This window comes from Lentzea alba (assembly GCF_047445655.1).
GTDB lineage: Bacteria > Actinomycetota > Actinomycetes > Mycobacteriales > Pseudonocardiaceae > Lentzea > Lentzea alba_A.
This window is the reverse complement of sequence record NZ_JAJAEG010000050.1, coordinates 1-57,671: the sequence shown is the minus strand read 5'-3', so window position 1 is coordinate 57,671 and position 57,671 is coordinate 1. Positions and strand designations below refer to the sequence as shown.

The window sequence follows — 57,671 nt, the reverse complement described above, 5'->3', positions numbered from 1 at the left end:
CATGTCCGGGCCGCGTTGCGCGACGAGCTCGGTGTCGACCCCGGCCCCGCACTGCGCGAATTGCACGAGCAGATCCTGCGCTCCGACGCGGCGCTGCTGTCGGCGCCACCGTCCCCCGCTCAGGTCGCTGTGCGTCCAGCACAAATGCCCGCCCCCCTGCCCGTCTTCAGCGGCAGGCGCGCCGAACTCGCCGAGCTCACCGCCCGAATGGAGATCGATCCCGCACCGAATGTCGTTGTGGTGCACGGAACCGCCGGCGTCGGCAAAACCACCTTCGCGATCCATTGGGCCACGCGGGCTAAACCGTCCTATCCGGATGGGCAGCTTTACGTCAATCTGCGCGGCTTCGAAGCAGGCAGTGTCGCCAGAGAACCAGAAGAGGTGCTAAGCGAACTTCTAGCTGCGCTCGGCGTGCCCTCCGCAGAGCAGCCCTCGGGATTGGACGCGCTGGCCGCCCGCTACCGCACCGCCCTCGCCAGCCGACGCATGCTGGTCGTGCTCGACAACGCACGAAGCGACATTCAGGTACTTCCATTGCTGCCAGGCGGCACGGACAGCCTGACGCTGATCACCAGTCGGTTGGAGCTGACCGGGACCGCGGTCACCACGGGCGCCCACGCGGTGCAGCTCGGTCTGCTGGACGACCGGGAGTCCGCCGACCTCATGTCGCGGAGACTCGGCAGGGAGCGGGTCGCCGCCGAACCCGACGCCATGCGGGCGATCGCGACCGCATGTGCCAGGTTGCCGCTGGCGCTCGCGGTGGTGTCCGCGCGAATCGCCCGCAACCGGCGGCTACGGCTCTCCGACATCGCGAACGACCTGCGCCACCATGCCGGAAGCCGTCTGGACGCGCTGAGCGTGACCGATCCGAGCGCCGACCTGCGGTCCTTGCTGTCGTGGTCATACAATGCGCTGCCGGAGCCCGCCTGCCGTCTGTTCCGCTTGTTGTCATTGATGCCCAGCTCCGAGTTCACGCTAGAAGCGACAGCCAGCCTGACCGCACTGCCGATCCGGCAGGCGCTCGACGCGATGCGGGAATTGACCAGAGCGTGCCTGGTCACCCCTCAACGCGGCCGGTACGGCTGGCACGATCTGCTCCGCGACTACGCAGGGGAACTCCTGGAAGAGACGGAGACAGCGGACGAGATCCGCGCGGCCCAGCGCCGCCTGCTCGATCACCACATCTCCCTCAGCCGCGCCGCGGCGGCCGCGATTGATCCGAACAACGACGACCAGCCGCCTCCAATGGACATCGCCGCCGGAGTGCAGCCGGGCCCGGTATTCGACGATCATTCCGCACGAGCGATGCTCGCCACGGAATACTCGACCGTCCTGGCGCTGATCCGGCGGGCAGACGACATCGGGTTCGAGCAGCACACCTGGTACCTCGCGTGGTACCTGCGCCGCTTCTTGCACTGGACCGGCCGCATCGAGGATCTCGCCACGTGCAACGAGATCGCTTTGCGGGCGGCACAACGAACGGACGACCAGCTCGGAGTGGGTTACGCACACAGATCGCTCTCGTTCGTGGCCAAGTGGCGCGACAACGCCGTCGGTGCCCACCGGCATCTCGACCACGCACTCGCGGCGTTCACCGCCGCCGCCGACCACCTGGCGCAGGCCTACGTGCACCGCCAGGCCGTCGGCATTCTGATCGACCACCGTCTGGGCGCGGGTCAGTACGACGCGGCGTTCGAACGCCTCGAACAGGCGCGAGCACTCATGCGTGCCGAAGACAGGTTCGATCTCGAAACCTCGCTGTTGACCCCCGCAGCCCGAATCCTGTGGCAGGCGGGCAGAACAGAAGAGGCCATCGAGGCCGGCCTGATCGCCCGCACGCGTAACGCAGAACAAGGACGGAAGTCGGATCTGACCGATGTCCTGGACGTCCTCGCCTTCGCCCACGCGAAGCTCGGCGACCACCAGACTGCCATCAAGTTCAAAGAGGAGCGCATCGCACTGATCACAAGGACTGACAATTCTGGCAACTTGGTAAACCTGCGCGAGCTGCTGGCTTTCGAGATGATCGAGTTGATCAGCCTCCTCCTAGGCGGTAACGAGCACGCGCGGGCGGAAGCGACGCAGCGCGAACTGCTGCAACGACTCCGGCTGGAACTGACGGACCCTCTCTTCGTCGAGGCTGGCCAAGCCGCAGATGACCTGCACGCCCTGCTCGCCGACCTGGACGCACTGATGTCCACCGACCAACCCGATCGCAAGTGGTACGCCGCTTGCGAGGCGATCTTCCGTCGCGCCGGCGACGTGGCCGATCAGGCCGGCGCGCTTCGGTGGATGGCCCACATGGTTCCCGACGGAGTCATCACAATGACGTCCGACCACCACGAGACCGCACCTCACGCCATCACGCCGGAACAGCGTCGATGACGCAACAGATCCGTGCGCCACAGACATCCCGTTCGCGCGAACAGGCTGCTCATCGACGATCGTTCTACAATTTGACGCTGCCGGCCGAGCAGTCCGCAGTGCTCAGGCGAATCGTTCCCCTCGGAAGACCCCGTCCTAGACGTACCCGGTGCGGCAACGGCGCGCGTTCGACAATTCGGCAAGGTCGCGTGTGCCGCCGGGTACTTCCCCTCCGCCCGGTGGTTTGCCAGCCTATTCCTTCACGTTCTCGGTGAAGACATCGCCGATCAACCGGATCGACGCAGGCCCGCCAGGGTTGAACAACACGTCTACTCCGTGTTCCTGCGCCAGGTCGCTCAACTCCGCCGCCGTGAGCTCGCCACGCCAGTTGTCCGTGTTCACGCGAAACCGCTGTGCGGGAGCCGTCGAGACCAACAGCGACGGCACGTCGTCCGGAGACGGCGCGATGACGGGCCGCCCGCCCTCGTCCAGCGCCACGTCGAACACGCTCTCCCTGATCACCGCGAACAACGCGTCCGAGTCGGCCTCGCCCCGCATCAGGAGCTGTATCGTCGCGTCCACGGGGTCGGTCGGCGACCCGGGCTGAGACGGTCGGTAGTCGGGATTAGCGCGAAACCGCCCAACCGTGCCGTTCGCAGTGACCAGCCAGCCTCCGATGACCGCCTCAAGTGGTGGTCCCTCGACCTCGCCGTCAGCCTGCTCGGCGACCTCGTCCGATGTGTCCGCGACTGGCTCGGCGGCCTGCCAGGCCGGGTCGATCAGGAACACCCACTGATCGTCGTCAGCGGGCTGGTCCGCTTGCTGGTTACCGGATCGGTCATCATCCGCCGCAGTCATGTCGTGCCCTTTTCGTCGAAACGTTGAAAACCCTGGTATGCCCCTGCTTGCGAAAGCGAAGGGTATCGCTCCTGCCCTCGTTCGACCGGCCTCACCGCGGCTGGTCGTCCCAGAAGGCCGGTAATGCCGCCTTGGCGCCCTCGTTGCCGTCGACCGCCAACCGGAACAACGCGTTGCGTGCGGGCTGGACGCCGGCCTGGCCCGCCTCCACCAGTCCCGCCACATCCACGAGGGCCCCGAGCGCGCTGACGGCTGCCACGTTCCCGGACTTCGCCAGGTCGACCAGTGCCGTGCGGGCCTCGGCCATCCCAGCCAGCTCCGCCAGCACCAGGACGTCACCGCGCGTGACGAACACCTGCGTCGCGGCCACGTTCCCAGCCCGCGCGATGTCGAGCAACGCCGTGTCAGCGGCGCCGGCGCCCTCGTTCCCGGCCGCGACGAGACCGTCGACGTCGGCCAGGCGTGCCAGCGCGCCAATGGCGGACGCGTTGCCCGCCTTCGCCAGGTCCCACAGAGCCGCACGGGCCGCGGCCACGTCCGACCGCGCCAGCCCGGTCAGCGCTAGTATGTCCGCGGTTCGCACGAATACCTGCACGGCCTCCGCGTTCCCCAGGGCGGCGAGTTCGACCAGGTCCCCCCAGGCGGCCCCCACGCCGTTCTGGTGCAGTTCGGCAAGACCCGGCACATTCCCCTGCTCACGGTATTCCCGCACGAGGGTCTCGACGGAGTCGAGCACGACTTCCACGCGCGCCGCATCTCGCCGATCCGCTGACGGTGGCTCCGCGATCCCGACCAGCCTCACCCGGCGCACCAGGGCGTGGAAATACTCGTCGGACCGGATCGCCGACCGGTTCTTGAACTCCTCGACGTACAAGGTGATCCGCCTGCGCAGCTCGGTCCATGTCGCCTGTGCACGCCGAAGCGCCTGGTTCCGCGCGGCCGCCATGTCCGTGCCCCAGTAGGACCACGCTGCCCGGCTGTGCGCGGTGATCGTGAGCACCGGGACCTCGCCGCCTGAGTACTCGAGTTCGGCGAGCAGTTCGATCAGCCGCTCCGCCAGGATCCGGACCTCCGGTGAGCCCTTGATCAAATCAGGATCAGGCTCGCCCGCCTCCCATGCCGCGGGAGCGAAGTGGGCTACCGTGGTCAGTGCGCTGTAGTCCCACACCGGCCGCTGCCGAGGCGTCTCCATCGCGTTCATGGTCACCGGCCGCCGCACGACGTTCGCGGGGTAGTCCCAGGTCGCTTTTCCGGTCGCCGTGAACGGCTCCCAACCCTCGGTACCGCCCACCGGCACCCGGACCCAGGGCCACGGACGGGTCCGGGCAGGCACACGGTACAGGTCAATCACAGCGGTGACCTGGCTCCGGATGTCGTCGTGGTTCGCCGCGACCTGCAGCGCCAGCGCCAGCAACGTTTCCCCCTCGATGTGCTTGGAGGTCAGTTCCCGGTGCAGCTCACGCAGGTCGAGGATCCCGTTGTTCTCGGACACCAACACCCTCAGACGGTCGACTGTCTTGTCGATCAACGCGACCGTGCCACCGCGGTCGGCCAGTGTGAGCAGCTCACCCGCAGGCTTGACGTCCGACGGCACGTACTGCCAGCCCAGCTGCAGCGCCTGCCTGATCTCGCCGAGTTCGGCGTCGCGGTCGGCCCTGGGAGAGGTGGTGAGGTGGCCGCCGCCGGTCACCCTCAGCGTGGCCGCACCTGACCGGTCAACGGCGACGTCGACGTCGTGGGTCGCCGCGACCACCCTCCGGTCGCGGAGCGGTGCCAAGCCGGCGCCGAGATCAAAGGCGAACCCACCGGCCCGGTTGACCCGCCCGGCGTCCGGCGTGAGCAGCAGCAGCGGCTTGCCGCCGCGCTCCGGCCGCAAGTGCGAGAGAAGTACGGCCGCGAACTCGGACCCGCTCACCCGCACCTCGCCGATCGACTCGACGGCCACGACCGCCGTGTGCTCGTCAGCGCTCACCACGACCACCTCGTAGCCGTCCGGCGGCAGCTCCACGGCCAGCTCTCTGGATCCTGCGGCGGACAACGGGTCGGTGAGCACTATCCGGCCGACACCGGTCCTTCCCAGCGCGTCGAGCACTTCGGGTGACCAGAGGTCCGTGTCGCCGGAGGGAAACACCAGACCGCCGCGATCGTCGTCGACAGTCAAGGGCGCCGACCGGACGTCGACTGCCGCGAACCGGCGCACTCGCCCTGCGGCATCCCGCCCGGAAACAAGCGCCCTGTTCCAGTCTTCCTCGGCGTGCACCTGTGCGTAAGCCCTGCCACTTACGTCTCCGGCGAACGCAAGGCGTTCGATCGACGCCAACCCCTCCTCACCGGCGCCGAGGTGGTCCGCGACGTGCCCAGCGAGCACCTCCGGCGTGTCCTCGATCCGCCATGCGTCCCGCATCGATTGCGCCGACGAACCCATCGGGGCAACAGTCACGGTCAAGTGGGCATGCTCTTCCGGGGAGTCCGCCCGGACCACCTGCACCTGGAATCGGTCACCGCTCACGGGCAGCACGGCGTCGGTGCCGAAGGCCCGGTCCACGCCGACGACGAGGTCACGCCAGAACGCAGCCCGCTGATGCGGCGAGGTGCTTTCAGTGAAGACCAGCCGGATCTTCAGCTGAACTTCGCGCACCCAGATACCGGGGTAGACCTCCACGCGGCTGACGTCGTAGACGACTGTCCGGCCACGCTCGTCCGTCATTTCGACAGCAGCCTTCGGCGCGCGGTGCCGCACCTCGTCGAGGTCCGCCACGTCGACCGGTGCTGTGGCCAGGAGCGATCGCAGCTCGTCGAAGACGGTGATCCCGTACCACCTGTGTGCCAACGCGAGCAGGAGCACGTCCGCGCCGTCCGCCCTCACCGTGCGCAGCGCGCGAAACGCCGCGAGCACCGCTTCGGCGGGTGTGAAATGCGGGGCTCTGATCCGCTGGTCGATGGCTTCCATCAACGCCAGGGCGCCCCTGCGGTCGTCCAGCGTGAACGGAATGTCCGTCCGCACACCGTCGTACGCCCAACCGGCCGCGTGGGCCCAGGCGAGTTCGGCGGCCACCGCCTCCCGGTTCTCGCCACCGAAGATCCGTACGTAGCCGCCGTCCGGCACCATCAGCTCGGGCCGATGGGGCCAGGACGGCTTCGTGCCTACTGCGACCCGGCGCTCGTAACCGAGTTCCGCCAAGCTCTCCTGCAGGTACTCGGCCAACAGCAGATGGCTGTCCTCGTCCGAATACGTCGTGACCGCCAAGAAGATCAACGCCCCGTCGGGGTGTCCGTCGAGCGCGCCGAAGGAGCGGAGCAGGTGCGCGAGCGCGAACCCGTCCACCCGGACGTCGTCCAGGCCTGGCACGGTGATCAGCGCGTACTGTCCGCTCGTCCGCACTCCGACCACGAGGACGTCGTCCGGAGACATCACCGGCGGAATCCAGTCGTAGCTCCGAGACCGCAGACCGGAGAAGAAGAGGCTCTCCCTGACCTCGACGCGCACAGGCTCGGGCTCCAGGAGCCAGTTGGACAACTCCACGTCGCTGAAGGCGCCGAAGAGATCCAGGCGAACCAGCAGTCCGTCGTGACGCAGCAGCTCGTGCGGCACCTGGCCCGCCGCGACGCGAACGTCCACCAGTGCGCCGCCGTGCGTGATTCGGCCCAGCACAACTGCTCCTGTCAGTTGCTCTCCGGACATCTCTTCGTTGGTCCAGGTGCCGTCGCGGGACACAGCGGACAGCTCGGACTCGACGGCGCCGCTCGGCTGACTCTGCACCAACTGACCGAAGACCGGCTCGGTCACGGACTCCGCTGGAACGGGTTCGGTGTCAGCACGCAGAACCTGTGCGGCGGTGCTCACGAGCGCCGTCACAGCTGGGTCGTCCGGACCAGCGGAGGACAACGCCGTGGCGAGCATCATGACCGCCGAGACGAGCTCGGACCGGGTAGCCGGGACGGCGTCCAGCAAACGGTCCAGGTGCCCGGCTTCGGCGAGTAAGTCGAGTGCCTGCGCGGTCCGCTCGACCTGCTCTGTCGCCGTGGCGTCTGTGCCCTGAAGAGCCGCCATCAGGTCGAACAGCACCCGGCCCGCCTCGACCGCGTGGGACGAGCGGGTCAGCACCACGTCCGTGACCCCGAACAGCTCCATTAGGCCTTGGGCCTTGACGAATTCGGTTGCCAGCCACACGGCCGAGGCGGCTCCCTCCAGCCGGTGCCGATCCGCGACCTGCCGGACCACCTCGCGCAACACGGACCGGGTTGCCTCAGCTCGTGCACCGGAAGCGGCTTTGGCCGTCAGCGGAGCCAGTTCCTCGTACACGGCCGGGGCGATCACCCGCAGCCCCCGAACATCCCCGGCGGCCGCCAATGCCCGTGCGGCGGCGGCATCGCCGTGCTCGGCGAGGTCCACCAGCAAGGACGCATCGCTGTTCACAGCCAGGTCGTCCAGCGCCACCCGAGCGGGCTCACTGCCGGCCTCGGCGGCTGCCACGAGCGAACCGAGATCGCCCCGCCGTGCCACCAGGTCGACCGCCGTCTTGTCACCGTTGGCCGCAAGCTGGGTGATGCCTGCGTACGCGGACTCGTTGCCCCGCTCCAGCGCATCAGCGAGGCCTACGGCGTCACCGGTCCGCACCAGTGCTCGCACCGCGGCGGGCGAGCCCTCTACGGCCAGCTCGCGGACCAGCGACTTCGCCACCCTGTGCGGCTCCAGCGGTGGAGGTACGTCGATCAGGCCAGTGAGCACACCGATCGCCGTCCGGCCGTCCAGCTCAGGATGGTTGTCAACATCACCGATGCGCACCAGCGCGGCGACGGCGTGCACCTGGCCAGAGCCCGCCAGCTCCACGAGCGCTTGCCGCGCGACGGAATCACCATGCGAAGCGAGCCGGGTCAGCGCGGTGAACGACTCACGATGCCCCTCGCCCGCCAGCGTGACGATCGCGGCACGGGCTTGGTGGTCGTCACCCTTGGCCACCTCGAACAGAGACGGCGTCGGCGCAGGCGGGGTCTTGCCGTGGAGCGCCCGGTAGGAGGTGTCGCGCACCATCGAGGCCTGCGCCGGTTCGCCCACGACCATCGCCGATCCCGCCAAAGCGGCGTGCTCGATGCTCCAGGCCTCACGCGGCACGAGCCGCGCGACGGAGGTGTACAGACCATCCGACATCAAGCCCCGGTTGCTGACTTGACGGCTGAGGACCGGACCGAGCACCCGCCCATCCCTACCCCTGTGCACTGCGCCTTTCGTCATGTTCTGGAAAATCGCTGGGAACCGATAGGCGTCGTACAGACCCAAGGTGTGGCCCAGCTCGTGCGCGAGGGTGTGGTCGTTGTCGCGGAGGCCGAAGGAATGCTGGCTGCTGGGGTCGCCATCCGGGTGGACGGCGACGTTCACGGTCGCGTCAGCGGGTGAGTTGACGAACTCGACCCGCACGTGCAGCTGATCACCCGAAGGCAGGCGGTATCCCTGGTTGTAGAACCAGTTCACACCCCGCCGCATCGCGTTCTTGATGGCCTCTACCCGCTCTGCCTCCGCGTCCCCAGGCACCTGCAGGAAGACCTTGACAGTGAACTCCTTCACCCAACGTCCGGGTTCGACCTCCATGCGCCTGAGTTCGTAGGCGGCGTCGATCTCCTCGAACGCGGGACCGATCAGGATCCTCGGCCGGCCGCCGGGCTCGGCGCTCGGCACGATCATGGACTGGTCCGACACCGAGAACGGCGCCGTCCGGATGAGCGCGGGGGTGGCATTCCCCCGCAGATGCTCCCACCGACTCACGTGCATGGGCCGGTCCGGCTCCATCCAGTCTGCAGAGTCCGCAGTGCTGTGACGCCAGCTCGCGTCGTCAAGGACCATCTGCTGCGGCGACCCGCCATGGCGGCTGTCGTAGGTTTCGTCCTCAATGACCGGCATGCCCGGCATGCCCGGCGAGCCCGCCAACATCGCGGACTCTTCGTCCTCGCTCTGCCTGGTCACGTCGGGCTGGACGAGCGATCGCCCCATGGCGGGTGGCCCCACCGACGGCTTCAGGGTCACGGTGACCCTCGCGGCTTCCAGGCGGGGAGTCGAGTTCGGCAGGGCGATGCCCGACACCTCGTCCGTCACGATCCGGTCCGCGGAAAGGGAGTCTGCGGCGTGCGGGGCCAGTGACGCCAGGTGCTGCCCGACCAGCCGGTGCAGGGAGAACCCGACCTGGTCCGCACGCCGGGCAGCCTTGGTCCGGACACGCGCTTCGTCCCTGTCGAACAGCCCCATCCGCGCGTGTCCGACGATCTCGACAACGGGCAGCAGGACCTTGTCATCATCGTTCTCGACGGCGATCTCCGCCGTTGTGCGCGCGAAGTCGTCGAGCTGATCGGGCTTGATCAGGTTGGTCGACAGGTCGATGTCAACGTCCAGCTGGTCCGCCATGACGACCTCGCCCGACCGCAACGGCGCAGCCAAGCCCAGCGGCACGAGCACGACAGGCCTCCGGACCTCCCGCGTCTCGTGGTTCCACAACGACTTGCCTGTGACCGTGAAGCGCGACCGCGCCAGGTCGTGCAGAGGTACCTTCTCCCACCGGTCGGAGGACTTCCGCACCAGCTTGCGGTCCGTCACCGTCCGGACCTCGGGGAACGTGCGGTCGGCTGCGATGACGGAAAGCACCACGGCCAGCACCAGGTCGGGACGCTTGTGCTCCGCGTCCGCCCTCTCGTGAGCCGCGACCAGGTCGAGGTCGCCGCCCCTGGCGATCACTGTGGCGCGAAGGTCGGCCACGATGCCGTTTACCAAAGCCAGCGTCGCCGCACGGTCGGACAACGGGATCTGGGTGTCGGCGGTGCGCGTCCGCGCTGGCGCGTACATCCAGTCTGACTGCGCCGCTGTCACGAGCTCGCCCACCACCGGATCGTCATCAGCGGCGGTGGTCGGGCCGACGACGTTCCAGCTCCCACCGTTCTCCACGCTGACCGACGACGTCCACGTTCCGTCGAGGTGCGGGTCGTGGTGAGGGTCCATCACGACGATCTCGGAACCCCCGGCGACGCGCACGTTCAGACCTCTCCTGGCGAACAGCCGCTGCGCGGCGTGCATGAACCCCCGTTCCTCCCCCAGACCCGAGATCGAGCAGGACACGAACACGACAAGGCCACCGTCCGGGACGCCGTCGAACACATCGGTGTCGAGGGCCACCCGGACGAATTCGCTCGGCCGCACACCCACCTGGCCGATGGCAGTCACGTAAAGGACACCGTTGGTGTTCGTGCCGTGGAACGCCAGCACCCTGGTATGAGGGTCGTCGAGACCAGCCAGCTGGACCGGCATCCTCCTTGTCCCAGTGGCATCTACCATGAAGAGGGCCGTCGCCCGGTTCCGCATCAAGATCCAGTCACGCACACCGGTGAGGTTGGCGAAGATCACTCCGACCGCGCGACCGTCCTTAGTCACCACCCCCTTGGACACCTGGTCGCTCAAGAACATGCGCCGACCTCCGGCGTGGTCGGAACCGTGCAGCCACCGCCCGGTGGCCGGATCGGGCAAATCGGTGTGCACCAGGTCCCGCAAGCCGTTTCGAACGGGTGTGTTCTCCAGCATCGCGAGCTGCCGCGCCGTCAACGTCGTGGTCGCGTCCTCGTCGAACGCACCGAGCAGGTCAGCGACTGCCTGGCCGAGCTGGTCCGAGTCCAGGTCCGTGCGCCATCCCATCCGCGTCACCGGCCGCTCCGCGGAGGGGTCGTCGACGAGGACCTCTACATGAGCGCTCCAGTCGTCCTCCGCCCGGACCACCTGCACCCTCAGGTGGTCGCCCGAGGTCGGCAGCACGTGCCCCTGGTTGAAAGTGCTGTCGACACCGCGCCGCAACGCGAGCCAGAAGTCATCGCGCACCGTTCGCTTCTGCCCCTGCTGGAACAGCGCGTAGACGACCACCGTGAGCTCGCGGACCCACACCCCGGGCTGTACCTCGATCCGACGAACGTCGTAGACCACGGGGCCGCGGGGAGTCTCTGGCACTACCACGCGGTTGACCGGCGCCGCTGACCGGTACATGTCAAGTTCGGCTTGCGAGGCCACCGGGTTGCCCGCAGCTAGCGCGGGCAACGTTTCGACCGTGCTCGCCGACGTCCCTGGGAAGTCGTTGTCGATCTCGCTCACCGAGGTGGTCGGAGCCAGTTCCAGGATGTCCGAAGCGTCCCGGACGCGCGACGGGCCCGCTCCCGGCGTCGCGAGGTCGTCATCGGCCGTTCTGCTCGGGGCACCACCACGCGGCATCGCGCTGGAAACCAACCGGATCCCGAGCATCCGCGCAATACCACCGACGAGCTCCTCGGCCCGCCGCTCAACATCCGGCTCCCCAGCCGCCTGCATCACGAGCATCCTCGCCGCGACCGAATGCACCACCAAACCGTACAAAGCCTGATAACCGCGATCAGCAGACGTATAGGAACCAACATCGAACTTCGGCAACTGCACAACATCGGCAACAATCTCCGACGCCTCACTGATCAAGCGCGCACGCACATCCAGCGGCTCCTCATCAAGCCGCAATCGCTCCCACCGATACGTCTCCCGCAACTCCCCCACCCGCACAGATGACACCACAACTCCCGAAGGCGCACGCACCTCACGCTCGAAGGAGAAAGTGCGATCGCTGTCCTCGAGTTGCTCATTTGCCGTTGTGCCCTCCTCGTCGAACAACGCATAAGTGTTCGACATCTGTGCAGCCAGCTCGTCGGCTTCGTCGTCCTGTGCACTCGCGAGGAGTTCCACGATCCCGAACAGCTCACCGCCGAGCTTCTCGTGGTTGAGGTCACGCTCGAGCAGGAGCTCCACGAGCCCGTGCCGCGTGGCGACGTCGAAGGCAGCGGAGAACGCGGACGCCGCGACACCGGCGTCACCCAGATCGTCTGGCGTCATCCGGTCCATCACCGCGTAAATGGCCGCGTGCAGCGCGAACGCGACGGCCTCGCTGTTCATGCCGGTGGAGGTCAGCCGGTCGACCAGTCCCGCGTTGTCGGCGAGCACCATCGCGTTGGTCACGGAGTCGTACTCGGTCGTGACGGGTGCCGGGACAGGCCGCGCACTGGCCTGCTCGATCAGCCCGAACAACCACATCCCTCCGCCGTCGAGCTGGTCGTCCGACCGGAACCGACTGGTGATGACCTTGAAGCGGGACCTGGGCGTGAACACGATCTCCGCAAGGCCAGCAGGCTCGAACAGAGCCGAAATGTCCCTTCCGGTCGTGGAGTGGATGGTGAAGGCGATGTTCTCGTCACCGCGCAGCCGGGCGATCAGGGCACCGCTGGTGAACACGTTCTCGGACACCATCGAGCCGGGTTGGTACCGCGCCGCGACAGTGTGCAGTTGGTCTGCGGGCACGTGAGCGGCCCGTATGACCGCGCCGTGGTGCGCCGGGAGTTGGTTCAGACCCGACATGAGCGTCCTGACCGCGTGGCCGTGTCTGGAGATGGCCTCGGGCTCGGCGGTGCGCAGCGCGTGGTCCAGCTCACCACTCACGAACGCCGACACCGCGACCAGGTCCTCCTCCGGAATGCCGGCGAGGTGGCTGGCCCCTGGCCTGGCGGCCCGAATTCCTTTCGCGTGCCGCTCGTAGTCGGCGATCGAGCTCCTGAACCGTCGTCGGTCCCTGGCAGTGCTGCGGAAGCCCTCGTCGAAGTACTCGAGGTCCGGATCTGCGGCGACCGACCTGCTGTCCACAGCGGACAATGGAGGCTCGAGCATCGTGTGTTCCGACTCCGCGTCGAACTTCGGCGCCACCTCGACGCCACCCTCGACGTCGAGAATCTGATCGATGCCCCAGCGCAGCGCCGCCGCAATCTGGTTCAGCGTGAAGCCGCCTGAGAACAGCAGCGATGCCGACGGCACTACGACCGGCGGGAAGCCGTTGGCGAGCAACAGCCTGTGCAGCAACAGGTACACGTTCAATCTGCCATTGCCATCACCGAACACGTGCAGCACGTGCAGAGTGCGCACGAGGCGCCCGATCGCCCGTAGCCGGTCGTGGTCTGACTTCGCCGCGTCGAGCTCGGCGTAGTAGGCGTCGAACGCCGCGTCCACCAGGGCGGGAGCATCGTCGGCTTCGTAGGAGCGGAGGAACTCCCAGGTCGCACCGGATCGCCCTGCGCTGAGGAACACGTGGCCTCGTTCTTCGTCGCCCGCGAGCTCAGGCTCGATCGTGTTCACCAGCGGCCGGCCGAGCAGTTCGTCGTCGAACAGGTCAGCGGCTGGTTCCTCGGCGCCCAGGTAGAAATCCCGGAACACGTTCGCGCCCACGACCTGGAAGTAGTCCTTGTCTTCCGCGCGCGCCTTGACATGGCTGGTCACCAGCCCGTACATCCGCTCGTACTCCAGCCAACCGACCCGTTCAACGATGCGGGCCGGGTCGTCCAGTATCGAATGGAAAGCCGTCACCATGTCGCGCTGGAATCCAGGGGATGCCTCGGCGTCATAGCGACCGCCGGGGTTGACCGGATCCATCTCGAGTGCCTCTGCGTGGTGGCGCGGGTCGAGGTAGAGCCGCCACCACTTGCGCTCGGGCACGACCTCGCTCAGCTTTTCGGTTCCGGAGCGGGCCAGCTCCGGGATCATGCCGCCCCATCGGTCCAGCAGGTCGTCAAGCCAGCTCGTGACGGTGCGGGTGTGGTCGAGCACAGTCTCGTTGTCCGACATCACCGGGTGTTCGAGCAGGCGATCGGCTTCCGGGACTCCGTGTTTCAAGGTCACCTCGTCCAGCGAATGACCGGATGGAGCCTGTGCGACCGGCGGGAGCCGGGCCGTCGTGGTCGCACGCCCTGTGACGCCGTCGAACTCGATCCGCCGCAGGTCGTCGGTCATCTGACCGCTCGCTGGGAACTCGGCGGCACTCCCCGAAGGCGGTTCCTCGTCGTCCTGGGCATCGGCATCGCTTGGGTCGGGCAGCCGCAGGTCGTCAGGAACAGGTTCCTTCGAGTCCTCACCTGAGAGCGTCCACCACAAGAACTCGTAGGCGAGCGCGAGTTCGTGCGCGGACTGTTCGTTGTCCAAATTGGCGTGCCCACCGGTACCGGACTCGTAGAGCCACGCTCTGTGGCCCTGCGCCGACATCTTCGCGGCCATCTTGCGCGCGTGGCTGGGATGCACCCGGTCGTCGCTGGTCGAGGTCATGAACAGGGCGGGAGGGTAGGCACGTCCGCCCTCGACGTGCCGGTATGGCGAGTGTCGGATGAGCGCGGGCAACTCTGCGGGGTCTGCGGGATCGCCGTACTCAGCGGTAAATGACTGGCCCACCTCGAACTCGGTGAACCGTTCCATGTCCAACAACGGCACTTCAGAGACGACTGCACCGAAATCATCCGGGTAGTGGGTGAGCATGACGCCCACCGCCAGGCCACCGCTGCTCGCGCCGCGGACGCCGAGCCGGTCCGGGGTGGTGATTCCGCGCCGGACGAGATCCTTCGCCACAGCGGCGAGGTCCTCGTACACCAAGTGACGTCCGGACTTGACCGACTGCGCGTGCCACGCTGGGTACTCGCCACCACCACGAATGTTCGCCACGACATAGGTGCCGCCACGTGCCAGCCAGCTGATCCCCACCGCACTGCGGTAGCTGGGCGTCTCCGCAAGACCGAATGCGCCATATGCGTACAGCAGGGTAGGACCGTCGATCCCGCCACGCGGTGTCACGACGAAGTACGGCACCCGTGTGCCGTCTTCGGACGGCGCGAAGTGCTGCTGGACGGACATTCCGTCGGCGTCGAAGAAGTCCTGTTCCTGCTTGAGCACCTCGATCTCACCGTCGACGGTGCCGAGGCTCAACTGGGGCGGCATCAGGAAGCCTTCGATCACAACGAGGTACGTGTCGTCGTGCGCGGGGTTGGTGCCGGAGATCCGAACAGAGCTGTTCGGGGGCGCCACGGCCAGAGAGCGCTCCCGCCAGGGCCCGTCTGCGGTCGGGGTCAACGCCCGGAGGTCGTCGGTGACGTCCGTCATCGTCACCAGCAACAGGTGGTTACGTGTCCAGGCATACTGGCGGACCGAGGTACGCCCGTCCGGCGTGAACAGCCTTGTGAACGTCCTCTCTCCTTCTAGGAACGAGTCGACCTTGATGGCCAGCATTGCGCCTGCCGGGTGCACCACACCGCCGATGTCCCATGGCGTCTCAAGCTGGACGACCATCCACTCGCCGAAGATGCTGATGGATGAGTCGTCTGGTGTCTCCAACTCTCGCAGGTTGCCGTCGGCAGCTCGCAGGTAGGTGACCCCATTGTTGAAATCCAGGTCGTGAAGAACGAAATCGCGCCCGTCCTGCGGCTGCCGGTAAGCCCTTGCCCCCACGTCGTCAGGTCCAGCCCGGAAGATCTCGGTCGCCGCTGACAACGGCTCGCCCCTGCGCCATTCCTTGACCACCAGCGGATACCCGGAAGCGCCCAGCGAGCCCGCGCCGAAGTCGGTGGCTACGTAGATCCGGTCCACGTCGATCCAGGAAATGGCGTGTCTGCCGGCGGGCAAGACGAAACCGTCCGGTGCGAACTCCCGCGTGTCGAGGTCGAACTCCCGGACCACGGCGTTGTCACCACCCAGTTCGGACAGTTCGACCAGCACCCGGTGCCCGTCCGGTGAGACCTGCGGCTGGGTCAGCCAGTACCAGTCCACACCTTCGGCCGCGCCGAGCGCATCCAGGTCGAGCAGGTTCTCCCAGACCGGTTCGGCCCCGCGATACTCCGCGATCGTGGTACGGCGCCACAACCCGCGTGGGTTGTCAGCATCCTGCCGCAGGTCGTAGAGGTAGCCGTCCCGCAGTGTCAAATCAGGCAGGCCGTCCTCGGTGTCGAACGCCGAACGCAAATCGCTCCGCAGCTTGCGGAACCGCGCCGAGGAACCGAACTTCGAAACCGTCTCGGCATTGCGCGCGTCGATCCACTCCCGCACCGCGTTGTCGTCGGTCGAACCCTCCAGCCACTGATGCGGATCGGCGGAGGACGGCGTGGTCGTCTGCGCGGCGGGCGGCAGAAGAGAGTCGTCGTCGCGACTGGCCGTCGCCTCTACACCCGAACTCGCCTCCGGCAGGCGCAGTCCGTCACTCAACCGATCACGCTCGTTGGGTGGCTTAAGAGCAACTGCGTCGGAGCCGTCGCCATCGTTCAGTCCTAGATCCTGGCGACTATCGGCTCGGTCATCCAGGCCGGCACCGAAGTTGATGGTCAACCCAAGGCCCAGTTCTGACAACGCAGGCGACGCAGGTCCCGATTCCGAAGAATCACCGACATCCGATCGCTGCCTCTTGGCGGGACTGAATGAGGCGAGCTCGGTACCGTCCCCGAAATCCACGTCGGACTCGTCCGACGACCAGTCAAGGTAGTTGCCCCCAGGCGGTTCATCCTGACCGTCTCCCCCGCGACGCCCGGCACCGAACCCGTCATCGCCGTCGATGTCCTCATCACCGCTGTGAACGCTGTCATCTTCAGCAAAGCTGTCGTCGGTGTCCTGTTCTGCGACGAGGGCCGGTCCTGCGTCACGCGGACCGCGGTAGCTGCTCGATGCTGGTTCGGGCACTGACCCGAGAGCGTCGGCGGTCCTCTCGATCCTGAACAGATCGCGAGGTTTGATCGACGCGGACAACCTGTCAAACCCGTCAGTCATGAGGCCGTCGTCGTCGTGAACACCAGGTTGGTCAACCTTGCCCCGGTACACGGAATCAAGGTCCAGGTACTCGTCAACCAGCCCGAGAAGGTGCCCGATCTCGTGGGTGAACGCAGCGTCCACCTCGTGCAACCACCAGCGATCGACGCTCGACCTGAAGTAGGCGCCGCCCTCGACCTTCACAACGAGGTGTGCCTCGTCCTCCGCCCCAACGAACTGAACGGTGACGTGGAACTGGTCACCAGACGGCAACCTGTTCCCCTGGTTGAAGAAGAGGTCAACACCCCTCAACACACGCCGCTTCAACGCGACGATCTGCTGCGCGGTAATCCCTGGAGACACGTCGAGATTCAGACGGACAGTGAAGTCCTGAACCGTCGTACCGTCCACGTCGAACCGACGCCGGTCGTAGCGGACGTCGCTGTGGGTGTAGCCGAGCGAGCCCCTAGCCCGGTATCGCGCGTTGATCTCCTCCTGGCGCCTGATCTCCGCTCGCAGCTCTGCGGGCTGCGCGTCAAAGGCCCGTTTGCGCCACAGATCCAGCTGTTCCTCGCCAGTCAACCGCTGAGTTTGCTGCTTGACCTCCAACTCCCGCTGATACTCGTCGGTCGGCACGTCCGGCCTGTGGGTATTGCGACCATGCCGGTTGACGGGATCTCGGAGGGGATCAACTGTGCGGCCGTCGACGATCGAGACAGGTGCGCCCTCCCGAGACGTGCGAATCTCCGCCTCACCAACCGGACCCCTCGGCTCAAACCACTCCGCCGTCTGAGCCCGACTGTTCCACCACGAATCATCACCCAGAACCGTAGGCGCCACCGGCCCCACCACCCGCACCGCAGGAACCGACCTCGCCACCAACTCCCGAGACGCCCTCCTCACCCCACCCAAAGCAAGCACATACCCACGCTCAGCCAGCTCAACGGACATCCGCAAATCCGGTCGCTCAATCAGCAACCGCTCCCGATCAGCCTCCGTAGGAACCGGAGGCGGAGTCGTCGGGTCATCGTGACGAGCACGCACCCGCTCCAGCACAAGCCTGTCGAGCTCGGCGCGAACGGAAAGCATCTCCGCCCTCGCGCTCGCCAGAACACCGCGCGCCTCACGCAACCTCCCCTCCGCCTCGACCTCCGGGGCCAACGGGTAATCCAGCGCTGTGAGCTGTGCCTGCGTCAAGCTCGTGCCCGTCCAGGGTTCGGCGACCGTGTCGTCGTAGGCACCGAGTAGGTCTGCGACGCGTTGGACGAGCACGTCGGCGGCGCTGTCAACTTTCCACTCGGTCCGGCTCCCGCCCCAATCTGCGTCCTTGTCGACGAAGACGGTCGCGTGGGCAGTGATGGCGCTGTCCTCGACATGGATCAACCGGACCCGCAACTGGTCGCCGCTGACCGGCAGCACCAGCCCAGAGTTGAACCACGTCTCGACCGCGCTGTCGAGCGCGTCCCTGAACTGGCGCTGCTCTTCCTCCGAAACGGTCGCGAAGTTCGTGCGCAGCTCAAGACTGATCTCTCGAACTGTGACGCCGTCGATCTCGATTCGCCGAACGTCGAAGTTCACCTGGCCGCGGTCATTGCTCGTGCGCACCTCGTTGACCGGCGCGCTCGACCGGAACATGTCGATCTCCGCCACGGCGACTGGATTCTTCGTCGCGAGACCGCTGGAGAGATCTGGACCACCGTCGTCCGACACCGAGCCCAACAGCGCAGAGTCGGCTCCCGGCACTTCGACCACGGTCGTCGTGATCGCACGATCGCCATCATCCTGACGTTCGAGCAGCTTGAAGCGGCCCGAGTCTCCGACGATGATCGCCCTGGTCCCGGTGAGCGTCTTGGCGCTCGCGCCGTAGAACCGCCGAACGCCCATCTTCACGAAGGCGTCGAAGGCCGTCGAGCCAGGACCGTCCAGCGCGGCGGGCGAACAGGTCAGCGTCGCCGCTTCGGTGAACGCGTCACCCAGTGTCTTCCCAGTCTTGGAGAGGAACCAGTCCTCGACGATTTGTCCATATACGCTCCCAGTCGCCATCACCATGCCGTGGCGGATGTCGTTGAACTGGAAGAACTGCGGACTGCCGTGCCCGAACAGCAGGAAGGCGTTCCTGTTCCACGGCTCCGGGTAGACCTTCACCTCGCCGGTGTCGGCGCCGGACTCGTCATCGATCTCGTCGTCGAAGTCGATGTAGGAGACGCCGCGGTCGGCCGCGCTCATCCAAGCGAGCTCGGCCTCGGCCCGCATGCGCAGGTAGGCCGGTCCGCCGCCAGCCGGGAACGTCGCCCCTACCACAGCGCCGCTCGCAGGATCGAGCACCGGCTCGACCTCGATGTGCCGCATACCCACCCATCGGGGCGTGCCGCTCATGTCGTACGCCAGGTACAGGGGGGGCTCGCCCTTGGTACCGGCCGGATCCATGTCACCGTTTGACTGAGGCGTGAAGGTGCGCCAATTGTCGGGCGTGAAGTGGAGGAACCTCGGGTTGTCCACGTCCGCGTCGGGCAACGAGTCATCGAGGTCGAGGTCACGGATCGGTGCGTGCAGGTAAACCGGACCGATCTTCGCGGAAAGCGCGCGCTGAAGGTCGAAGGCGGCGCCACCGGTGCCCTGGAGCTGCGACGAACCGGAGGTGGTCAGAACAACCGACTTGACAGGCTGCGTAGCCAGTACGCCGCTGGCCACCACGAAGTCGGCGAGCGTCTGCGGCGTGACCGTCAGCACCCGGCCGTCCCGCAGCGCCAACTTGAACAGCAGCGCGTTGCCGTCGACGTCGATCACCACCGCCTGGTCGTTCGCCGCGTGGTGCGCGAACGGGTTGAGCGTCCGGTAAAGGCGGCTCGTGAACTTCGGCAGGAAGTGGGAGTGACTGGCCCTGGCCGACCTCGCGACCATTCGAGCACGGTCTTCCTGCGGGAAGACGACCAGCGACAGCCCACGAAGCCCTCCGTCTTCAGCCGGGGGCAACTTGGTCTTCACCACGTCGTCGGTAGTGAACTCGTGCTCGACGCCGGAGGTGTCCAAGCCGGTGAAGCGGTTCGGGGTGGCCCCAGGCGCCCAGGTCACCGTCTCGCCGGCGAGGTCTTTAGCGGTCGCGGGCGTCTCCGGAGCGGTGTCCTCGGAGGGAGTGCGCGCCTCGGCTGTGCCGGTGACGCCAATCCCCGAGTTCCACGACAGGGGATGGGACGACGGGGCGTTCTCGTCGGCGAAGACCAAAACGTCCATCCCCGTGCCACCTCCGGTGTACTGCGGCTCACCGACCAGAGCGGAGGCATCGATCCAGAACGCGTCGGCGTCCAACAGTCGCAACTGGGCGTCCACCCGCGTGACCAGCGCCGGACGTGCGGCGGCCAGGTTCGTCAGCAGGTTCGGGTCGTCGCCGAGCGCCTCGATCCGCAGCACTGGCGGCGTCATCCCGTCCGACACGCGCTCGACCGCCCACTCCGCCAGCAACCGGATCTCGTCGTCGGTCACCAACTCGGGGTCGAAGTCGACCACCTTCCGCTCCCACTGGACGTCCGCGGCGTCCGTGCGCGCCGGGCCGCTCTCGCCGGGCCGGACGAACGTGATCGGCCGCGACGACCGCCCCGTCACGTCGTCCCACACGGCCTTGCCGGTGGCCGTGAATCGCGCGCGGGCGTGGTCGGACAGCACCGCTGACTCCCAGGTGCCGTCACCGCGCTGCCACCGCTCGACGATCGACAGGTCAGCGGGCAGGTCCGAAACACCGGCGAGGTAGGTGAGCACGGCGGCCATCAGCACGTCCGGCCTGGAATGCTCCCGCAGGTCCACCGCGAGCTCGTGGAGGTCCAACTTCCCGTCGGCGAGGGTCGTCAGGGCGGTGTCGATGGCCACCATGACCATGTCGAGCGACTTGGCGCGGTCACGCAGCTGCGGCGGCACGCTCGGCACGCCAGCGTCCGAATACGGCCACCGCCGGCCCGTGGCCCTGCTGTTGGCTGCCGCAGCCGCGAGTTCGGCGGCGACCGACGCGTCGTGGATCGGCGCGGAGCCGACCACGTCCCAGAAGCCGCCCTGGAAGATGCCAATCGAGCTGTGCGCCCCATCGGAGAGATCGCGAATCATCGGGAACATCTGCCCGGTGCCGCCGAGTAGGATCGTGTCGACGCCGTGATCCCGGAGGCCGGTGAGGAAGCTGCGCAGCAACCCGTCCTCTGTGTCGACCTTGGCCGCGTAGCACGCCACCATTACCGTCAGCCCCGGACGCGCCCGCACCGCTCTCACGAAAGCGGCAGTCTGCATCGCCACAGACGCGATCACTGAACCCTCAGACATCAGCATCAGGCCAGGCGCGTGGCCGAGTCCCCTTACCTTCAACGAACCCGCGGTCGGGGACGCGTGCAGTACCACCAGGGCTGCGTTCCCCGGCACTGTCCAGGGCGTGGGCACCTCCAGGAACGCCGAGTCGTCCTCGGCGGCGCGCACCACATCGGTCGTTTCCCGGACGTCCGAGCCGAACACGGTGGTCATACCGGTGTGCTGCGTAGCCATCCAGTCAGCGGTCGCGTTGAGATCGTTCGGCTTCGAGGTGAACACGACCCCGATGACATCCGTAGTGCCGGGCGCGACGATCGGCACGGATACCACCTGCCCGGCGTAGTACCACCGCTCCCGGTTCAGGTGATCCACTCCGGTGAGCCATGAAGGGTCGGGTGTCGTGAACGGCCGGGGCGTGATTGGCCCGCCGTTGAACCTGACCAGCTGTTCGAACTTGGCGACGTGCCCGGCGTCGAGCCCGTTCAGCTCTGACTGGGGTGCGACCAGCCCGAGCCACGCCGCGATGTCCCCTGCTCGCTTGCCGGCGTCGGCCCCGACGGGCAGGCCGCTCTCCACGCGCCAGTGCCCGGATGCCTCGACCAGCTGGTGCGCGAACTGCCGGGTGGCGGGCACTACGTGCAAGCGCAGGATGCTGCCGTCCGACAGCCGCAGGCCGGTGTTGAAGGTCTCGTCGACCTCCTTGGCGAAGGCGGCCAGCCAGCCGCGCTCGATCGGCGCCGAGCCCTTCGGCGAGCTCACGACGAGGCCGAGGGTGGCTTCCGTCACCCACACACCAGGGCGGACCTCCACCTTGATCACGTCGAATGCCACGACGCCACCGGGTCCGAGCACGCGCACCTCGGTGATCGCGGCGCCGGACCGCACGAGGTCGACTTCCCCGACGGTGATCGGCGCTGGCGCAGGAGCTCGCACTATCGTCTCGTCGTCAGCGACGTCCTCAATGGTCGCCCACGTCCCAGACTCGGTCTTCACGTGCACCTTGGGCGGACCGTCGATGTCTACCATCGCGTCCCAGATGTCCGCCGCGGGCGTCGAGCCACGCTCGTCAGGCTCGGCCGCACCGTTCACCAGCAAGGTGATGGAGTCACGGTCGCGTCCGCCGGCGAGTTCGAACGCCGCAGAACTGGCGACCACCTGCCCGAACGAGGAAGCGTCGATCGAGACGACCGCGCCATCGGTCAGCGAGACGGAAATAGTCGCCTTCACCGGGTGTGGCGTGCCGTCGTGGTCGAGGTAGGCATGCTCGGTGTCAACGCGCACGGCGCCGACGAAGAACGTGTCGTCCTCGAACGGCGTGCCGACCGGCACGGCAGGCACCACGCCGTTGTCCGTGGTCGGGAAGAACACGCCGTCGATAGCACCCTCGGCGTCGAAATGCGCGACCGCGGCGACGTCACGGGGGTCGAACCGGCGGACGGATCCGTCGGCCGTGAAACCCACCAACGATCCGTCGCCCGTCGGCCACGCCGAAGCGGACAACACGGGAAGTGCTGCCGTGGTGCTGAAGCTGACGATGCCGGTGTCGTCCTCCGGCGGTTCGCCGGGCTCACCAGGGGCGCTCATGTCGCCGTCCGGATCCTCCGGGTCAACGTCCAAGTCGTCGGTCAGCACCGGCGCGTGCCGTTCCCGGTCGTCGACCGGAACCTTCAACGAGTCCGAGTCGCTGAGTACGGTGCTCGGCTCGCCACCGTGGTCCGGGTCGTCATCCGAGTTGATCGAGGCGGTTGCCGCCACCGGCTTCACCTCGGGAGCGGCGTTGAACGCCTCGATCCGCCGCTCCAGCTCCAGCTTCGCGTTCCACCACCGCCTCCGCACCACGTCCGCGGCGTCGCGTGCGGCCTGGACCTTCGCCGCCGCGTCGTCGCGCGGTCCCTGGAGCGCGGCGACCGCCGCGGCGGCCTCGTCCGCGAACTCCCGGCTCAACGCCAGCCCGTGCTCGGCCCGCACCACCGCGTCCCGCCGGTCGAGCAGGGCCGCTTGTTCCCGCTTCACCTCGGCGAGCCTGGTCGCGAGCGAATCGAGCTCGGCCCGCGTCGCGGTGTCGACCGAGCCTGTCGGGAGATCCACGAGCTGGACCGCCAACTCACCGAAGCGGAACTCGATGGCGATCTCGGCATCTTCCAGCCTGCGCGCCTCGTCCGGCAGGTCCGCCAACGCCTTCCGCGCGACGTCAAGACGTTCCACCGCGCTGCCGACGTCGAGGTTCGTGAGCCGCAGCGCCTCGTCCGCGCTCATCCGCGCTGCCGCGTCCTTGTTGATCAGGTCGTCGAGCGCGTGTTGCGCCTCCTCGACCTTGCGCTCCTCCGTGCGCCAAGCGTCGCGTTCCTTCTTCACCTCGTCCTGAGCGATGGTCACGTCAGACGAGACGGCACGCCCGCCCAGCGCACGCGCAAGATCGATCTGGGCGACGCGGATCTGACCGGAACGGCTCCGGTGCACGTCGAACACTGCGGTCGTGTCGTCGACCGTGGCGATGATCCGGTACTCGACGTCGTAGGTCACCAAGCCGGTCCGGCCGCTGTCGCCGCTGCCTTCCTGACGGGCGGAGCCGGCGTCGCCGCCGAACGACTCGGACTGGTTGAACGTCGCCCTGGCGTCGATGTCGCCGAATCTGGCACCGGGATCGCGGACCGGTTCGGCCCCGTCGTTGGTGGTGGCCAGCTCACCGTTGACCGCCACGGTGGTAATTGCGCTCTCGCCCGCCTGGAACTCACTGCCCGTGCCAGGGATCATCGCCCGTTGGTTGATCATCGCGACGTCGTCGCTCAGGCCGGTCAGCCGCGGCTCGACGAGTCTCGTGTGCACCTGGAGCGTGGCGTGCCTGCCGGACAACAACGCGGTTTCGTGCAGGTCCGGCAGCACAATGCCCTCGTAGGACGCGTCGACCACGCCGGTACGCACGCTCTCCGCTCCGAGCGCCGACAAAGCGGCGTTCGTCAGCCCCTTGGCGGGACCGGTGGCATCGGTGCCAAGACCAGCCGCGTTGAGCGCCTGAAGTGCAACCGACCTCAGCTCGGCAGCACCGACCGTCGTCTGTGGATGAACAGTCCGAGGCAGGCGGATGCCCTCGCCCTTCCACCGCGCGATCGCCTCGGGAGTGGCCTCGCTCTCGTCCCGGCTCAGGGTCTCTTCGTGCTCCGGCGCGGGCTCTGGCCGCGACGACAGGTCGTCGGCCAGCACTCTCGTGGTCATGACCGCGGACTTCGTGACCGACTCGGTCGTGCCGTCCGGTTTGCGGATCTCCAACTCCCACTCGACCGGCACGGAGTACCTGGCTGCCGGGCCGTCCGCATCGAGAACGTGCACGTCGAGCGCGGTGAAGGCCATTGTGTTCGACACCGACGTGGACTGGCCGAGATCGGTGGCCGCGGCGCCGGTGGCGTTGCCGCCAAGCGCGGGGTCCGCTGCGTGCGGAGCCACGCCGAACAGCGCCCTGATGCTCGTGCCCCATGACTTCGACTTCGACTTCGACTCGGCGTCACGGCCGAAGTAGACGAGGATGTTGTTCATCTTGACGCCGTCGTTGACGACGTCGCGGAACTGCGGCTGGCCGGGCCTCGCCTTCAGAACAACCTGATAGGAGTCACGTCCGATGAACCGCGGGTCGTGGGCGATCAGCGGGATGCCGCCGTCCAGCGCGCTGTCCATCATCGCGCGGACGGTTTCCTTGTCCGCCAGGTCCAGCATCCGCTGCAAGTTGTTCATCGCGTCGTCGAGCACGGCGTCCGGGATCAGGTCCGTGCCCGTCGCGCCGAGCTTCGTCCTGAGCTCCGGCACCATCGGCGTCAGGTCGGGCAACTCCTCGAAGACGCCAAGACCGAGGGAACTGGGCTCGCCCTCGCGCATCGTCGAGGGCGGTGCGAGAGTGCCTTGCTCAGTCCACGGCCGATCCTCCACCTCGGGCAGCAGTCCGAGTGCGCGGGCCTGTTCCTCGCTCACGCGCAGGTAGACCGCGCCCGGCAACACGACGTGGACGCCCTCGCGCCCCGTCTGGCGGCTGTGCATCAGGCTGCCGACGCGGCTTTCGGCCACGATGTCCACGTTCGCGTCGACCTGGATCAACACGGTTCGGCTGCTACCGGGCAGGTTGCGCTTGCGCTCGTTCAGCCCGGTCATCTCCCGGACCTTCGAGACCGTGTTCCGCCAAGACCAGAACTTGTTCGACACTGCCGCGCCACCGCGGCCGATGGTCGGCCGGTCTTCCCCGCTCTGCGGGGCCGCGATCAGCACCGTGCCCCAGTTGAAGTCCCAGCCCTTGCTCTTGGACTTCGAGGCACCCGCTCTGGTGCCGCCGACCGACGAATACTCCATGGCCGTGTCGTCCGAAATGGACACGAGCTTCGGGTTGGACAACACCATCTTCGCGCCAAGCGCGCCAAAGCGGTCCTCGAGCCGACGACCGTACTTGAGTGCGTTCTCCTGCAACCCGGTGTTCACCGCGTGGTTCAGGTTCGCCTTCACGTGCTCTGGCGCGAACATCTGGTCGGCGGCCCGCCTGGACGCGGAGCCTGGCAACGTGAGCACGTTGTCGCCTCCGGCAGCCTTGTCCAGTGCCTCAAGCGCTGCCTTTTCCAGCTGCTCGGCACCGGTGAACGCCTCGACGTGCAGCCACTCGGTCACCGCGGTCTGGCCCGCCGGCGTTGGCCTCGGGTGCAGTAGTAGATCGGTGATCGACGGAGCCTGCGCCATGGCCTCCGGTTCGACCGGCGCGCCAGGGCGGAACACAGCAGGGTCCTCGGTCAGCACCGAACTGTCGGGTAGGTACAGCCGCACGTTGCCCTGGACAGGTTCCAGCGCGATTGGCTCATCTTCTGTGCGCGCCCGGCCCTCCTGTCCAGGCCGTTCGGTCTTGGCGATCGTCTTGACCTTCGGCGTCTGCCAGCCAGGCAAGCCGGGCATCAGGCGGCGAACCCACGCCCTCGGGCGCGAGAAGGTCTCGACGGTGACCTCGTACTCGATGTCGCTGGAGAAGCGGTGGCTCGTCGAACTTCCCGCGTTCACCATGAAGTTCACCGTCAGCGGGCCGGAGTTGTTCCGATGTGTGGTCGAGGAGTTGTACTTGATCGACGCGTTCGGCACGACGACGAGCGAGGAGTCTCCGGACGCCGTCGGGATGACAGCACGGGCCTCGGGTCCGACGGAGTAGGAGAACTCCCGGTTGCTGCTCGCACCCATCTTCGACTCGCGTGTGTCCGAACTGCGGACGACCCGGTCGACTACTTCGCCGTCGTACTTGGTGTCTTGAAGCTTCGCCTTGACGGTGACGCGGACGTAATCGTTGGAGTAGAACCCACGCCGCTTGAACACGATCGGCAGGTCCTTGCCGAACAGACTGTCCATTTGGGACTTCGTCGCGCCCGGAGAGAGGTTCGTGTCCAGCATCCGCTGGTTGGTCATCATCTCGGCGAACTGGGCATAGTCGTCGCCGATTCGGGACTTGGCTTCGGCGGTCTTCCGCAGCGCGGCCTCGAAGCTGCCGAGTGCCCTCACGCCGGAGAGTGCTGTCGCGATCTGGGCCTTCACCGCGGTCAGGTCGACGTGGAACCACGACTTGTGCTTCGGGCGAGAACCCCACGTAGGCAGGAAGTCCTCGAAGCCCTCGATCTTGGACAGGGTGTCCTCGATCTGCTGCTTGACCTTGTCCAACTGGTCGAGCCGACCCGCCTTCGCATTGCCGGTGGCGAGGTCGGTGGCCAGGTAAGGCGCCGGGAAGCGCTCCTTACCGTCTGCGGGCGGCCTGACCTCGACTCCGTCGAAGCCCGCCGGCACCGGGAATCCGTATTGCGCGGCCTCCGCAAGGCTGAGCCGGATGACCGCCTCGACCTCGACGTCGACATCTTGGCCCTCCGCCGACTGCACGGTCACGACCGCCTTGACGGCGTAGGCACCCGTGCGGCCCTTCACGTCGGTGCCGATCTCGTGCTTGCCCTGTGCACCGGCCGGGGTGGCCTCGCTGTTCGAGACGCCGACGCTGCCGCCGACCAGTACCGCGCCGCCCATCATTGCGCCGCCGAGACCTCCGGAGACGCCGAGCCCCTGCTTCGACGTCGGAGTGTTCATGACACCCCTGGTGGACGCGTCGTGCAGCGCGAGCGTCGTGCTGTCGAAGTCGTCGACCAGCTTGGCCTCCGTGATGACCGCCTTCATCCGCACCGCGGCGCCACGACTGCCGTGCGGACTCACGAGGTCGGGCGAGTACACCCAGTTGTCGATCATGCTGGGGAGCTCAGCGCGAATGTTCACGGCACTGAGGAACGTCTTCAGAGCGGTGCGGCCGGGGGCGCCGATCTTGGTGATCGACGGATGCATCATGCCCGCGACCTCGTCGAACGTGTTCGGCACGAGGGTGACGGCCTCGCTGAGCATCGTGGTCAGCTGCGGGGTGGCCTCCTCCTGAATCGTGTGCCATGAGGTGTCGGTGCCTGCCGTCAGGGAGTTCGCCTTCTCCGGCACGCTTAGCGTGATCTCGTGCTCCAACGAAGCCGCGCCGACGAGCCGCGACTTCGCGTCGGCCACCGACACCGACCACTTCACAGGTACGTCGATCTGCTGGGCGGTCTCGCCAGGGAACAGGCCGCGGTACGTCTGCACGCCGGTGGAGTGCGTCTGCGACACCGCGGGCACACCCAGTGGTGTCCGCACTCCGAGTGCACCTGTCGGACCAACGCCCGAGGTCAACGTGACCGTCATCCCTAGATCGCCGCCGGTGGCGACGGTGCTGTTCGCGGACACCGACTTCGGGTCCAGCCCGCTGAGGTCGGCCTTGTGCCTGGCACTCACCCCGTCCTTGGACATCGGAGCCGCCGGCACCCGGAGCTCGGCCACGACCGTTGCCGCGTACCACCGGTCGTCGACCTTGACCTGGAACTCACGCCCCTCGCCGAGGAACGACTCGAACTCGCTGTCGGTGTTCACCATCATCTCGATGGCCCTCAGTCCATCGACCTGGCCGTCCAGCACGTTGGCGACGAGGCTCGCGACCTCCGCTCCCACTTTCGTCTCGTGAGTCGCCTTCACCAGGCCGAGCGCGCGGCTGTCCCGGACGTGCTCCGGCACGTCGACCGGTTTCGGCTCGAACTGGATCTCGGCGGGTGCCTCGTTGCCTTCCGAGTCCGTGACGAAGATCTGCGGCTGCGGGACCGCGTCCAGTGAGCTGTCTTCCTCCCTGACCGTCGGCAGCGGGTTCGCGACCACCGACGAGGCCGAGACGCCTTCGTGTCCCCGCGTCTCCGTGCGAACGCCGTGACGGTTTGAGGTACCGGCGAACGGTTCACGACGTCCAGGATGTAGTGACGTATCGGTTTCGACCTGGCTTGACGAACCGCCTTGGGCCGACGGCGAGGGCGCTATGCCGCCGCCGCGACGCTCTCGCGTGTCAACATCATCTGTGCTGGGGGTGATCGCAGGCAGCGGGCCGACGTCGACCCTGGTGAAGGAACCGCCTTCAGTAGCCACCCACGGTTTGATACTGACCCAAACAACGCCATTGCTGGCGTAGACGCCCCCCTGGGTACCCAAGGCCGCCAGCGCGCCACTGACCGCAGGCGCGACACCTTCCAACGCTTTACAGATGAGCAGGACAACCGGCGATGTCGGGTTCCTGCGCACAGCCTGCAGGATGGGCTCGGTCCTCGCGACCAACGTGGCGAACACGTCAGGGCGCATGACCACCGTTTGGCCGGTCGTCAGCTGTACGGCAACGCCGTCACCGTCACCATGTGCGTCGATGAATAACGGCTGGTTGCGCTCGTGACTCCACGGTGCCTCCTCAGAGACCCCCTCATCGTGTGCCTGCGTGGCCGTTCTACCATCATCCGCGGTGAACACCCGGGACAATGCCTTCCTGCCAGCCCGCTTCGCGAACTTGGCGGAGTTCGCGGCGTACTCATCGACCCAGACCGTCTTGTTGTAGGACGGGAAAGCCGCGCCGATGATCTTACCCTTCTTGACCAACGGTACGACCTGTACGTCGCCTGCGGTGAAGAACAGGGCCCCTCTACCGGGGCCGCGCTCGGCGCGGAAGCCGTTCTCAGCAACGAACTCCGCCTCCAGCTGGGGCGAGGCCTTTTCCGTGCGCGGGTCGGATAGCGGCGAATGGATGAAAACCGGTCCGTTGTAACCCCATGCCTGCCGCACGACGACGGGAACGTCGTTCGTGACGAACCGGTGTGCCCGCTCGGGCAACACAAGCTCCTGCTTCAGCTGCTTCTCGAGTTCGGCCCTGAACTCGTTTTCTACGCGGGCTCCATGCGTAGCGTCGGAACGGGACGTCGTGATCCGAACCGGACGCGGGGGCAGGCCATCACGGAGGTCGATCATGAGATGGATGAGGTATTCGCTGACGAAGTCAGCGAGCCTACGAGCGGAGTCCGCTCCGTCCAGCCTGACAACGATCTGACGGCGAACATCGAAGTCCTCGTCGGTGATCTCCGGCTTGTGCACTCCGTGCGCTTTCGACGACACCTTGGGAATCACCGCGCCGCCTCCGGCACGCTTGAGTTCGCGTTCGACCATCGCCGAGCAAAAGTCCTCCACGAAATCGGTGGCGGTCGCCTTGAGGAGGTATGACGCGCTGTTCTGCACGGATCGGATGAACACCAGGCCGCGATCGAGCGCCTTGGCCGAGAGCCACACCGTCTTCACCATGTCCGGCACGTTCCTGGCGTGGGGGCTCTGCAGCTCACCAGGCAGGGCAGCCGTGGACCACCTCCGGCCACTTGCCGGCTTAAGCCCCAACGAGAATTTTCGCCCGTGGAACTGCGCGGGAAATCCGATCGGGAACGCGATCTCCACCCATGCGTGGCGCCTGGTGGTCTTCCCCTCCGTTGATACGGAGTTCTCGACAAGCACATCGATCTGGATTCCAGTACTATCGATGAACTCGACGCCCTGCAATGCACGCTCGAGCTGACCGAACTCGTAGGCGCGGCTGGGGTTCGCGGCCGTAGATCGCCCAGGACCAACCCGACCAGGTTGCACTGGAAGCTCGGTGATCGCGCGAGCCAAGCCCGGCACGTCCTTGAAGAGATCGCGCCCTTGCACGGCGAGATGGACTTCCGCGAGTACGAGCACCGACATCGTGTCGTGCTCGATACCTCTGAGCACGTTCAGGGCATCCCGGCCCGCCACAGCAATCTCGCGCACCTTGTCCGAGATCGCCCGTACTTCTGGGAAGTCCACCGAGTGGAGCTGGGCAAGTCCTAGGAACTGGGCACGGCGCGCGGCCACAACCGCGCCCAGCACTTCAGGATTGTTCCGCACCGTGTCAAGGATCTGCATGAACTCAAACGTGTCGGTTGAGCTCACCAACGAGTCGACCACGTCCTCGACCGACGAACCCACCGGCCGGCGAACGCCATTGAGATCCGAGCCTCTGGTAACAACCTCGTCGCTTTGGCTGCCCGGTGACAGACCTGCACCGACTCTGGTGAAGGAGCCACGCTCAGCACCGATCCACCCCTCCTCATCAAGGTGGACGCGACCGTCACTGGAATAGACGCGAACCTCGGTCCCCAAGGCCAGCAGCTCGCGGCTGACCGCAGTGGCCGCACCCTTCGACGCCTCGCAGATGAGCAGGATCACCGGTGACATCGCGTATTTCTTCACCGCACGTGTGATGGGCTCGATCATTGCGACGAGCTTGGCGAACGCGTCAGGCCCCATCAACACGTTCTCGCCGGACTTCAGCTGAACGACCACGGAGCCGTCGACGCCATGCGCATCGATGAACAAGTACCTGTACGGCTCATCACGCCACGGCGCGTCCTCAGACTTTCCCAGCTCAACGGCCCGCTCCATCGAGACACCTTGGTCCACGGTGATCACCTGGGTCAGGGTCTCCCTGCCTGCGTTCTCCACGAATTCCACAGAGAATGCAGCATGTCGATCAGCCGACGCACCCGCATGGCTGGACGGAAAGACCGCGCCAATGGTTTCGCCGTTCTTGGCCAGCGGCACGACCCGCACGTCATCGGCGGTGAAGTAGTGCGTCTTGCCACCGGTGCCCACACCGCGGAAACCGTTCCCGCTGAACACCGCCTTGAACGCGGTCGTGAACCGGTTCGCCACCCTGACAATGTTCGTGGCGGGTGCACTGGAGCGGGGAGACTCGATGACGACCGGCCCGTCGTGGTCCCTGTCCCTCCGCACGACGACCGGAACGTCGCTCATAACGAACCGATGTGCACGCTTGGGCAGCACGTACGCCAGCTGCCTCTCGAGCTCGGCACGGAACTCGGCCTGTGCACGAGCACCTTGCCTGGCACTGGACCTGGGTGCGGTGATCCGAACCGGAGACGCAGGCAGACCCTTGCGGAGGTCGGCCTCGAGCTGAGCGCGATACTCGCTGACAAAGTCGACGAGCCGGCCGTCCGGGTTCGGCCCGTCCAGGGCCACGACGATCTTGTGGCTGCTGTCGAAGTCCGCGTCGGGAATCTCCGGGGTACGTACCCTGTGCTCGTTCGGCGCCTTCGGTATCAGCCCGCCGATTTCGGCAAGCTTGCGGTCATCGTTGCTCATCACCGAGTACAGGTTCTTCGCAAACGTGACGCAGCTGTTCGTGCGCCAGTTGTACGGCGCGTTCTGCACGGCGCGGAGGAATACGATGCCGCGGTCGAGCTCCGTGGCTGAGACCAAGCCCGGCATTACCGATTCCGGCACGTACTTGAAGTCAGGACTACGCAGCTTACCGGGCTGAGTCGTGGCTCGGATCACATCACTTTCAGGCCAAAATCCCGCCGAGAACGTACGGCCGCGGAATCCGCCAGAGCCAATCGGGAGTGCGACCTCGATCCACACGTGGCCGTACTCGCGCTTCAGCAGGCGGAAGTCCTCGAATAACAGGTCGAACCTGATGTTCGAGCCGTCGATGTTCCGGTTGCCCCACAGTGCGCGTTCAAGCTGACTGATCTCGTAGGACTGCCTCGGGTATGCGGCCACGGGCCGACCGGAAGCATCTGGAGCGGCATCTCGTTCCGCGGGTACCGCTCTGATCGCGTCAACCAAGCCAGGCGCGTCCTCGAAGAGATCGCGCCAGTGCGCGTGGAGGTATACCTCGGCGAGCACGAGTACCGACATCGTGTCGTGCTCGATGCCGCTGAGCAGGCTCATGACGTCCCCGCCCGCCACAACACGATCACGCACTGCCTCAGACAAGGCTCTCGCGTCCGGGAAGTCCACGGAGTGGAGCTGAGCCAACCCTGTCGACTTGTAGCGGCGAGCGGTCACGACCGCTCGCAGCACCTCCGGTTGGTTCCGCACCCTGTCCAACATCTGCATGAATCCGAAGGTGTCGGTCTCGTTGACCAACAACTTGGCCACGCCTTCGATGCGCAACTGATTGTCCGAAGTCGTCGCCGGGCCAACGGCGATGCCGTCGGTGCCGAACGAGAAGGTGCTGGTGAACTCGTCCTGCCCGGAGCGGGTCTGCGTCCGGCGTTCGCCGTCACCAGCCTCGTCGCGCGCCCCGTCGGCTCCGAACACCGGCCCAGACGCTGTCCGCGACTGCGGCTCCGCCCCGTCGACCTCGGTGGTGACTTCGACGTGGACGGTGACCGGTCCGTCAACAGCCGCCTCTGTGATCGCGACTGCGTCCCGCCTGCCAGCGAAGCGATCGAACACCGAGGTAAGACCGCCAATCACAGTCCTGCGCAGCTCGGTGGCCCATTCCCCTCCGCCTCGAACGACCACACGCGGGTTGCTTCCCGAGACCGCCACCTCGCGGAAGACTTGGACGAGCGCCGCCTCGTCCACGACGTTCCCTGCCTCGTCAAACACGGCGACGGAAGGCGGGACTGTCGCAGGCGACTCCGGCAGGACGGGGAAAGCGGTCGTCAGCGCCGTATTTCCCGTGACCGTTTCGGGGCCGGACGAAGCCGCCGTGCCGTCGACGATGACCCGCACGCCGGTCGTCCGGTGGGCATCGATGGAGTTCGTCCTGACCGACAGGCGCACCTCGTCACGGCTGATGCGGGCGCTCGCCTCCACGTCGAGCTGCTCTTGCTCCAACTGGCGGTCGACCATGACCTCCAGCACTGCCGCAAGGGTCTCCCTGCGCCACTCCCCCAGTTCCGACCCGCCGCCCTCGACCACTACCTGCGGCGGTGCAAGGCCGAGCTGGTGCCGGACGACGATCGCTTCGGCCAGTTGCTCGGTCTGCAGCTCCAGAGCCGCGACGGCCTCCGGTGACGGCCGCGTGGAACCGTCCGCGAAGCCGTACGACTTGAACGTCACGGACCCCGGCAACTGCGGCGCGATCTCCGCCGCCGGTAGGAGGGTGACCGGGAAGATGCGCTCTTCCTCTGGTTGGTCGGGGTCCGGGATCCCGAGGACCATGAGGTCCAGCACCTGCGTGATCGGGGACTCGGCGTCGGGACGTGGCATCGCGACGGTGCGCACCCGGCCCGCGTGCGCCGGATCCGCGGCGATGGCTGATACGGCCGCCCTGAGCACGACGCCGGGCTGCTCGTGCCTGTTCGCCAGCTCGATCGCCGTGTCCAGAGCCAGCAGTCCGTCTCGGTCGTCGATGCCGTCCCGCAACATGTCGCGAACCCGCAGAGCCAGGTCGAGCGTGCCCGCGTGGTCGTCCGTGGTGATCGGGCCGAGCGGCTGTGGGCCGGCGACGCGGGCCGGACCGGCGTGCTGGATCCTCACCGCGAGCACCGCGGCAGCCTCGTCACTCGTCGGCGCGGGCTCAGGGTCCGGGAACGAGATCAGATCCAGCGGGAAGCTCGCCGACCTGGTCAGGCCGCGGGCGGTGGAACGCGCATCCGGGTCGATGTCGAGCAGCTTCTCGGCCAGGGCGGACACGTTCCGCGCGCCGGGGGTGCGGTCCGGCACCGTGACCGTCCGCACCATTCCGCGCCACACCCGTTCGCCGGCGATGGTCCGAACCGCGGCCTCCAGCACGACCGCGCCGTTCGGGTGGTCGCGCAGCATCTTGTCCACAGACGCGAAGTCCAGGTCGCCTCGGGCACGCAGTCCCCGCGCCAGCGTGTCCACGACGTTGCCGACAAGGCCGACCAGGTCCTGCCGAGTCGGCATGTCGAGCCGACCTTCGGCTTCACCCCGGAAGCTGGCGCCAGAGACGGCAGGGACTGCGCCCAGGCTCGTAGCGGCGTCGACTGCTGCCGTGTTCGCGTTCTTCATGCCTGCTGTACGGGCGTTGTCGCTCAGTTGCTGCGCGTACAGCTCGGCGAACTGGTGCCCTCGTGGGACAGCCAGCACGGGTGGTACGTCGGTGAGCGGGGCGACACCGAGTGCGAAACCCTGCTCGGTGGAGACCACACCGGCGAAGTCCGCCAGCTGCTCCAGCGCGTATTCCGCAGGGACGATCACGCCGCCGAAGCGCCGTGCCAACTCGGCGCCGAGGAGAGCGCGGGCCAGGTCGCGATCCTCATCGGTGGTGTTGTCCTGTGCGGCGGAGAACAGTTCCTGGTTCACCATCGGCGAATCCGCGTTGAACACCTCGTCGACGTTGACGACCAGGAACCCGTGCTCCCTCGCCTGCCGGTCCATCCGGAGCACGTCGGCCAGCTGCGGATCACCTGCGCGCGCCGCGACGAACATCTCGCGCGGCACGTCGCTCACGAGGATCGGAGTCCAGCCCTCGGCCCTCGCGGTCTCGGCGGTGACTGCAAGGGACGCCCAGGCTCCGTCGACGACAAGGCCGCCCAGCGCGGGCACGATCACGTTCTTCGGCAGGTCCCTGCCGTTCTCACTGATCAACGAACCAGCTCGCGGCCACGATGAGACGACATCTGCCGACGAGGTGCGGAGCATGTCCATCGCCTCGAAGAAGTCCGCCTGCTCGTGCGGCGGCAGCGTGTCCTGGTCGATCCGCGCGAGGAACGCCGGCGCCGGCGCCGGCCGGATCACCCCCGCGACGGGCTGGACGTCCTGTGCCTCGGCCAGCTCTTGTGCACTGATCCGGTCCAGTTCCTGTGCGAGCCGCAGCTGCCGGTGGTACTCCTCCATCGCCGTCCACCACGCTGCCTCGGCATCGCTGACCTTGACCCGCTGGGTGGTGACGTCCGCGTTCGAGTCGGCCGAGAGGACGCCTTCGAGCTCGCCGACGGCATCCGTCCACGCCTTGCTGGCCGTGGTGAACTCCGCGACGGCCTTGGCCAGTGGATCGGGCAGTCTGCCCAGCAGACGCTCGGCGGCAGGCTCCCGCATCCGGACGAGGTAGGCGTTGTCGACGGTGAGCCCGGCGACGCCGATCTTCGACGTGGAGTTCGGCTTCCGCGCCACGACCTTGAACTCGACGTCCGCGAGCAGGCCACGGGAAGTGAGACCTGGGTGCGTGGTCCGGTGGTTGTGCCTGGGGTCTCGACCGAAGGTGTTCTCCGTGTGCGCGTGGACGTTGACAACCCAGTCCGGCCTTACTGACGGCCCCTGCCGCTGCGCGGTGCCGAATGTCTCGACAGAGGCGGCGTTCTTCGGCGACCCACTTCCCACCTGTTGCTCGACGCTTCCGCTGCCTCGCATGATCACGCCCGACGAGTACTCACTGCCGGACGTCAGGTCGACGTCGTCACTCGCGCTCTGGCTGGTGAAGCTGTCCATCTCCACACGGCCACTCGCGGACGCGAGCTTCGGTTGAGGCTTGAGCCGCGCGTGGAACTCGACGTCGCGGTCGAACCCGGCCACTGGGAACCGGAACAGGCCCTCGCGCATCGCGGGCATGCCCGCCTTCACAGTGGCCGGTGTGATGGCCGCGTCCACGGCCAGCGCGACCTTCGTGTCGACCACGACACCAGAGCGCACGAGCGCCACCTTCGCGGCGGCGCGCAACGTCTTTATCAGGCCGAAGTAGTGCTCGACCTCGTAGTCGCCGGAGTTGGGCAGTGCAAGGCTCTCGTCGTTGTCCTGTCGCCACCGTGCGAGGTCCACGGCCTCGCCTGCGGGCAGAGCGCGGATTCCACCCTCAGCGCCGAGAGGTTTCGCACTGCCCGGCGGGAGCAGCGTCTCCTCAGCCATCTTCCGGATCTTGACCGGGCGCTCGACAACAGACTCCACGACCGTGCCGGCCCTGGCGTCTTCCTGCGTCTCCGCATTGAATCCGAGCTTCCGCTCGATCTTGGCCCTCAACCGGACGACACCCTTGTAGGTGCCCACCGGGCCGCGAATCGCACCGTAGGAACCTGCGGACTGCGATCGTGCGAACGACTCGGTGTACGTCTGCACCTGGGCGACGTAGCCGGCCTGCAAGCCGCCACCCAGGTTGCCGGAGCTCGGCGCGGAGGTCTTCGTGCCGGAGCCCTGGCCGGCGGAGCTCACGTCCTTGAGTGTCCCGTGAACGCGCATGATGGCGCCCACGTCGACGATGTGCTGACCATAGATCTTCTCGTCGGTGTCACCGGTCGACACGATGGTGCGGGCCGCGAGCTTCCGGACGATCTCCACCTCGCCCTCGGTCGGCAGTGCGGCCCATTCGCCCGTGACCGTGAAAACGTAGGTGCGGCCGGACCACCGGAACTCCACCCTCAGCGGCGTGCCCACGCCACCGTTCATCACAGCGGTGAACATCCGGTCCACATTGGACAGAAGTTCGTCGACCACGCGCGTGTTGTTGTGCGAACTCGTGAGCGGGGAGCGCGGAAGCAGCTCCTCAGCCGCCTCAGGTCCGAGCTCAGGGTGATTGGTGATCTCCTGGCGGAGGTCCTCGATCACGTCGCTGATGTCGATGCGCCCGTCCACGCCGCCGATGCCCAGCGAGGTGACGTCCGGGATCTGCAACGACTCGGGTGGCGGCAACTTCTGGGACTCAGGAGTCCCCTCGGCGACAGCCAGCTCCTCGGCCACCTGAGGAGTGACAGGATTGTCCTGGCTGGACGACTCGCGCTCCCGGTCCTGGCGTTCGAGCTCCGCCAGCTGCTCCTCGGTCACCCACATCAGCACCGCGTCGTTCAGCGTGAACTTCTCGCCCGCAGAGTCGAGCGGACGCCTCGACCTGAGCTCTGGGACGTCGAGGTTGCCGCGGACCTGCGTCTCGGCCACGACCGACGCCTCGACACCGACCGAGATCAGAACCCGTTTGGACGGGTTCGGGGTGAAGTGGTGCTTCTCGATGCCGAGGATGCGCTGCGCGCGCTTGCGGCCGAACCGAGCGGCCCACGGCGCGAACCGGTAGAGGAAGACGCCCTCAGGAGTGCCTGAGATGCCACCCCCGTGCGCGACGGGGTCGCCGCTGAGCGCGTCCACGTTGGTCAGCTCGAAGTCCACCGACGTCTGTGCGCCCTTGGACATATTGACCGCGGTACCGCTGACGCTCGTGTTCTTCGTCCGCTGATACTCCTCGGGACCCACTCGCCTCGGGTTGACCGGCTTGAGCACGACGCCGACCCTGCCTCGCACGTCGGCGCGGCGGCGCTCGTGGACGATCCCCTCGACCACGTGCACCTTGCCGAAGATCCGGGGGTCCTTGCGAAACGACTCCGGCGAGAACTGGTCCACGATCAGCTCGGCATTGGCGCCGGTCCGCTGGCCGAGCGCAGGGTCACCGGAGGACGACCGGTCGAGCATCCGGTACACCGAATCCACGATGTGCTGGGTGCCGACAACGGACACGACGTCCGCGCCCTCGACCGTGCGTTCGCCCCTGTCCTTGGCCAGATCGTCGATCCAGGTGCCGTCCGGCAAGCTCTCCGCAGAGATCGGCTCAACCACTGTCCTCGCGGGCGCCAGCCCTGTCGTGACCAGATGGTCCGGGACGAGCAGCTCCACAGAAACGTTCTGGCTGGGCTCCTCCACCCCGTTCAGGCCGTGGAACGGGCCGACCAGCGGGACTGGACGCACGTCCAGCGGATCCCTGCCGGGCTTGCCGACGCTGACCTTGCGGATCATCTTGTTCGTGCGCGTGTAGGTGGTGACTGTCGGGTTCAGCGTCAAGTCGCCCCTGAAGTGGCGCAGAGGGGTCTCGCCCAGGCCGCCCGACTTGGTGAGCTCGATACCACCGTGTTTGTGCTCGGTGACCTTGCCGGTGTCGTTGGTGACCGAGACTGACGACGACCACGCACGTCCCAGCCTCAAGGTCGCCAGGAACACGTTGGCGCCTCTGGTGATCGCCGCGGTGACCCGGCTCTGGAGTCCGACCCCCGCAGTCGTGAACTTGGCGGCGGTGAAGGTGCGGGTCTCGTACTCCTTGGTCCGCGTCTCCGTGGTGGAGTCGGCCAGATCGACCTGAAGGTCGCCGTCGGCGAGGCCGTCCAACGTGGCTGTGATCCGAACCGTTACGACCGTGTCGGTGAACGGTCCCTGCTTCACCAGCGGGATCACCAGGCCCGGTCCGAGCATCAGGTCGATCAGCTGCATCAGCTGCTTGTCCGACATCCGGGACTTCGCCGTGCGCTGCCGCCGGATGGTGTCGTTGACCATCGACTTGAGACCTGCGGCGAGGCCCGGGTCATCGAAGTACCTGATGAACTCCGACGAGCTGAAGTGGTACCAATGGCGGTTCGGCACCTTGCGCAGAGTGTCGGCGATCGCCGCGTAGATGCGGTCCCTGCCCCGGAACGTGTGGATCTTGGCACCCGCGGTCGACAGCCCTGATTCCAGGTGCGCTGGTGCGAAGTGCGTGCGGTCGTCACCCTTGCGGTAACGAGGCGCGTGGTCGCCCTGCCCAGTCGGGTTGATGATGCCGGAGGCGAGCGCGCGTTCCCGCGACGCCACCTGGATGCCCACCAGGTCGCCTTCCAGGAACACCGGCGGCTGACCGAGCACGCGGACCTGCAGCTGGTAGACCGTCCTGTAACGAACGAGCTTGCCGCCGAAGTCGTGCTCGAACCGGATACCGGTCTCGCGCTTGAACTTGCTGCTCCACGACCGCGTGTGGCTGAAGTCGAGCAGGCCCCCAAGGGTCACCACGAATGCGCCAGCTGCCAGGAACTTCGCAGCGAAGACGCTGATGGCGCCGCGCCGCTTGGCCGTCCACGCGTCTGTGCGGGCGGCCTTCGAGTTGTCCCAGTCGAGCAGGATCGCCGTGTGCTTGCGCTCTTCGGTGTCCTCGATCTCCTCGATGATCTCAACCTGACGCGCCACGGCACGCATCTCGATCGCCGAGCCGCGCCGGAAGAGGTCGAGTGGGCTGGTCACGTGTCCCTTGATGAGCGGTTCCGACCGCCGCCAGCTCGAGTCCGGGTTGTCGATGGGGTCGGCCGTGACCATGCTCACCAGCTCGGCCTTGATGTTCGTCCGGTGCAGGAAGTCCTGCAGAACGTCACGACCGGGTGCTCCAGGCGCGGTGAGGTGCTTCGGCAGCATCCTGGCGACCTGGTCGAAGAACGACGAGCCTTCCGGCGCGTTGACCAGCAACTCCTCCAGAGCGAAGTCCTTCGGCGGCGAGGTGGTCAACGGGATCAGCCCCTGCCCGCCATCGGAGCGAGGTGCCTTCGGGTAGCCGAAGCGGAACGTGCCGTCGAGCCCTGACTGCGCTCCGTGGTCGATCCTGCCGACGAGGTGCTCGTTCTCGTCCCGCAGCTCGAACTCGTAGGAGACTCGCACCTCGGCCACGCGGACATCGAGATCGAGCACCAGCGACGCCCGCTTGTGCTCCTCGGAGACGACCCGCTCCATCTGCTGGTTCACGTTCGTCGTGCCCGACGGGGTAACACCGACGAGCATCGGCACAGGCGTCGTCAGCAGCACGGGCGCCGTTAGCGTTGGGTCGGCCGAGTAGCCTGAATCGGATCGGCGGAACCGCCGGTACAGGGTCTCCGGAGGCATCGTCCAACGGGGCTTGCCCGGCAACGCTGTTGCGGCAGACCAGTCGAGCTTCGCCTTCACCACCAGCGTGTGCGGTTTGCCGTCGATCTCCACGGTGAACTCACGGCCGTCACCGAGCATGCTCGGTACCTGATTCCTCATCGCCAGTTCGACGTGATGCAGCCCCTTGATCTTCTGCTTCCGCCTGCCGGTCGGGTGGGTGTCCGGACGTACCCGACCGTCGACCTTGTCCTTGACGAGTACTCGCGACGACCGAGGCAGCATGCCGCGGAACGCGCGCTCAATGCTGATGCCCTTGACCTGGGTGTGCGGCATGGCTTCGCCGAAACCCTCGCCATCGACGAAGTAGTCGGGCATGCCCCTGAGGACGTCAGCGGACGGATCGCGGGGCGACGGGTGGAAGGTGCTCGTAGCGCCGGCGTCCTCCTCGTCCTGCTCCACGACCGTGTCCAAGCCGCCGAGAGTGTGCGTGGCGTGTGTCCCCCTCGTCGCCGGGGCCGTTGCCGCGGCGGCAAGGCCCAGGTCCGCGAGGCCCTGTTCGTCCACCACCAGGTCGACCTGGGCATCTGGGACGCTGAGCAGTGACCCGGACCAGGTATCTGCGACAGATGCCTGCCGATAAGTCGCCGCCACGTCCCATGTCGGAGTGCCTCGGACGCGGTACCGCGGACCGTCCTCGGTGTCGATCGACTCCACGAGCCGCCGATCCCGCAGGTCGAGCTTGATCGCCACTGCTGCCAGCGGGCCGGTGTCGAGCGCGACCACATACCCCTGCTCCGACATCGCCGCACGCACGTTGCCCCACAGCTCGGCCGGAGTGGTGGCATCGAGGATCTGCCGAGCGGCCGCGGCGGGAGGAACCGGGCGCAGAGTGCCCCGGCGTGGCGGGTCCGCCGGGTAGAGCAGCCGGGTCAGTGTTCGGTGGAACTCGACCGCCGGCGCGGGCCTCGCCTCGACGTAGGCATGTGGACTCAGCCCGATCGTGCCCGCACGTCGCTGCACCCTGCGCAACGACCGCCGGTTCTCGCTGGTCGGCTCCCCGGCGGCAGGCTCCGGCTCGGGGAGCACTTCGGCGACGGCGATCGACGAGACGACCGCGCCCTGGATGACGGCGGTGCGGTTGAACTCACCCTGCGGCGCGTCCATCGTGATCCGCAGGTCATGCGTGAAGTACGCCTGCTCCTCGGTCGGCACGCGCACGTCCTGCACGGCGTTGAGCGCGTTCGGTGTCACGTCGGGATCGACGCTCGACCCGAACATGTTGGCGAGCAGCCTGGCGAACCACCCGCGCCGCGGTGCTGGCGGGATTTCCGGCAAGCCGGGTCCGGTGTGCCGGAAGTCGCCAGGGCCGAGGGTCGCCCGCACGATGATGTCCTGCTCGACCTGGCCCACCGGAGTGTCGACCATGACCCGCACGGTCAAGCCGCCGTTGAGCATCGCGTCCAGCACACTTTTCGGCGGCCGTCCGGCGTCCAAGCGCAGCAGATCCGCGACAGTCCGCTCGTTGAACTCCCTGACGCTCACCGCGCTGGGGCTCGGCTTGAGCGTTAGCACACGACGAAATGCGTCGAGCGCTGACACGACCTTGTGCAGGAAGGACTCGCGGACCTGAAGCGACCGCTGCCGGTCGTTGACAGCTTCCGTGACGGCCTTGGCGATCCGTCGCATCGCGGCAGCCTCGTCGCGGAACGCGACCGAACCGCGGCCCTGGCCGATGCCGTGCGGAGCCTGGTACTGCGGACTGTTCTCGGTCGGCGCCTCCGGCATCGACGCCGGCGGGGCAGGATCACTGCCGTCGTCAGAACCAGCGTCCTCGACCATCGGCTCTGGAGACGACACCAGCCGGGCAGGATCATCACCGTCGGACGCCGACTCGTCCGTGAGCCACGCAGGCGCTTGGGTTCCTTCGAACGCAAGGTCATCGTTCTCGAGCGGACGGCTCTGCTGGTGGAGGATCCACTGGGCGAACTGCCTCGCGCGGTCCCGGAACTCGCCGTCAGCCCCGAGCTGGAGCGCCACCAGGCGAACGACACCCAGGTATCGGTTCAGCACACCCCTTTGACGCCTGGTCAGGTCCCGCGCCTGCTCCTCGTCCACCTCCGGAATCGTCCCGAAGACAGACTCAACGATCTCGTAGGCGTCCTGGCCGGTGCCCTCATCCGGCTCATGATCCTCCAGGTCCTCGTACGCCGACTCCCACGCAGCGGCGCGCTCCTCCTCAGTCCTGAAGTTCAGGCTGTCGAGCCGGCCCCGGTACCTCTCAACCGTGATCTGCCGGTACGCCCACTCGGCGAGTGCCCAGGCGTTTTCCGTGTCGGTACCGCCATCGGCGTAGATCTGCTCAGCCACCAGATCCCTGACGCCGGAATGCGGCTCACCGAAGACGTCCTGGACGATGCCGTCGGCCTGCTTGAGCATCGACTTCGACGCCACGAGCCGGCTTGCGACGGCCTGGAACTCCGCATCCCAGTCGCCGGTGAAGGACTTACCGCTCGCGGGGTGCAGATGGGCCAGGCGCTGGCGGAAGTGGAAGGGGGGTTCGCTCTCCTCCGAGTTGTCGGAGTCCTCGGCGACCACGGGACGGTCTTGCTCCGCGGTACTCCCGGTGCCGGCGGCAACGGGGAGGTCATCCGGATTCACGGGCGGGTCGATGTCCGTGGCCGGCTCAGGCGCAAACTGTTCGGCCGCCCACCTGGCCAGGTCCTGCGGACGGCTCGTGGGGATGCTGCGGTCGTAGACCATCTGCTCGGCGACGAGATACAGCACGCCGGTGTGCAGGAATTCGTCCTCGTCCGATCGGGTCATCTCGATGCCGAACGCCGCATTGACGAAGTGCTCCGCAGTGTCCAACGCTTGTTCGGGATCGACGCTGTTGTTGATCGCGAACCGCTCGAACTCCACCAGGGCACGATCGATCTCGGCATCCCAGGCGTCGATCATGTCGTCGAGTGACTCGGCGCCGCCGCGACCCAGATGGGCCAGCCGAACCCGGAAGTCCGCGTCGGCATCGCGTTCCTGCCACAAAGGACCGTTGCTGGGCTGCGAACCTTCACTCGCGAGCGAGAGGTCGTCATCGCCGCCCCAGGAACTCCAGTCGCTGCCGTCGTCGTCGAGGTCGTTCTCGTACCGCGCCAGATCACCCCCCGCCTCAGCCTCGGCCAGAGTCAGGACCTGCGCGCCGAGCCACTCCGCCAGCACGATCGCACGGCCGGGCAAGCCGGAATCCGCCTGAAGCTGCTCCTCGACCAACTCCTCGATCCGCCCACGCCGCCACTCGAAGCGCTCCTGAAGCGCCCCGTCCTCATCGCCGTTGAATTCCACCTCCCCCAACGCGTCCGCCACGAGTTCGCGCGCCCGCTCCGCGTGTGGCCGGTCTCCCTCGATCTCCTGATGCTCACCGAGAGCGTCGTCCCACGCCGCAACCCAACGAGCATTACGAACATCCACATCGTCAAGATCCACAAATCGATCACGCACCGGATCCGACACCATGAGCTGCCACTGCTCGGCAGCCCACGCAGCGATCTCGCGCGAGCTGACCGTGACTCCGCCTCCGTCCCGGACGATCTGGTCGGTCACCAAGATCTGCGTGTGAACATGGAGATCGGCGACCGAGTCGTCCCCGATTGCGACGACCGGCCCGAACACCGCGTTGACGACATCCTGCGCCAGCTCGCGCGCCGCATCGGTGTCAACATCGACGTGCGCCGCCTCAACATCCCGGACTAGATCGTTCCACCACAGCTCCCAGTCCTCATCGGACTCAAAATCCCCACGGCGGACACTGATCACCTCGGTCGGATCGGAGTCCTCCATATCGTCCACATCGGACTCGATCATCGACGCGGTCTCGTCATCGGTGCCCAAGCCATCGTCGACGTCTTCGTCGACGGCCTCGTCATCGTCCGAACTGTCGGAGTCGCGAGGGTCCGGATCACCAGCGGCACCATGCCCACCGGTGCCCTGGTCCTGGGGATCGTCGTCGTCCGAACTGTCGTAGCCCAGGTCTGGATCACCGTCAGCACCATCGTCGCTGCCGGAAGGTGTGGCAGGCCTTTCGATCCCGAGGCGTGCCCGGTTCTCACGGATGGTGTCCGGATCACCGAACATCTCGGCTAGCTTCGCCATCTTCTCGGCGAAGTCACTGAAGTCGCCGTCCTTCGTGTACTCGAAGTACCTGCCGTCTTGCGTCTTGGTGATCCCGCCCGGCCCGGTTTCGAAGAAGTTGGTGAACGAGTTCGGCCCGGTGTGAACAGTTCCGGCGCGGTCTACATAGGTGCTGTGCGTGGTATAAGAGGAGAAGTCTGCCTGGTAGTACTGGTGGAACTCCTCGAACAACTTCCTCGAGTTCTCCGGCCGACCGGACGGGTCGATCTTGACAGCGAGGTTGTCGAGGAACGTGAATGCCTCGTCGGCGGTGATCCTGTTGCGCAGGTAGAAGCCGAACGGGTCGGAGTCGACGATCGCCCTGGCGGCCTGGAAGTCCCGCTCGTTGTCCCAAATGCCGCGGTAGCGGTCCATCATCACGACGGCGAGCTTGTGCTCCGGCTCGCGGTCATGCCGGCCTTGACCGCCTCCGAACTGGTTCTTGGCGTTGACCTTCTCGATGTCGTGGAACAGGATCGCCTTCGCCAACGCGTCCACCGGCAGGAAGCGCGTGTCGGTGTTCTCGTTCGCAGTGAGGTCGAAGTACTGCCCAAGCACCATCTGCGCGTGCTCGTAGTAGGTGTAGACGCCCTTCGCGTCCTTCGCCCGGTTGGGCTCCTTCTGCACCGTGGTAGCGACCTCGTCGAACTTGGGGTCCAGTTCCGGATGTGCTCTGATCAGCGTCTTGACCGCGTTCTCCGGGTTGCGCTCCTGACTGACGATCAGCCTCAACTCGTCACCGGTCTGCCGCTGACGGTCGAACTCCGCCGGACGCTGCTCCTTCCAGTCGTGGAATGAGTTCGGGAACGGCTCCTGGCCGTGTTGCCGGGTGTTGAAGTCCAGGCCAATGCGGTCGGCGTCGGCGGCCATCAGCGCGCCGATCTCCGCCTGAGTGGCGATCTCGGGCACCTTGGCCATCAGCACGTCGACCGCCGCCGCGTCAACCGGATCAAACGCGAACCCGGCCAGCAGGTTTTCCGCCCGCGCCCGCGCGTCCTGCGCCACGGCATCAGCCATCACGTCGCGGAAGCTCGGATCGACAATCGCCAGTACCGGGTCGTTACGCAGAGCCGAGCTGATGGCGGCCGCCAGCTCAGGAAGCACCTCGTCGTGCACCACCGCCCGCAGCTCGCCGGGCTGCGTATCGGCGAAATCCCTGCCGGTGATGGAGTGAACGGCGCCGGTGACGACCGTGCCGAACACATTCTTCTCGGCGACCACAGCGATGTTGCTCGTGTCGATCCGAGGCGAGATTGGCGGAAGCTGCTGCTCATCTAGACGCGCTACGACCAGCTCACCGAACCTGCGCAGCCGGGAACCGCTGAGCCAGCCGCCCCTCTTTCCAGCCTTGGGCAGCGACTCGAGACCGAGTTGCGATAGCTCGGCGAACTTCTCCTTCAGCGCATCACGAACCTGGTGGCTCAGAGCCTCCGACACTTCAGCGCGACTGTTCTCGTCGAGCAGCGCGAGGTCCGGATGACTCGCGACACTGGTCTTGAACTTGGTGAGGGTCGGCTCGACCACCTCATTGTCGAACGTTCTGAGAGTTCCCTCTCTGTGCCGGATCCCATTCTCGATCAGATTCTGCAGGACTCCCAGCTCGTACACCGGACCGCTCACCATCCGCTTGACCAACAAGTCAACGGTCGCCAAAGCGGCGTTCACCGCCTGCGGCACGACCTTCTCCCGCAGAACCGTTTGGAACGCGGCCTCATCCACGTCGGGCGCACCTGAACCGGCGAGGTAGTCCCGCACTGCAGGACCACCGGTGGACAGCACGTCGGCGGTGATCTTCTTGACGTTGGTGGACGCAGGGCCTACCTCGTTGAGGAACTGGTTGAGCCGGTGAACCCGCGCTTCGAAGCTGACGTCCCTCGGCGACGAATCCTGCGGCGCGTTGGGGATGGTCTCCGCGTCAGGTTCGGCGAGTGCGTCGGAGGTGCGGCTCGCGGGGTCCTGGTTGGCTTGGCTCCAGGTGAGGTGGTGTTCCCGCAACTGCACGGCGATCTCGTGCAGTTGGGACGCGTCGAGGCGGAATCCTTGCAACTTCCACGATCCGTCGCTTTGTGCCGACCAGGAGAACCACGGATCGTAGGCCTTGCCAACGGCGTCGCTGCGGAAGTCCGGGGTCAGGCCGAGCCGCTGGTAGAGCTCCGCGACGGGTACCACGCGGCCTGCCCTGTCCTGGAAAGCGAAGGGTTCCGCGAGGTCCGCAGGGTAGCTGATCAGCGACCCCGGCTCTGCGTGCTTGATCAGCTCCTCGAGGTGAGCGCCGCCGATGCCAAACTGGTTCGGTTCGCCGCGCTGGTCGACGTTGTAGGTGTGGGTGTCGGCCTTCGCGCCGGGAGCGTCATCGATCGTCGTGCCACTCGTGATCTTGTTGAACGTGTCCAACGGCACCAGGAACGACCGCAGCACCGGTCGTTTCGGCGGCGATGACGGCCTCTTGGGGTCAGCGGGTCTGCCACCATCGGTCAGCTGGTACTTCGCGAGCCACTGCAACGCGCGCCGCGGCCGCCCGGCGCCCACCCACAGCTGGGCGTTCTTGCCGGGCGAGATCTTCAGCTGACCGGTATCCGGATCCTGCTGGATGTCCTTGAACGACGGCGTCTTGACGTCGAGGTTCGCAGGACTCACTACCGCGGTGTACAGGCGCACGTGGTGGCGGCCCGCGATCGTCTCGATCTCGAACTCGCCCCGGTTCACCGTGCGCCAGTACCCTTTGACATCGTGCTTGGTGGGGCCGGGGTACGACACACCGGGCCGTCCGATATGGACGATCTCCCGCGTGGCCGCGTACCTCACACCGTCAGCCGTGGTGGTCGCGACCACGTGCGCCGGCCGCCCGGCGATCGGCCCGAACGAGGTAAATTCCCCGTCCTGCCCGAGTACGTGCACTCGTGCGTCCGCTACCTCGGCGATCTCCTCCAGCGTGCTCCCCTGCGGCACGTTCGGTTCACCCCGGTTTAGCGTCGCAGCGACGGCGTTGGCCAGACTGCTCCCTTCATCTGTACCGGAGACCTGCACCGTCTCCAAGCCGTGGAAGGCCAGCACCTGCTCCACTGGCGTGGAGAATGCCGACGACGTCGACAGCTCCGCAACAGGCTGCGATGCGGAATCCTGCTCGTCGTCCAGCTGGGACGTCGCGTCAAGGTGCGTCCAGCCCCGCACCAACTCATCGATGAAAGCGAACCGCAGCGGCGCCCGCTCCCTCAGAGTCTCCGGATCGACGAAGAAATACATCACCGCCTCGGCGAAGTCCTCCGACGGATTCGTCGCACCGTACTTTGTGATCGGACGCTCGTTCCTGAAGTTCGGCCAGCCATCCTCCGTCCACGCACCAACAGCGGCGCTGAACTCGGACAGCTCGCTGCCCAATGCATGCGCGATGAGACGTGCGTTGTCCGTCGTCGCAGGGAAGCCCAGGTACTCGGGGTGCCGCCGAAGGATTCCGTCGATCGCGGCAGCGTGCTTGGGTGACGTGTCGCGCAAAGCCTCCAGGTCCTCCAGCGCCGCCTTGATCGACTCGACGAAGTCGTCCTGCGCGGTTGGGGCATCGTTGTGCGGTGGCTCGGCGCCGTCAACGAGCACCGGATAACTGGCGGCGTCCCACGTACCGATTTGTGTGCGGAAGTCGTCAACGTTGTGTTCCAGCAAGGCATGACTCAGCTCATGGGTCGCCAATGCCTCGGCCGCCCTCGCCCCGCCACCGAACCCGCCCAGCATCGAGGTGGCGTAGAGGTTGAAGCCCTTGCTGTTGGGGAAGTACTTCCCTTGCTCGGTGAGGGCAACACCGTCGGGCGCGAGGCCGAAGGTGACCGCGCTGACCGAGATGACCTCTTGAGGCGCGTTCGCACGATCAGACTGCACGCGGTTGCCACCGAGCAGAGGAGCGTAGTGATCAAGTGCGGCGTGAACACCGCGCAGTTCGTCGATCTTCCACGACCGAGGTTGAATGGCGGCGACATCATGGGCTGGAGCAGGCGACAACCGCACGGACATTGCGTCGACGCCCCGGCCGGAGTCGACCTGCACTCCGTGATCGTCACGGATGCGATCCATGAGCCGAACGGCTTCCGTGATCACGTCGGCTGGTCTCTCGCCGGCCGGGACCTCGACCGACTCCGAGGCGTGTGGACCCGGAAGTGCGACCCCCCACAGCGCCGTGTGCCTAGCGATCATCAACCTGCGCACCAGGTCGAACGCGGCTTCCGGCGAGCTGTTCCCGGAGTTGTGGACCTGCAGGGCGGCCACTGCCATCACACCCTGCCAGCGCTCGAACTCGGCCGCCGCGTCGACGCCTGACTGGTCGGTCCCCGTCACCAACAGGTCTCTGGTGATCCCCGCAGCGCGGTAGACGCCATCGAGCAGTGCCTCGGACTGCGCCTCGGGAATCGCGTCCAGCTGGGTGTGCGCGTCGGCAAACACACCATCCCAGGCGTCGTTCCACTCGTCCTTGCTGTCGAAGTTCGCTGGGGCCAGGTCGGCGATGAGCGTCGGGACGTCGCGGCCACCGATCCCGGCCAATGAGGGTGGCCGGCCTACCGACCTCTGGCTGTACACGCTCGCGGTATCGTCGGAGTCGTACTCCGCGGCCGAGATGGAGACCGACGCCCGCTGCGCGACCACGTCCTCGATGAAGTCCGCGCGCTGCGGAGCCTCCTGCCGCAAACTTTCACTGCCCTCGCGGTCGCCGCCTGGATTCCCCGACACCACAAGACTGTCCGGCTCCCACGCCGTGGTGGAGACGGCCTGCGAATCCAGCGGATCCGCGACACCGGTCGACAGCCCGGCCCCGAGCAGATCGGCCAATGCCCGCGACAGTTCGGTCGCGACTTCGATCGACGGGTCGTGCGCCAACTCGCGGGCGACGACGAACACGACGCCCCGCCAGCTGTTGAGCGCCCCTTTCTCCTCCGGGGTGAGGGCACGAAATGGTTTCGGTGCGGGCCGGTGATGTTCGCCCACGATCCGACTAGCGCGGTCGAAGAGGTCGAGCTGCTGGTCGATGTCAAGGTTCGCAATGAACCTCTCGGCATCCGCGAACTCCGTCGCGGCGTCGAAGTTCGCCAGATCGACGGTGCCGAACCCCGTGCGTGAGCCGCTGACGGAGGGAGTCCAGCCCCGCACCAACTTGTCGACGAACGCAAACCGCAGCGGTGCCCGCTCCCTCAGAGTGTCTGGCTCGAGGAAGTAATACATCACCGCCTCGGCGAAGTCCTCATCCGGATCGCTTGCACCGTACTTCGTGATCGGACGCTCGTTCTTGAAGTTCGGCCACCCGTCGGCGGTCCATGCGCCGACAGCGGTGTTGAAGAACGGCATCTCGTCGCTCAGGCTCACTGCGACCAGCAGGGCGTCGTCCGGCGTGACGTCTGGCCCGAAGAAATCCGGGTTCCGCTGCTTGATCGCTTCGATCGCCTTCGCATGCCGCGGCGATTCCCGCCTGAAACTATCCAAGTCCGTCAACGCCGCGTGGATGGATGCCTCGAAATCTCCAGTCGCGGACTGAGCTTCATACGGCGGCTCCGCATCATCCACCAACACCGGATAGCCGTAGACATCCCAAGTACCAAATGCCCTCTGATAATCGTGGAGCGCGTAGTCGAGCAAACCGTGAGTCAGCTCATGCGTCACCAAGCCCTCGGCCGCGCGGGCGCCACCGCCAAAACCAGCGAAGAAGACGCCGCCCGTGTAGAGGCTGATGTTCTGCGCCTCCGAGAACGTCTGCGCATTCGTCCAAGGCCGAACACGCTCGCCGCCGAGGCTCATCGTGACCGCACTGATCGAAAGGATCTCCTGGTCGCGATCCTTGCGGTTGGAACGAGCGCGCTGAGCTCCCAGGAGCGGCGCGAAATGGCCTAGCGCGGCATGCGCTCCCTGAATTTCTGACAACCGCCACGGCCGCTTGACGACAGCGGCAACCTCATTAGCGGGCGCCATGGAGGGCCGGCTGCGCAAGAAGTCCGCTCCTTGGTCGGAGTCGAACTTGACACCGAAGCGGCGCTCGGCATCAGCCATGAGCTCCGTGGCCTGGGAGACGACCTCCACATCGGATGAGGCGGACACCGACTCAGCAGCGAACCCGCCTGGCAACGACTGCGCGTCCCACCAAGCGGTCGCTCTTTGGATCGACAGCCAGTTCGACAGGTCGAGCCCAACAGCGTCGCGGACATCTGGGGGCAGGTCGAGGTTCGCCTCGATCTCCAAAGCGACCAGCAGCATCGATCCTTGACCGCGCGACTGCTCTAGGCGGCCGTCGAGCCCGAGGTCGAGATTCCCAGCCGTCAGAGAGCCACGACCGATGTTGGCGGCGCTGTAGGCCAGGTTGAGAAGGTCCTCCCGATCCTGCTCGACCATCCCGTCCAACTGCTGCTGGGCCTCTGCGACCCGCCTGTCCCACGCCGCATCCCACGACGCCCGATCCGGGTGGCTCGCCGGTAGGAGGTCAACGAACCGGACCGAAAAGTCACGATCGCTGTCGGGTAGCCGCACGAGGGTGGCCTCGCTGCCACTGGCATAGAGGTCCTCGCCAGGCGTCCAGTCCCCTACCAATTTATCGACGAACGCAAACCGCAGCGGTGCCCGCTCCCTCAGACTGCCTGGCTCGACGAAGTAATACATCACCGCCTCGGCGAAGTCCTCGTTGGGATCTGACGCACCATACTTCGTGATCGGACGCTCGTTCTTGAAGTTCGGCCAACCATCCTCCGTCCATGCGCCGCTAGCAGTGTTGAAGAACGATATCTCATGCATCAGGCTCACCCTGATCAGATGAGCATCGTCGGCCGTCATGGGCGGCCCGAAGAAGCGCGGATTCCTTTGCTTGATCGTCTCAATCGCCTTCGCGCGCCGCGGCGACTTCTCTCGGAAACCATTCGGGTCCGACATCGATGCGTGGATGGACGCCTCGAAATCTCCAGTCGCGGACCGGGCGTCGTACGGAGGCTCCGCATCATCCACCAATACAGGATTGTCGTCGACATCCCATGTACCGAACGCCATCCGATAGTCATCGAGCGCGTAGTCGAGCAAACCGTGAGCGAGCTCGTGCGCCACTGTGGCCTCGACCGCGCGCTCACCGCCGCCAAAGCCAGAGTTGAAGATCGCGGAGGTGAAAAGGCTGACGTTGTGCTCCGATGGGAAGTACGCCGCCAACGCATCGACGTCAACTCCAGTGCTGCTGAGGAGCATCGTCACCGCGCTGACCGACTGCACCTCCTGGTCAGCACGCATGCGGCTGGAACGACTGCGCCGAGTCCCCAGGATTGGTGCGAAATGACTCAGCGCGGCGTGCACGCCCTGAACCTCTGCCAGCTGCCACGGCCGCTTGGTCGCGGCCTCGACCTCATTAGCAGGGGCTGCGGTCTCGTTGCTCCGCTGATAGTTCGCGCCCCGGTCGGAGTCGAACTTGACTCCGAAGCGGTGCTCAGCATCGGCCATGAGCTCCGCAGCGGCCTGGGTGACGACCTCCACATCGGATGAGGCGGACACCGACTCAGCAGCGAACCCGCCTGGCAACGACTGCGCGTCCCACCAAGCGATCGCGCGCTGTGTGCTCAGCCATGTGAACAGGTCGAACCCGATCGCGACACGCTCATCTGCAGGCCGGTCGAGACTAGCCCTCAGTTCCACAGCGACCAGCAGAATCGCCTTCCGCATGCGCGACATCTCCAGAGCCCCGGCCGGCCCGACGTCAAGCTGCTGGCTCTGCGACGCCGAAGGGTTGCTGTTCGCAGCGTGGTGGGCGAGGTTGAGGAGATCCTCACGTTCCTGCTCGCCCAGACTGTTCACCTGCTGCTCGGCTTGCGCGATCCGCGCATCCCACGACGCATCCCACGACGCCCGGTGCGGGTGGTTCTCAGGGCGCAGCTCCGCGTACCGCACCGGGAAATCACGTTCGCTGTCCGGAAACGGTTCGGCTGAGGGTTCGCCGTCCAGGTCAACGGTGCCGAACCTCGCGCTGGAGTCGCTGAACGAGAACGTCCACTCCTGTACCAACTGGTCCAGGAACGCCGCGCGCAGCGGCGCCCTCTTCCGCAGCCAGGCCCGGTCGAGGAAGTAGTACATCGCCGCCTCGGCGAGGTCCTCCGATGGATTGGTGGCACCGTACTTCGTAATGGGCCGCTCGTTCTTGAAGTTCGGCCAACCATCCTCCGTCCAAGTGCCAACCATGGTGTTGAACTCGGCCAGCGCGCCGCGCAGCACCTCAGCCAGGTGCACAGCGTCTTCATCACCGTCGAACAGGTCCGGATACCGCCTCCACAGCTCCGTGATCGCTGCGGCGTGTTTCGGTGCACTCTCAGCGAAGGCAGCGATGTCCGATCGCGCAGCTTCGATCGACGCGATGAAGTCGTCCTTCGCTGTCCGCGCTCCACCGACCGGCGGCTCGGCGTGGTCCACGAGGATGGGACGCCCGTCGGCGTCCCAGGTGCCGAAGTGGTTCGCGAAGTCGGCGAGCGCGTAGTCGAGTACGCCGTGCGCAATCTCGTGCGTGGCCAGGGACTCAACGCCACGCGCAACTCCGCCGAAGTCGCTGACCTCTCCGTTCGCGTACAGCGTGAAGTTGCCGGCCTCGGCGAAGTACTCGCCCGACACGGTCGGGTCGATGCCGTCCTCGTGCAGGCGGAAGGTGACCGCACTGACCGACCGGATCTCCTGGCCTTCGTGCCCTCGGGTGGAGTCGGCACGCCTGTCTCCCAGCAGTGGAGCGAAATGCTCCAGCGCGGTCCGCAGGCCACGCAACTCGTCCAGGTTCCACGGCCGCGGCCGAATGGCGCTGAGGTCGTTGGCGGGAGCGTCCGGGTGCGCCTCCGCCTGGCTCCGAGCACCCACCGCGGAGTGCACATCCACCCCGAATCGCTGGTTGATGTCCACGGCGATGGCGAGGGCTTCGGAGATCGCAAGGTTCTCGTCGACGTCGTCCGGGATGTTGAGTTGCTCACTCCCAAACCCCGCCAGCGGTACTCCCCACGACGCGATGCTCCAGTCAATGGTGGCCCACCGGACCAGATCGGACGCCGCTTTCTGGCGGACGTCAGATGCAAGATCGGCGTCCTCCCTCAGCTGCAAGGACACGAGCGCGATCAATCCGTGGAGACGTTCACGGTTGGCCGATTCCTCGTCGCTCTCGTCCGGATCCACTTCGGACAGATCAGCCGAGTCGATGTCAGTCGCGAGGTGAGCGTCGATGCGCAACGCCTCGGCCTCAGCGGCGGGCAATGCGTCGAGATCCGCGCGAGCCTGCCGCAGGCGCGCGTCCCACGCCGCGTCCCACGCCGCCCTGTCGGGAAAGTTCGACGGCCGCAGGTCCGCGAAGATCGCGGCGTAGTCACGACCACCGTCCTCCGTGAACCTCACCGGCGACGGAATCCGGAAGTCATCCGGCGAGTCGAACTCGCTGTCGAACTCCTGCAATCCCGAGGAGTCCACCTCGAAGTCGCTGCCGCTGCTCGGCCGCACGAGCCCGCGCGACAACGGAGCTTCACCGTGGTCCAGCCCGGCATCCAGGTCTGGCTCCGGCAGTTCAGCGTCGATGCCGCTGAAGGAGATCGTCTCGTCACCGCTGGACAGAAGCGCGGGCGACGACACGATCACCTCATCCACGGTGCCGCTGGTGCCGGCCGACATCAACTTCGCATCGAGTGCCCCCGAGACCTCGGTCCGCAACGGCTCCGACAGAACTTCCAGGGTGATCACGACACGCCGAACACCGCCGGGATCGACGACGCCGCTGATCATCGAACCGGGCAGCAGCCGGTTCGCGTCCAACGGCTTCGTGCCCCGTGATGCCAGAGAGTGCAATGCGTCGGTCAACAAAGGCAGGACGTGCATCCGGAACAGGTGCCCTTGAACCTCAGCTTCACGTCGCGTCTCGTCCGATTCTGAGGGAGCGAAGCTGGTGATCCGCGCAACCGGCAACGGACGGCCCTCGACGTGGAGATCAACGGCGGTCCTGGCCAATGTGTGGACCAACTCGTCGAACATCCGCCGGTCCGCAGTCCCGAGAGGACTCCCGCCGCGATCGATGTGGACGGTTGTTTCACTGAGGGTGCTTGGTGCCCGGTCTTCCTCCTGGACTGTGGGCGCGGTGTCGTTCTGCGGCGGACGGGGTTGTTCGAGCACGCGGGTCACGACCTGGCCGGCGAATGCGCCCGCACGCACCGTCTCCCGAACGAACAAGTCGCTCACGGTGAGGCGAGACATGATCCTGTGATCCAGGCTGACCAGCCGAACGGAGGTCATCCGGATCGCCCAGCTCACCTGCTGCGCGACTTCCACCGCCAACGCCGGGTCACCGTCAGGCATCACGATGCGGTAGAACACGGGCGGCAAGCCGTCCAGCTGCCGTTCGAAGTTGGTCTCAGCCAGCGACCTCAGCTCGGCGTCTGCGAACAGCTCTTCAGCCGCCAAGTCGACTGATGAGGACTGCCTCTCCCGTTCCGCAGGCACATCGCGCGCCACATAGGTCCCACTGGATCCGATGAACACGACCTCGCGATAAAGCTGATCTTCGTGGTAGCGGCCCTTGCCCACCACGGTGTACCGGGATCTGACCAGCTCCGACGACGCAGCCGATTCCCATTTCCCGTTCCTTTTTCTCCAGTCGGAGACCATGACCGGCCGATCGGACTCCTTACCTACCACGATCAGCGCAGCAGCAATGATCACCTGCGGATTTTCGTGGACGGCTGCCAGCACATCCAGACGGAAGAAATCGACGGCCCGCGAGTCCTTCCTTTCTCCACGCACATGGTCGGCAACCTGAGCAACCAGCTTCAGCGAAGCCGGGCGATCCGACAACGGGACGAGCTCGTCCTCGGGAGTGGGTGTGTGAGGGCTCGCATAGGTCCATCCCTCGGTTCGGGCGGCAACAGCCAACTCGTGCGCGACCGACTCGTCGAAACCGCCGACCGGACCGCCGAACACGTTCCAGTTTCCGCCTTGGGCGAGCACGACGCTCTGACGGTCCTGACCAGGCGGAAACGGGCGTTTCGAAAGCCCGACGGGTCTGCTGGGCGCGATCAAGGGAACGTCGAGACCGTGCTTCGCCCACTCCGCCTGAAAATCGAATGCAAGCCCCCCCTCAGCCGTCAACCCACCCGACGAGCACGCGAACAAAATCGCGAGCGACGACCGACGCATCGCCGCCAGAAACGCCGGTAGCTGCGTCGTGATCGTTCCCAACGTGGCCCCGTCCACGCTCACCAGCAACGAGGAGCCCCGCACCACGCCGTCGACCTTGACGGTCAGACTCTCGGTGTTGGCATGACCGATCAGCAAGGTCATGCCGCCGGGTTGAGCCCAACTGCGGGGGAAGCTGATCCACGGCACCTTGCTCGAGTCTATCTCCTCCGACAGGAAGATACCGTCTGGCAAAGGGCTGAAAGCGTAACTCTCGCTGCCCAAACCCCCCGCCCAAGAATTAGCGTGTCGCTCGTCCCCTTCCTTCGACGGGAAGCTCGCCCCGATGACAGTCCCTGCCGAATCCACGACCTCGTCGACGACTACCTGGCCTGGGTAGAACCGCCGCTCCTGATTGAGCCTGTCCCAGCCGACCAGCCAGTTCTCGGCCAACATTTCGAACGGCAACACAGTGGCACTCGCGCCGGCCTGAACGAGCACCGACTCGAACGACTCCAACTCGGCCGAGGTGAGACCGGCTTCGAGATCGACCGGCGTGCGGGCAAGGTTCATGCCGAACCATTGGGCCAAATCCTGAATCGGCGCCTCAGGAGCCCCGGTCAAGGGCCACTTGCCCAGACCCGCCTCGCCGGACTCAGTGATCACGACATGCCGATTCGCGTGCGTGCGCTCGGACGGCACCAGGTTCACCCGCAACTGGCTGCCATCGCGGAGCAGAAAACCCCGGTTGAAGTACGAATCCACCTGTTCAGCGAGAAGTTCCAGGAACGTGGGCGACGGCGCCTCGTCCTTCTGCGTTGCCACCCAGAGCCGCAGGCTCACCTCCGTCACGACCACACCGCGCCGGGTCTCGACCTTGATCATCTCGAACCGCACCAGCTTGTCGTCCCTACGGGTCCACACCAGCGCTGGCTCAGCCTTTGGGCGCACCAGATCGATCTCGCCCAGCGGCACTAGGAGCCAGGGCTGCACCCGCACAGGCAAAGCGCCGGTCGGGGAGCTCAACGAAGGTTCAGGATGCTCCGCCGTCGGCGCAGAGGAGCTACCGGGACGATCCGCAAACGGATTGCCGACATACGAGTCGCTGTCAGTGTCAATGTCGTCGGATCGCTGCCCGCCGAGGCCATGAGAGGAGCTACCGGGACGATCCGCAAACGGATTGCCGACATACGAGTCGCTGTCAGTGTCAATGTCGTCGGATCGCTGCCCGCCGAGGCCATGAGAGGAGCTACCGGGACGATCCGCAAACGGATTGCCGACATACGAGTCGCTGTCAGTGTCAATGTCGTCGGATCGCTGCCCGCCGAGGCCATGAGAGGAGCTACCGGGACGATCCGCAAACGGATTGCCGACATACGAGTCGCTGTCAGTGTCAATGTCGTCGGATCGCTGCCCGCCGAGGCCATGAGAGGAGCTACCGGGACGATCCGCAAACGGATTGCCGACATACGAGTCGCTGTCAGTGTCAATGTCGTCGGATCGCTGCCCGCCGAGGCCATGAGAGGAGCTACCGGGACGATCCGCAAACGGATTGCCGACATACGAGTCGCTGTCAGTGTCAATGTCGTCGGATCGCTGCCCGCCGAGGCCATGAGAGGAGCTACCGGGACGATCCGCAAACGGATTGCCGACATACGAGTCGCTGTCAGTGTCAATGTCGTCGGATCGCTGCCCGCCGAGGCCATAAGCCGTGCCAGGTGTGACGAACTCGTACTGGGCGAGGTAGTCGTCGAGGTTGGTTTGTTGCGCGGAGGTCAGTATCTCGACGATCTCGTCGAGGCTGAATCCGCCTTTGAACATGGGCTGCAGTCTGTGGTCGATGATCGGCCGGAAGCCGTATTCGAGCAGCAGGCGGGGCAGCAGTATGAAGATGTTGAGTCGGCGGTTGCCGTCGGTGAAGGCGTGGTAGACGTGCAGGTTCCGTACGAGTCGGCCGATCGCGCGTAGGCGGTCTGCGTCTGTCTGGGCTCTGTCGATGTCCGTGCGGAAGTTGTCGAACATGGCGTTGACCAGTGTCGGTGTGTCGTCCGCCGAGTACATGGTGCGCACCTGCGGAAGGCCGCCTGCTTCCTCGTACAGGGTCAGCGGCTCGGGCTCGCCCGCGTCGACAGCCGCTGGATGGTCCTCGGCGGACATGATCATCCGCCTGTTCAGGACCTGCTCGTCGAGCATGTCCGCGGCCGGGGTGGAATAGTAGATCCCGAAGGCTGTCCTTCCGTCGCCGATCCCGGTCATCTCGTAGTTGCCGGTGGTCCGTGAGGTCACGAGCCGGTGCAGCTCGGCGTAGTTGTTCCAGTCCAGAGTGGATATCTGGACGAGATCGCCGTCGAGCACGGCGTCGATCGCCGCGAGCATCGACTCCTGGAACCCGGGAGACAGCTGGTGGTCGTAGAGCGAGCCGGGGTTGCCGGGCTGTTCCCGCAGTGCCGCGTAGTGATCGTTGGGGTTGATGAGGAACAACCATTTCTGGTGTTCCGCGACGACATCGGAGAACCGCCGGCGTGCGGGGTTGTGCTGGAGGATCTGCGTCGGTGCTGGTGGGGTGCCGGGC

Annotated in this window: 6 protein-coding genes (1 of these 6 running past the window's edge); 4 read left to right on the top strand and 2 right to left on the bottom strand. The window is 66.4% G+C overall.

What is annotated here, in order from left to right; all coding sequences use genetic code 11:
- Nucleotides 1-2,385: the 3' portion of a BTAD domain-containing putative transcriptional regulator gene (locus tag LFM09_RS46455; RefSeq protein WP_414103056.1), read on the top strand. 717 nt of this gene lie to the left of the window's left edge; only the last 2,385 of its 3,102 coding nucleotides appear in the window; the start codon falls outside the window, past its left edge; its stop codon occupies nucleotides 2,383-2,385.
- A 231-nt stretch (nucleotides 2,386-2,616) separates the two neighbouring features.
- Here the strand turns inward: LFM09_RS46455 and LFM09_RS46450 are convergent, their stop codons facing one another.
- Together LFM09_RS46450 and LFM09_RS46445 are read right to left on the bottom strand one after the other, a co-directional pair.
- Nucleotides 2,617-3,222, bottom strand: coding sequence for a type VII secretion system-associated protein (locus tag LFM09_RS46450; RefSeq protein ID WP_414103055.1), 606 nt, complete (start codon nucleotides 3,220-3,222; stop codon nucleotides 2,617-2,619).
- A 91-nt stretch (nucleotides 3,223-3,313) separates the two neighbouring features.
- Nucleotides 3,314-56,092, bottom strand: coding sequence for a prolyl oligopeptidase family serine peptidase (locus LFM09_RS46445; RefSeq protein WP_414103054.1), 52,779 nt, complete (start codon nucleotides 56,090-56,092; stop codon nucleotides 3,314-3,316).
- A 45-nt stretch (nucleotides 56,093-56,137) separates the two neighbouring features.
- Between LFM09_RS46445 and LFM09_RS46440 the strand changes: the two genes are divergently transcribed.
- The 3 genes from LFM09_RS46440 to LFM09_RS46430 form a co-directional block, all read left to right on the top strand.
- Entirely contained in the window at nucleotides 56,138-57,067 is a 930-nt protein-coding gene (locus tag LFM09_RS46440; protein WP_414103053.1) for a hypothetical protein, read from the top strand.
- Nucleotides 57,068-57,095: 28 nt separating this feature from the next.
- A complete protein-coding gene (locus tag LFM09_RS46435) occupies nucleotides 57,096-57,314 on the top strand; it encodes a hypothetical protein (protein WP_414103052.1) in 219 nt (72 codons plus the stop codon).
- A gap of 77 nt (nucleotides 57,315-57,391) precedes the next feature.
- Nucleotides 57,392-57,671, top strand: a 280-nt coding sequence (locus LFM09_RS46430; protein WP_414103051.1) for a hypothetical protein, incomplete at its 3' end; no start/stop codon positions are given.

Bases quoted from the DNA above. Each gene is read 5' to 3' on its own strand.
- LFM09_RS46450 (WP_414103055.1), bottom strand. From the start codon at position 3,222: ATGACTGCGGCGGATGATGACCGATCCGGTAACCAGCAAGCGGACCAG.
- LFM09_RS46440 (WP_414103053.1), top strand. From the start codon at position 56,138: ATGCTCCGCCGTCGGCGCAGAGGAGCTACCGGGACGATCCGCAAACGG.
- LFM09_RS46435 (WP_414103052.1), top strand. From the start codon at position 57,096: ATGTCCGTGCGGAAGTTGTCGAACATGGCGTTGACCAGTGTCGGTGTG.